We start from the raw sequence: 56,886 nt of genomic DNA, 5'->3' as shown, positions 1-56,886 counted from the left end.
AGATGGACTGACGGTCGTAATGCGGTCACTGAACTGAATCCCAGCCTTGAGGAACGATACATTTCCATAGAATTCCACGCCTCCCGAGGAGAACAGGTCGTCGGATATGTCAATCAAGGGCAAGACCGATCGCGGAAACAGTCCCTGATAAGCCAGATTATGGATCGTAAAAACGGTTGCCGGGCGATGGCCGGGCTGTTTCGCGAGCAGAAGGGCGAGCAGGCCTGTGTGCCAATCATTCGCATGCACAACGTCGGCCTGCCAATCGCTCACAAGCTCGCCACGCGCCAGACTGGCCGCAACGTGGCAGAAGGCGGCGAACCGCTGCGCATTGTCCGGCCACTCGCGGCCCGTCTCGTCCCGATAGGGGCCGCCCGGACGATCATAGAGGGCTGGGGCACCAACGAGCCAAACCGGCACTCCACTATCCGGCATCCGGCCACTGATAAGATGAATTGCGCCGTTCCGCGAGGGGATTTGCGCCATGACAGATTTGTCAGCCAAGGCCGACAAGGCCCGCCGATACGCCGGCAGGATCAGCCTCACATCAACGCCGAGCTCTCGGAGCGCGCGCGGCAGCGCCCCGCTCACGTCACCAAGCCCACCTGTCTTGACAATTGGATAGGCTTCGGCGGACGCGAAAAGCACGCGCATAAGATTCTCCAATTACAACTTCTTGATAGTAAAACGCGAAAATAATGGATCGACAGGAGCGACTGCAATTGACGCACATCAACTCTCGCCAAATTGCGCAATCCTAAATATCAAATGTGTGCCGATCCGGTCCCCTTGGCGGGGCGACGCCGTCGCAGGTTTGGCGGGCAAGGTGAGACGGGACTGTATGAGTTCTATTGAGCCATTTGTGCGGCGCACTCACATCGCATATTTCTCGATGGAGATCGCGCTCCGGCCCGAAATGCACACCTATGCCGGCGGCCTTGGCGTACTCGCCGGCGACACCGCTCGCTCGGCTGCCGATCTAGAACTTCCTATAGTTTTCGTGAGCTTGGTCAGCCGGGCCGGCTATGTTCGTCAGGAAATCGATGCCCAAGGGCGTCAGCTGACGGGCCCCAATCCATGGACTCCGGAGCAATTCACGGAGCCTCTCGAAGCCATGGTGGCGGTGTCAATCGAAGGACGCGAGGTGTGGATCCGCCCGTGGCTCTTTTGTTTGACCTGCCCAGTCGGCTACCGCATACCGGTGCTGCTGCTCGACACCGACCTCGATCAGAACAGTCCTGACAACCGGCGGATCACCGATCATCTGTATGGCGGTGACGAAGCCTATCGTCTCAAGCAGGAAATCGTGCTCGGAATCGGTGGCGCCCGCATACTGCAGGCGCTTGGTTTCAACATCGAGACCTATCATCTCAATGAAGGACATGCCGCGCTTCTCACGCTTCACTTACTTCGCCGCGTCCGTGAACCGGCTGAGGATGTTGCGTCGGGAGAGTCGCCGTACGATTACGCACGGGTACGCGAATATTGCATTTTTACGACTCATACGCCGATCGAAGCCGCGTTTGATAAGTTTCCCTATCCGTTGGTTGAGCGCTTGTTGGGCGACTACATCGAGATCACCGAAATCAAACGGTTTGCCGGCCAGGATCATCTCAATATGACCCAACTGGCGCTGCACCTCAGCGGGCGCATCAACGGCGTTTCCGAGCGCCATGCCGAAACAACGAGTCACCTTTTCCCCGGCTATCGCGTGCGCGCCATCACCAATGGGGTGCACGCGCCGACCTGGACCCACCGCAGCTTTGCGAATCTGTATCAGTCGCACTTTCCACACTGGGCCCACGAGCCGGAAATCCTGACGCGCGCAGACCAACTTTCTGATGAGTCGGTCTGGGATGCACATGAAGAGGCGAAGAGCGATCTGTTGGCACAGATCAAGAATAGGTCGGCCACCTCGTTGCGGCTCGATGTGCCGCTGATCGCCTTCGCACGGCGCATGACGCAGTATAAGCGCCCCGACCTGTTGTTCAGCGATCTCGACCGCATTACCGCAATTGCGCGTCAGCGCGCGTTTCAGGTCGTGTTCGCAGGAATTGCGCACCCAAACGACGAGTTGGGGCGAAGTCTGATCGAGACCATCAATCATCACATTCGTCAGATCGCAAATGCGATTCCGGTTGTGTTTCTGCCCAATTACGACATTCGGCTCGCGGCGAGCCTGGTTTCAGGTGCGGACGTCTGGCTCAATACGCCGCAGCCTCCGTTGGAAGCCTCCGGCACGAGCGGCATGAAAGCGGCGCTCAATGGCGTCCTGAATTTGAGCGTGCTGGATGGCTGGTGGCTGGAAGCTCATATCGAAGGCGTGACGGGTTGGGCAATCGGAAACGATGGTGGGACCACCGATAAGCCCGCCGGGGGTACCGACGATCTTTACCGCAAGCTCGAGCAAGTCGTGCTGCCGCTCTACTACGAAGACAGGCCGCGCTGGATCTGGATGATGAAGCAGTCCATCAGCAAGATCGGTTCCTATTTCAACAGCGCGCGCATGATGCGCCGCTATGCGACCGAAGCGTACATTCGATGAGCCGCAACAAGCGGCATTCACGAAACGACAACTAAGGCAGTTTTCCTTCTAGAGCGATGAGCGGTCGGACAACTGAAGTGCTTACATTTTTCCAATTGATTTGAGTCAACGACATCTCTTGGTCCCCGGTAGACTCAAGCCAGAGGTGAAATCGACCTTTGGAGATGCGCATGTCTTCACCAAGTGTTGTCGTCATTGGCGCCGGTATCGCAGGACTTTGCACGGCGGTTTATGCACGAAGATGCGGCTATCAAGTTGAAGTCGTTGAGCAGCACGACAGCCCCGGAGGTCTGGCGACCAGCTGGCGAAGGGCGGATTATACATTCGAGACCTGCCTTCATTGGTTCACAGGCGCCCGTCCCAAAGGAGCGCTGAATGCTCAGTGGCGGGAGGTATTTGACATTGAGAGACTGAGGTTCGCTTATCCCGAAGAATTTGCGCGAGTGGAGACCGAGCATGGCGAGCGCTTATGCATTTATTCGAATGTCGACCGGCTGGAAGCCGAGCTGCTGCACCAGGCCCCGGAGGATGCTGCGGAAATCCGTCACCTGATCGCGACGATTCGGCGGCTCAGCAACTTCCCGATGCCGGATCCAAGCGAGCCGCGGCCTCGCAGGGGATTAGAGCTCTTGCGGGTGGCGCGGTACATGCCGCTGCTGCGATGGTGGTCGGGTTTGAGCATCCGCGACTATGGCGAACGCTTTCATAACAAGCTCTTGAGATCCTTTTTCGGCTCCGGCGAGGGGGCGCAGCCCGGTAGCGAGAAAAACCCGCGCGTCAAGGGGCAACCGCGTCATTTTTGGCCTGTTCGCCTGATGTCTGCTCCGACAGCGGCGGAATAGCAGACATCCTCTCAAATACCGTCAGCTTCGAGCCTAAGTGGTTTAGCGTTGGTCGACACTCGGTTGTGACGGAGGCGGAGTGCGACGGACCAGCCAGACGCAGAAATTTGTCGCCGCGCCGAGGAATGTCGGCGGCTAGCCGACATCGGACCTGGCGCGAAGATGGGCGTTGATTACCTGAAAAATGGCCGAGTGCTATCAGACTTTGGCGCGAGAGGAGCTGCGCTAACGCCTCCCGCTGATCAATCCGGCTTGATATCAGCGCCGCGCTCGCCGCACGCAGAGTCCAGGTTATCCGTCTCAGAGGGTCGCACACCGTCGGGCCAGCGCGGCGTTTAAGCTGCGGTTCTGATCGCGCGCTAGGTCACGCCACGCCAGAGCGACACGCACCCAATTCAGCCGCTCAAGCTCGCAGGTGGCCGCAGCGGCCATCGCCATGGCCGCTTCCGCCTCAGCCTGATGATCGTCTTCAATGCCCATCATGACGAGTGATCTTGATCCGGGACGATTAACCTTCCACGACCGAAATTGGTTTCTCCGTAGAAATACTGCCCCTAGAGGGCCTCGTGTGGGCAGTTCCTCTCCCGACTTCAATCTCGCGCGAACAGCTCCGCGCCTCCTGCCGGCGAAGCGCACGTAAGTGCTGCTCTTCATGCAGTGTCGCGCGCTCGATCCCGGCGCGGAAGTCGTCGCAACCGTTGTCCGCTCTGAGAGACGGCTCGTTCGAGGTGGGCCTCAGTGGTCCAGAGTCTCGGTAGCGAAGGCGACGCTTTCGTTTACGCAAAACGCACAAAAACGAGTTCTCGCGTCGCCATTCTCAAACCAAAACGCCGTTCCCGAGTCTCTCGGTTCGGCAACCCAATCTGTCTTCGCGTCGCGAGAGACGCGATATGCTACCCCTCGCAATTGATCCAACTCCTTGCCGCGCGCTCGTACTATCACACAGTAGTTCATGGAGCGGCTCCCAGGTACGAAGATCTAGTCTGCGTCGCGACCAAATCAGAGGGCCTAAGTATGCCGTTTGCCCCAAGGCCTCGCGCTAACCTGTGTTATGGTTCAGGGGTCAGTTTCTTGCCTGAAAAGCTGAGCAGAGCTTCTTCACCCGTTCCCTCGTTGCGTTTGTGGCGCGGCTATTGGCCGGGCTTCGCGATGACCGTGTGGTGCGCTACTTGGGAACCGGGATGTGACGGTAGCGGCGCACCCGAAATGGCCCATACAGCAAGGCCCACTGCCACAGCGGTCGCAATGTAAAACAGCGAGTGCTTCACGGCTTGCTCCATCCCGTGCGGTAAAGGTAGCAAGACCGGTCGCCCCTGTGAGTTGGACAATCGGCGAATACGGGGGGTAGCTCGTTCGGACGGCGGTCGGGGTCATCTGCCACCGTTGTCATAAAAAAGAAGCCACCCCTTAAGGCGACCTCCCTCTCGCAGGACCTTCCTGCAAGCCCCGCGATTTGAAAATGATCGTGCCCAATCCTTGGCCTCATTGATTCAAGTCAACTTCACATTGAGGCACTTGTGTTGGACTTCAGCGTCACGACGAAGAAAGGCATGGTGTCAGCGGATTAGACCTCATGGACCGAAGGATGGAGTAGTACGACGATGAGCGAGAACGTACACCTTTCTCTGAAACTAAGTATCGTGTGCCTGTTGCTGTTTCTGAATGGTGTCACCGCTGTTATCCAGCATTCGAATTGGTTCGAATGATCGCAGGCCGCGGCTAGAATTATCCTATGAACCACTAAGGCGTGCAGGCCACGACCCTCGCGACTCATCGCCGGATGCGTCCTGTTGTTGATCTTCAACCGCCTCTCAGCCGTTCCGTACGCCTGGCAAGCGGTGCCTGTTGCGTCTCTCACGACGGTGCGGGCGGTGTGCCTGACTTGACCCACATCAATTCGAAAAGCGTCACGATCAGATATCGTGGATCTTTCGCCAATGGAGCGGCAAATGGTCGGAAAGCTTTTCTCCATAAGATTCCGCGTGGCGCCGATCGCATCGGTCATCGCGATGGCCGGCCTTTTTGGTGAGGCGGCAGCGCAACCCTTTGGTCCCGGCGGCGCCTTCATGGGTCCGGGCATGATGACGGGAGCCGGTCCAATGATGGGGCGCCATGGCTTTGGCACGTGCGGCCCGGCAGTCAGCGGTTTCGTCGAGCGGCGGACGGAGCGTCTTGTAGAGGACATCAAGCTTTCCGACAGCCAGCGCGCGAAGTTCGAGGAATTCAAGGCCGCCTCGGTCAAGGCGGCCGACACGATGCGTGCCGCCTGTCAGCAGGACATTCCCGGTACGATCATCGATCGCGCGGAGGCCATGGAAAAGCGAATGGATGCGATGTTGCAAGCCATTCGCGCTACGCGCCCCGCGCTTGAGGCATTTTACGCGACGTTGGATGAAGACCAGAAGTCAAAGTTGAATTCACCCACCGAACGGGGATGGTGGCACCGACGCAATTACTGGTGAGATCTACAAATCAAACTGCTCCTCGTGGCACTCCCAGCGTGCCAAGGGCATGGAGTCCTGTATGCACGCCCATCACATCATGACCCGCAAGGTAATTTCGGTCACTCCGGAGACTACCATTGTCGAAGCAGCAAACCTTATGCTCCGGAATCATGTGAGCGGGCTTCCGGTGGTAGACAAGGCGGGCGGCGTCGTGGGCATCGTGTCAGAGGGTCACTTCCTTCGCCGGGACGAGATCGGCACGCCGCGCAAGCGCGGTCGTTTGCTGACTTTCTTTCTCGGCTATGGCGGCTCTGCTGAGGATTATGTCCGCGAGCATGGGCGCAGGGTATCCGAAGCGATGACGCCCGCGCCGGTGACGGTCAGGGAGGATACCCCGCTGCCGGAACTCGTGTCTCTGATGGAGATCAACAAGATCAAGCGTATTCCGGTCAACAGCAGCCGGTAGCAGGCCTCGCTCTTGATGTGAGCCTGGCGGAACCAGCCGGTGCGCATCAGATGCGCAACTGGCGGAATTGGAATGCTTCACCAAGCGCGTCTTCCGGTCGCCCCGGCGGGACGGTTCGCAAAGGCCGCATCCTGATCCGTCAGCATTCCTGACGGGCCAGATTGTCCGCAGCTCGAGTGGGCCGCTGCCATTCGGAAATACCCTTAAGCAACCCACCCGAATTTCGAAAGCGGCCTTCTTGCGATATCAGAGACGTTGCCCACGCCTACCAGCAGTGAACTCAACTCAGGAGGCCAGCATGATCTCGACGCTTTCAAGAACCTTCGGTTCGCAAAATAGCTCACGCACTGACACTGACCGTCCGTTCTCGAAGCAGCGATTCATCGAATTCGAGCTTGAGCGATCCCGTGACTCTCGTCGCCGTCTTCGGGTTCTTTCAAGCGCCAGAAGACTGACTGCATTGTTTCACCACGATATGAAAGATCGCCATGGCCTCCGCTAGGAAGCGCTGCCACCGGCCCTCTCAGTTGGCCGGTCGAAACACTCGGTCAGGCTGAAGCGCGGCATCCGACGATAGAGCGGATACGTTGGGTAGCCTCTTTCGTACATGTCAGGACGGTCGATTTGGGCGTGTGGGATGTCGTGCATCTCCAGAGCCTGTTTGGTGATCTCACAGCGGCGACCGGTCTTCGCGCTGCTCCAATCTCTTGCGAAACAGGATGGCGCCATCAGCATGGCTGACAACACAGGCATGGCCTTTCGCAAAATGCCTCAGGCGTGCAGCGCACGTGTCGTCGGATCCGAACAGACGCTCATAGTCCCGTGCTGAGATTTGAAAGAGCCCTCCTTCCACGAGGCCGTCGAGCTTCTCCTGAAGCTCCGGCAAGGTGAAATTCCAGCGCAGCGGGGTCATTCTGCTACCTCATAGCTCGCCGAGCGGCCAAACTCGGCTCCAGGTCCGCACTCAATTCAAAGCGGCCAATCATGCCAATCACCTCGTCGGCGCAATGCGCGAACTCTTTGAACAAAAATAGGCGACTACGCAGCCCAGTCCTTGATTCAAGTCAACGCGGCGTCCTTTCCGATGAAACTATGCTTCACACGCAAGAGGTCGACTGATGATCAAGGACATCCTGGTTCACATCCCAACCGAGCGCCCAATGCGGCCCGCGATCGACGCGTCGATATCCCTAGCCGCAACCTTCGGCGCGCATCTCGATGCTGTAGCGCTCGGCTACATATCGACCGGCGCCCTCGCCTATCCCTTTGACGGAGGGGCGGCCACTGCCATTGCTGGCGTCCTTGAAAGGGAGCAAGAAAGAGCCGCCGAGCGCGCTACGACGGCGCTATCGGTCTTCGAAACCGAAGCGCGCCATGCCGGGATCCCCTACGAATGCCGACCCATCACGGATATCCCAGGAGATGCGGCCGCTTCAATCGGTGCTGCAGCTCGACTGCATGACCTTGCGATTGTTTTGCAACCGGAGGCGGACCTGCAAACATTCGACAACACTATCCCGACGGAAATTCTGTTGCAGGCTGGTGGTCCGGTGCTGTTTGTACCCTACATTTTCCGCGGCGCCTTCAAGGCCAAACGGATCGGCATCTGTTGGGACGGAAGTCGCCTTGCCGCCCGCGCTCTCAAGGATGCCATGCCCTTCCTGGCTCACGCTGATGCACTGGTCGCGATCTCAATCAACGGCGCCGACAGCGTGCCACCGGAGGCTTCGCCGGAGCGGCTTGCCAAGCATCTGGCACATGTCGGGCTACCGACGAGACTCATCAATTTACCGGCCTCACGCGCCGAGATTCAGCCCCTCATTCTCTCGATCGCCGCCAATCAAGGGCTCGACATGCTGGTGATGGGAGCCTACGGCCATTCCAGGCTGCAGGAAGGGATCTTGGGCGGTGTCACCCGTGCGATGCTGCGGACGATGACCGTGCCGACGCTGATGTCTCATTGAGGCGAGGCCACTCTGCGCGCATACCAGATCCGGACCGTATCTGAACTCACCAGAGGACGATGACCTGGCAAAGGCCGTTCCGTTGATCCTGAACGCATTTCCGACCATGCAAGTGATAGAGTGCGAATCGCATGATCGAAGATGATGTGCCCTCCGAACGACAATCATCGATTGTCCGCCTGCCCGGCGGCATTTGGGCGCTGGGCTTCGTCAGCCTGTTCATGGATATCTCGTCGGAGATGATCCACGGTCTGCTGCCGGTGTTCCTCACCTCGGTGCTCGGCGCGAGCACTGAGATGATCGGCCTCATCGAAGGTGTTGGCGAGGCGACAGCATCGATCTCAAAACTGTTCTCTGGCTGGGTGAGCGACAGGCTTGGCAAGCGCAAGGCGCTCGCGATCATCGGATATGGGCTGGCGGCCCTATCAAAACCCCTCTTCGCCCTGGCGCCGACCTCGTCACTGGTGCTCGCCGCTCGATTTTCGGACCGGATCGGCAAAGGCATACGTGGCGCTCCGCGCGACGCCATGGTAGGGGACATGGTGCCTGCCGGCCTGCGCGGTGCAGCCTACGGCCTAAGGCAGGCTCTCGACACCATCGGTGCCTTCGCCGGACCGCTCATCGCCATCGCCCTGATGGCGACACTGCATGACAATTTTCGGCTGATCTTCTGGCTTGCCTTGATACCTGGTCTGCTCTCGGTGCTCGTGCTCTTGGTCGGGGTGCGCGAGCCGCCGCACGAGGGCGGAGCAGCGCAGGCGCCCTTGAAGCTCGGTGACCTCAGAAGCATCGGCACCGCGTACTGGATCGTGGTCGGTATCGGCGCCGTTCTAACGCTCGCGCGCTTCAGTGAGGCCTTTCTGATCCTGCGCGCGCAGACTTTAGGGCTCTCGCTCGCGCTGGCACCCCTTGTCCTGGTCATCATGAATATCGTCTATGCGTTTTCGGCCTATCCGCTTGGCGCCCTGTCCGACCGGATTGATCGCAAACTGATGCTTGCGTTCGGCTTTGCAATCCTGGTCGCAGCCGACACCGTTCTCGCCATCGCCCCCAATCTCCCTGCGGTCATGGCCGGCGTTGCGCTCTGGGGCCTGCACATGGGAATGACACAGGGTCTGCTGTCGGCTCTGGTGGCCGACGAAGCGCCGACAAATTTGCGTGCAACCGCGTTCGGATTGTTCAACTTCGTGAGTGGAATGGCGCTGTTGCTGGCGAGCCTGATAGCGGGCGCATTGTGGGAGGTGATCGGCCCATACGCCACCTTTATGGCCGGCGCAGCATTCACCGCGATCGGGCTTGTCGGAACCGTGATGGTCCTGCGGCGATAAATCCTCAGTCATTTTTTCGACGATGCCGACGGCGGAACGGTTCATCGCCGCCTTGGTGAGGGCCGATTTCGGCCATCTGCGGCTTGATGCAGGTCAATCCTGAAAGTGACGTTAGACGCAATCATCTAGCCCAGACGAACGTCCAAGGAGAGCAGCAGACATGTCCTATTACTTCTCGAAATCCCTGAACGTGCCCCTTTCCGATGCTGTGGAGAGAGCAATCGACGCCCTGAAGTCGCGCGGGTTCGGTATATTGACAAGGATCGATGTTCAATCCGTCCTGAAGGACAAAATTGGAGTCGACTTTCATCCTTATGTGATCCTCGGCGCCTGCAATCCAAAGATGGCCCATCAGGCGCTCCAGGCCGAAGACAAGATTGGCACGATGCTGCCATGCAACGTCGTTGTCCAGGAAGTTGGTGGCAACACTGAAGTCGCCGCCGTGGACCCGGTTGCTTCCATGCAGGCAATTCAAAATCCGGCGCTTGAAGCCATCGCTGTCAAAGTTCGGGACGAGCTCAAGGCAGCCGTTCAGGCGATCTGAGTCCGGCTCTCCGGCAAGGGAAATGATTTGGGTCAATATGGTCCACGGCGATGCCGGTATCCTGTTGTATCCGCGACTGGATTCCACGGCTATGACCGAGATAACGCCGACCCGCCACCAGCTCAAAATCACGCCGCGTCAATCTCGATACCGGGCGCGAAAACGTGGCCGTAATTTCGCGACACTCGACGGCCCTGCGTCCGGAAGTGTTTCGCGGCTTCAGCAGGGTCGAGTTGCGCAGCAACTCGAAAGTGCTGTTGGCGACCGTCCTGCTAACCGACGATGATGATCTGGTGGGGCCAAACGAGCTGGGGCTGGCGGAGCCTGCCTTCCACCGCTTTGCAGAACCGATCGGCACTTACGTCTCGGTCACGCCCGCACCGTCCCCGGCAAGCCTGGACGCCGTGCGCGCAAAGATTTAGGGACGGACGCTTGGGGCTTCCGACATCCACGCAATCGTAGATGACCTCGCGCACTATCGTTATTCAGACATGGAAATCGCCGCGTTCCTGGTCAGCTCGGCCGGTTTCATGACATCGGGAGAATTACTCGCGCTCACCGGCGCAATGTCCAAAGCGGGCACGCAGCTCAAATGGAACGCAGACGTCGTCGTCGACAAGCATTGCATTGGCGGCATTCCCGGCAATCGTACCTCCATGATCGTCGTGCCGATCGTGGCGGCGCATGGCCTGACCATCCCGAAGACCTCATCTCGCGCGATCACTTCGCCTGCCGGAACGGCCGATACGATGGAGGTCCTGGCGCGAGTCGACCTCAGCGTGGAGGCCATGAAGGAGGTCGTCGCTGCTTGCAACGGCTGCGTCGTTTGGGGAGGTCATGTCAACCTGTCGCCGGCCGATGATATTTTGATCGGCGTCGAACGACCGCTCTCGCTCGACACTCACGAGCAAATGGTTGCATCCATCCTGTCGAAGAAGCTCGCGGCAGGGTCGACCCATCTTCTCATCGATCTTCCGGTCGGACCGAATGCAAAACTCACGAATGCGTCGGAAGCAATGCGGCTCCGCAAGCTGTTCGAATTCGTCGGTGATCAGTTTGGCCTTGAAACGGAGGTGGTGACGACCGATGGCCGCCAGCCGATAGGTAGCGGCATAGGCCCGGCGCTCGAAGCCCAGGATGTCATGGCGGTGCTTGCCAACGAACCTCTCGCGCCGCGCGATCTGCTGGAAAAGTCATTGAGGCTTGCCGCCCATCTTCTGGAACGTGACCCGGCTCTGCGGGGCGGCGCCGGCTATGCCCGCGCGCGCGAACTGCTCGAAAGCGGCGCCGCACTTCGACAGATGCAGAAGATCATCGAAGCTCAAGGGTCCACGTCGTATCGATCCGAAGTTGGCCCCTTGACGGCCGACATTCGCGCCGACCGCGATGGCGTAGTATCTACCATCGATTGCTTGCGCCTCAACCGGTTGGCGCGCACCGCTGGCGCGCCCCTGGACAAGGGAGCGGGGATCAAGCTGTTCAAGAAAATCGGCGACCATGTTGATCAAGGCGAGCCACTTTACCGCATTCACGCGTTTGAACCGTCCCAGTTTGAGCTTGCGTTCACGATGGCTCGGAGCGATCGCGGCTATCGGATCGATGGTCGCGGCTGCCCTGCCGGGATGAGACCATGACGTGCGCCGCGATCCAGTGGATGCCGGCCTCCGCCGGCACTGGCCGGAAGCTCACGGAGCGGCTTGGCGTTCCCGGGCATGAAATTGCCTTGCACCGATTTCCTGACAGAGAGTTGCGCGTTACCATCGGGCCGGCCGCACCGACGACCATCATTTGCTGCTCGCTCCATGATCCGAACGAAAAGCTGATCGCGCTGTTGTTTGCAGCAGAAGCATTGCGGCGTGGAGGAGCCAGACGGCTGGTGCTGGTAGCGCCGTATCTCGGCTATATGCGTCAAGACGCCGCCTTCCACTCGGGCGAAGCCATCAGTCAGCGCGCCGTGGGTGATCTCGTCGCGAACATCTTCGACCGTGTGATCACGGTGGAGGCGCACCTGCACCGCACTGCAACCTTGCACCACGTATTCCCTGAAATTGAGACCGACAATCTGTCCGCGGCGCCGGCGATCGAATCGAAGCTTCGCGCCGATGCGCTCGACCCCACTACTCTTGTCGTCGGCCCCGACACAGAATCCCGGCGCTGGGTGAGCGATCTAGCCGACCGGCTCGGGCTGGCCCATGCCGTCGGCGAGAAGATCCGTAGCAGCGATCGCTCGGTGCAGATCGTCTTCTCCGATCCCGCACGGCTTCTGCGTCGTTCGGTGCTCATCATTGACGATATCGCTTCCTCGGGCGGTACGCTTATCGCCTGCGCTGAGGCACTTGCATCGTCCGGCGCGAGCTCGATCAATGCGGTGGTGATTCATGCGCTGTTTCCGCCGAAGCTGTTGAATGAGTTCAGTCGCGCCGGCATTCGCTCGCTGCGATCCACCAACAGCGTGCCCCATCCGACCAACGCCATTGCGCTGGATGATATTCTCGTCGACGCGTTGCGGCGAGAGGTGGTCGGGCCATCGATGGCGGAGCATAGACCGTGAGCACCACCGTCCAGTTTTGCGGCGCAGCCCGCACGGTCACCGGTTCCTGCTACCTTTTCAGCACGCCCACAGGGCGCCTGCTGGTTGATTGCGGCCTGTTTCAGGGACCGAAAACGCTGAAGGCACTGAACTATACCTCGTTTCCGTTTCGTGCGGAGGAGATTGACGCGGTGTTGCTGACACACGCGCATATCGACCACAGCGGCCTGTTGCCGAAGCTTAAGCGCGAGGGGTTTGCAGGCCCCATCATGGCAACGCGCGGCACCATAGACCTTTGCTCGTACATGCTTCCCGATGCAGGAAACATACAAGAGGCGGAGGTCGCCGCGCTAAATCGGCGAAATACAGCCCGCGGTCGCGCCGAAGTAAATCCGATCTACACGCAGGCCGACGCAATCGCTACGCTGGATGCTTTTCGGCCGGTCGAATACCAGACATGGTTCGAAGCGATGCCAGGCGCCCGCGCCCGTTTCTGGAATGCTGGCCATCTGCTTGGCTCTGCCTCGATCGAGATCGAATTTGCCGGCCAGGCCGGAGGCGGAATGCCATTGCGCATCCTGGTATCAGGCGATCTCGGACCGGACGCCAAGTTACTCGAGCCGGGTCCGGAGGCTCCCGCCGGCTTCGACTACGTGATTTCAGAGTCTACTTACGGCGACAGTGACCGCCCATCGACAACGGCCTCGCTCAGGCGCGCTCACCTCGCACAGGAAGTACGCGACGCCGCGGCCGCCGACGGCGCGCTGCTTATCCCGGCCTTTGCCGTTGAACGAACGCAAGAGCTGATTGTCGATCTTGTCTACCTGATGGAACGGCGGGAGATACCGACCGCGCCGATCTTTCTCGACTCTCCTCTGGCGATCCGCGCGACTGAGGTGTTTCGCAGACACGCAGCAAGCTTCGATGCGGAGATCGACCTGGATCGGCTCCTGGCCTCGCCGCAACTGCGATTCACGGAGACCGTCGACGAGAGCAAGTCGATCGCCAGGCTGTCCGGCTTTCACATCATCATCGCGGCGAGCGGCATGTGCGAGGCAGGTCGCATCCGGCATCATTTGAAGCGCTGGCTGTGGCGACGCGAAGCCACAGTGTTGCTAGTCGGCTTCCAGGCGCAGGGCACGCTTGGGCGTTTTCTCCACGATGGTGCAAAGGCGGTGCGGATACAGGGCGAGGAACTCAAGGTCGCTGCGCGAATAAGATATTTCGACGAATATTCCGGCCATGCCGACGGCCCCGAATTGGCTCGCTGGATTGCCTCGCGGCGACCGATTCATCGTGGCCTGTTCATCACTCACGGCGAGGAGCCCGCGCTCAAAGGTCTCGTCGAACGGATAGCCGAGCGAACAATTCCGGCGGCCAGAATTTTCAATCCGGTGCTCGATGACATTTATGAGCTTTCCACGGCCGCACCGACACCTCTCGACGTCGTGCATCGGCGCAGGCTTGCCGCCGATGCCGTCGTCAATCTCGACTGGCACAACGACATGTCCAGGCTGCTTCTCGATATCGATGAACAAATGGAGGCAGCGGCGGACGATCGGGCGCGTGGCGTGATCATACGGAGACTGCGAAGGGCCCTCGAACAGGCGTGAACAACGTAACCGCAAGCGGATGCCGGGAAGAAGCTCGAAGGATTGACTCAAATCAACCGACGAAACGTGCTGCGCCACGATAGTGAGGTCGCGACGTCCAGAGTCGACTTTTTTGATGAGACTGCACCAATGCTGAGATCCATGGCCCTCCACACGATCGTCACCCTGACGCTTACGACACCTGCCCTGGCCACCTCACCCGCCGCACAGCGCGGCAAAATATTCGCGCGTCACAACTGCGCAAGGTGTCATTCGATAGATCGTGTCAGCCAGAGTCCGCTCAAGATCGCGCCGCCATTTCGCACCCTGCACAATCGCTATCCAATTGAATACCTGGGCGAGGCGCTGGCCGAGGGCATCGAAACTGGGGACCCGACCATGCCGGTGTTTCAGCTCGAGCCGGACCAGATTCACGACCTGCTTTCGTTCATCAAGACGCTCGAACACTAGGGAGAAAATGCGGCATGATCGGGATTTTCCAAGAGACCGGCACCTAATCAGCCTGGCACCCGCTTAAGCATCCAAACCCACCTTGACCACGACCTCTGGCAGCCGTTTGCATTCTCTGGAATCAAATTTCGATCGCTGGGATCGCCGCTCTCAGCGCTGCGTCTCGCGGATCAAACGGCAATTTGGTGCCCATGCGATTGGTGACATACGCATATCCGATTCCAGCTAGCGGGTCGGCAAAAGCAAACGAACCGCCCGCTCCTGGATGCCCGAACGAGCCGGGATGCCCGAAAAGCGCAATCGGACCCGGCTTGCAGAAGCCAAGCGAGAATTGCATCTCCGCTTTCATGCACTCATCATAGAAGCCATGCTCAGCGGGGATCGCCGGAGCCATCAACAGCCGGAGCGTTTCGGGGCGCAGCTGCAGTTCCTTACCGCCGGCCGCAAACACACTGTAGGCACGTGCAATCGCTCGCGCCGTACCGACGCCGCCGCCCGATGCTACTTCGAGGTTGCGCGAATAAACGCGCTGCGGGTCATTACATATTGCAGCGCTTGGGTTTGTTATAAGCGCTCGGTAGATGTTCGAGCGAGGGTAAAGCGTTGCGAAAGTTAGCCGGATCGGAAAACCCAATACCCGCGCAAGCACGCTTGGACTGTCGAGAATTGCAAATCTCGAATTGGGAATTTCCTCCGGCACGCGAATGTAGGTGTCGAGCCCCAGCGGTGAGGCAATCTCGTCCTGAAAGAACTGTCCGAGACTGCGGTGCAGCGGATCGATTCGCCGGAGCAATTCGCCTTCGTAAAACCCAAGGCTGATCGCGTGATAGGCTTGGCGAGTGCCCGGCCTCCAGGCGGGTGCTTGGCGAGCGAGCACAAGAGCTAACCGGTCAAGATCGGCAACGAGCTCTCGACTAACCGGTTCGTCAAACGCAAACAGCCCGGCCTGGTGGGCCAGGAGCTGGCGGATGGTGATCGTCTCCTTGCCGCGCTGGGCAAACTCCGGCCAGTAGGTGCACACGCGTTCTTCGTAGTCGAGCCAACCTCGGGAATGCGCAAGCGCAAGCGTCATCGCCGCCAGTCCCTTAGTTGCGGAGTGCACAATGGTCATAGTGTCCTCCTGCCACTGCTCGCCGGTCGCCTTGTTGCGAATCCCGCCCCAGAGATCGACAACCTTCTCTCCGTTACGGTACACGCAGCATGCGGCTCCCAATTCTCTTCTGCTGGAGAAGTTTTCGACGAAGGCCTCGCGAACAGCCTCAAAGCCCTTGCTGACGTGCCCGTGGATGCTACTGTTTCGGGCGTTTACCATCTGCGTGATCTTTCCTGGTCATAGAGACGGTGGGTGCTACTGCAATGACGGCCCCTCGGATGACAGCGAGACTGAGTCGTCCGTCGCAATCGCCTCGAACTTGCCGACCGACGCTTCGTGCGAGATTGGCAACTGACACCGTTCACCCTGGCGACTTGGCACGATGCTCCGAGGCCGGGCACAAGACGAGCTTACCCTCGAGACCGCCCGCTTCGAGACGGCGATGTGCCTCAGCGACCTCATCGAAAGAAATCCGCTCGGCAACGCGCGGCCGGATGGCGCGGGTCGCTAACAGCTCAAAGAGCCTCGTCAGGTCCTCCCGGAACCAACCAGGGTGTCGCGCGCGCATCGCATTGATCGAGTAGAAGCGGGCGCGCTTGCCGCCGGGCAACCACCTCCACAGATACAAGCGCCCAATCCACATCAACATGGTGATCATGCCAAGCTGCGCTTGCACCCCCGCCGAGTAGCCATACGCACAGAGCAGGCCGCCGCGCTTGAGCGCCTCGAACGAACGGCGATAGCCGTCCTCGCCGATGCCATCGAACACGACGTCGAATCCACCGGGCACAAGACGTGTGAAATCTTCGCGCTGGTAGTCGATCGGCGTGGCGCCGAGCTCGCGAATCAGCGCAGCATGCTCGCCGCGCGCGGCGCCCCACACCTCAAGCCCGGCCATCCTGCCCAGCGTGAGCAGCGCCTGGCCAACTGCGCCTGCGGCTCCATGCACGAGCACGCGCTGACCTCGTTGCACCCGGGCGGCGCGATGCAGGAGTTGGTATGCAGTCGTCCAGCTCAAGATCAGCGCAGCGGCCTCTGCTGCGTCCACACCCGCGGGCACGCGAGTGAGATCGCTGGCCCGGAGCGTGCGGTAGGCGGTGTTCGACCCGAGTACCGTCATATCAGCCACGCGATCTCCAAGCTGAAAGCCGCTCACGCCTTCGCCGACCTGATCAATTTCGCCGACGACATCATAGCCCATAGCGAACGGCGGCCGGCGAGCGGAAGTTTGCGGGTAAAGGTGGCGCCGAATTGTTACGTCCGTGTACTCAAGTCCCGACGCGAGCACGCGGACCCGCACCTCGCCGCGGCCGGCGGTCGGCAGCGGACTCTCGACCACCTCGAGTTCGTCGGGGCTGCCGAAGCGCCTGAGTTGAACGACCCGGTTGCGCGGCTCTCCCATGAGCGGTCTCCATGCAACTTGCAAAGTTGCTGCTCTTTCGGCTCGGAGGCGCCAGCACGCGTCTCATCGCGCGGAAAAGACGCTGCGTCGTTGATGATGATCAATTTGTCAGTACCTCTTTCCTTATCGCGGCCACCGGTTCAGAGGCGGCCTTTTCGACATGGCGAAGTCGGCGGTTGATTGCCGAAGATAAGGCGGATCAGGTTCGCACCAGCACGCCCCACGTGACAGAAATCGGGTGCGACATGCTGACAACCGGTCGGCGTTCCTCTGACAAATCACTGACATCGCTAAACAGCGTCCTGTCAGCGGCCATGAGGCAGTATCGGCGCGCACTTGAACGCGATCGAGATTTCAAGAAATCCTAATCCAACCAAGTCGCAGCAACGCTTGACCGAGATCAAAGTGCCAAGCGGGCGCCCGGAATAAACATGCACAAAGCAATCGGATTTTGGTCGCCAGCGGGAAATCGATGATGCGTTCTATTCTGACGACTCTGCGTCTCGCTCCATGGCCGAGCCGAGCTCGAACCATATTTGTATTGGCGCTTATCGGCCTGCCATCCATCGCCATGGCCGAGGATGCTATAAAGCTCAGCCCCGAGCAGGCAATGAGCCTGGGGGTTCGTGTCGTTCATCCGGTCGCGAGCCCAACCGACAAGACGCTGCCTTATCCTGCGCAGATCGTAATCCCTACTCCGCAATTGTGGGTCGTGAGTAGTCCCGTGGCCGGCATGGTGACCGGCCTTTCGGTCGCACGCGGTGACCGCGTTAACGCCGGTCAGTCGCTCGTTGTGATGGAGAGTCCGAGCTTCGTTTCGCAGCAACGCGATTACCTGCAAGCCATTGCGCAGGACATTCTGGCCACCCAGCAACTCAACCGGAACACCCAGCTCTTCCAGACAAACGCTGTGGCGCAGCGAGTTCTTGAGGCCAGCCAGACCGAAGCCCGGCAGACGAGCATCCTGGTTGCGGAGCGGCGACAAATGCTTCGGTTAAGCGGCCTCTCGGATGATGCGATTTCAAAGCTCACCAGCGAAGCCGCTATCGATGCGACACTTTCGGTCGTCGCGCCGCGGTCGGCGACCGTCGTTGACATCATGGTCTCTCCTGGCCAGCGCGTGGAGCAAACAGCTTCGCTGATCAAGCTCGCTCGGCTGTCTCCGCTATGGATCGAGATCGCTGTTCCCGCGTCAAACATCCGTGCCATCCGAACTGGCGCAAAGGTGGAAGTTGAAGGCTATGCAACGGCGGGCCAGGTAGTTCTGATCTCGGAAACCGCCGATGCCGCGACTCAAACCATCCTTGTCCGCGCGGAGGTGCCGAATAGCGGCGAACTGCGGCCCGGCCAGACCGCCCAAGCACGCATCGGCTTTGCGTCCTCGGCTGAAAGCGCTTGGGAGCTTCCCTATAGTGCGCTGATCCGGCGCGGCGAGCAGGCTTCGGTATTCGTGGCAATACCAGGCGGCTTTCGTTTGGTCGCGGTGACCCTGCTTGAGGAGGATCAAGAGCACGTCGTGGTCTCCGGTCCGATCACCGACAAGGACGAGGTCGCCGCCGGCGGCATCTCCGCACTGCGTGGAATCCTGCTCAAGCTCGGAGCCGGTTAGTCATGCTCACGCGCCTGGTCGCATTTGCGCTTTCGCAGCGGCTCTTCGTTTCGCTTGGCGTGCTCTTGCTGATCGGCGCAGGGCTGGTCATGCTGCCGAGCCTGCCGATCGACGCATTTCCGGATGTCTCGCCCGTCCAGGTCAAGGTCATCATGAAGGCGCCCGGCCTCACCCCTGAGGAAGTCGAGCAGCGGATCACGGTTCCAATCGAGCTCGAGCTGCTTGGATTGCCAAACAAGAAGATCCTTCGCTCCACGACAAAATACGCGCTTGCCGACATCACCGTGGATTTCGAGGATGGCACCGATATCTACTGGGCGCGCAACCAGGTCTCCGAGCGCCTCTCTAACATCGCGCGCGACCTACCCGAAGGCGTGACCGGCGGACTGGCCCCGATCACGAGCCCGCTCGGCGAAATGTTCATGTTCACGATCGATAGCTCCGATCTGTCGCTGGCCGAACGACGCAGCCTGCTGGATTGGGTGATTCGACCCGCGCTGCGGACCGTTCCGGGTGTTGCGGACGTCAACGCACTGGGCGGCTATGTTCGCGCTTTCGAGATCGTGCCGCTCAGCGATGCGCTCGCGGCCCGCGGAATTTCCTATGACCTGTTCCGTCGCGCCATCGACGCCAACAGCCGCAACGACGGCGCCGGCCGCGTCAACCAGGGCGAAGACAGCGCGCTGGTCCGGATCGAGGGCAGCATCCGCACGATCGAGGATATCAGGCAGATCGTTATCGATACCAAGGACAGCATTCCGATCCGGGTCAAGGATGTTGCCCGGGTCCAGGTGGGCTCGTTGACGCGCTATGGCGCCGTCACGACCGACGGTCGCGGCGAGACGGTCGAAGGACTTGTCCTTGGCCTGCGCGGCGCCAACGCCCGCCAGCTCGTCAGCGACGTGCGCGCACGCCTCGACGAGCTCAAGCCGTGGCTGCCCCAAAGCGTCAGCATCAACGTGTTTTACGACCGCAGCCGGCTGGTCGATCGCGCCGTCGGAACGGTGATCCGCGCGCTCGGCGAGGCGACTGTCCTGGTCATTGTGCTGCTGCTGTTGTTCCTCGGCAGCTGGCGCGCCTCATTGGTGATCGCTCTAAGCTTGCCGCTTGCGATCGTCGTCGCGCTGATCGTCATGCGCATCGTCGGGATGTCGGCGAACCTGATGAGCCTGGGTGGCCTTGCCATTGCGATCGGCATGCTGATCGACGCGCTGGTCGTGGTCGTCGAGAACGTCGTGGGCAATCTCAGCAAGGAACCGCGGGGCAAGGGCACGCCGCTCGTCCATATCATTTTCCGCTCGGTATGCGAAGTGCTGCAGCCGGTCGCCTCTGGCGTGCTGATCATCATGATCGTGTTCGTCCCGCTGCTGACTCTGCAGGGGCTTGAGGGAAAATTGTTCATCCCTGTCGCGCTCGCAATCATATTCGCGCTCGGCGCCTCGCTGCTCCTGGCACTCACGGTTATACCGGTAGCGACCTCCTTTCTCCTCAAAAACGCTTCGCACAAGGAACCGTGGCTGATTCGCACCGTATCGCGCGTGTATGCTCCCGCGCTCAGTTGGGCACTGAGCAACGAACGCAAGGTCATCATCGCAGCGCTGGCAGCCCTAGCTGCCGCAGGCTACGCCTACACTCAGCTCGGCAAAACGTTCATGCCGACCATGGACGAAGGCGATACGATCGTCAGCGTCGAGGCGTTGCCATCCATCAATCTCGACGAAATGATTGCGATCAATCAGAGGCTCCAGTCGGCCATCCTCGCGAAGGTGCCCGACGTCAAGGGAATCGTAGCTCGAACCGGATCGGACGAACTCGGCCTGGATCCGATGGGGCCTAACCAGACCGACACATTCCTGGTCCTAAAGCCCGCCAAAGAAAGAAAGACGACCAGCCAATCCGCGCTTATCGAAGAGCTACGACGCGTGCTGGCCGATTTCCCTGGCCTGTCGCTCAGTTTCACCCAGCCGATCGACATGCGCGTGCAGGAGATGATCAGCGGCGTGCGCGGCGATGTCGCCGTGAAGATTTTTGGGCCCGATATCAACAAGCTCAACGAGATTGCGAGCAAGCTGTCAACCATTCTGTCCAGCATCGATGGCGCCGAGGACGTCTACACCACCCTCAACGAGGGCGCGCAATATTACACGGTCGCGGTGAATCGGATGGAGGCCGGACGTCTCGGCCTGACCGTGGATGCGATCTCCAATTCGCTGCGCACTCAGATCGAAGGCCGCACGATCGGCACGGTGTTGGAAGAAGGACGCCGCACGCCGATCCTGGTCCGCGGCAGCGAGACCACGAGGGAAGCGCCCACGCTACTGGCGAGCCTGCCGCTGACGCTCCCCTCCGGTCAGCACGTCGCGCTTTCGCAAGTGGCGCGCATCCATCGGGTCGATGGTCCCGTGGTAGTTAACCGCGAGAACGGATACCGAATGAGCGTCGTGCGCACCAATGTGCGCGGCCGCGACATGGTCGGCTTCGTCGAAGCTGCAAAGCAGAAGGTAGCGGCAGAGTTGCCTTTGCCGCAAGGCTACCGGCTCACCTGGGGCGGCCAATTCGAAAACCAGCAACGCGCCGCGGCGCGTCTTTCGATCGTGGTCCCGGTTGCGATCGGGCTCATCTTCGTGCTGCTATTCACGACCTTTGGATCGATCAGGCAGGCGCTGCTGGTGTTGGTCAACATCCCATTCGCGGTGATTGGTGGCGTCTTTGCGCTGGTTCTGACCGGCGAATACCTGTCAGTCCCGGCTTCCGTGGGATTCATCGCGCTGCTCGGCATCGCCGTGCTCAACGGCGTCGTGCTGGTCTCCTATTTCAACCAGCTCCGCGCCCATGGACTGCCCGAAGGGCGGATCGTCGTGGAGGGCGCAAAGCGCCGGCTTCGACCCGTCCTGATGACGGCGAGCATCACCGCACTGGGTCTCATCCCGCTGCTGTTTGCGACCGGGCCCGGCTCGGAGATCCAGCGACCGTTGGCCGTGGTGGTTATCGGGGGTCTCGTCTCGTCGACGGTCCTGACGCTGATCCTTCTCCCGATTCTCTATCGCCGCTTTGGCGGAGTCGCGAAGGAGGCCAAATGAGCGCCGAACTCGTCTGCTTGACCCTGATCGCTGCCCGGTCGCTTCGCGATGAGCTGTTCGACTACCTTAGCGAGCAGCGCGACCTCGCGCCCGGTTTCACTGCTTCCGATGTCGCTGGACATGGACCCGACGTACGATTGCAGACCTCGGCCGAACGGGTCAAAGGCCATGCCGACGAACTCATGTTGCGGACAATTCTTCCAGCGCAAGATGCCGCGCAGCTACTCGATCGGCTGAAGGCGGCCTTCGCCGGATCCAGGGTTGTCTATTGGATCATGCCGGTCTCGGAATTTGGTGTGATCGATGTCCCCAATCGATGAGCCTCGCCGATTCCCAGCCGTTATGGTTCAGACCGAAGAGGACTTCTTCTGGGACGCTCTGGCGGGGTGCTGCCGGGGCAGTGGGTTCTGTGCGTTCATGGGCGGGGTAACGCTTCAGCAGGCCGCCAGAGCCACTCCGATGGAAACGGCGTCAATAAGACCGCGGTGAACTTTGCTCCGAAGGCGCTGCCTTAGCCGCGCTGGAGCTCGAGCCATATTACCTTGGTTTAAGCGTTGCAACATAGGCTGCAATATCCGCAGCCTCCGTCCGTGTAAGTGACATATTGGGCATTTTCGGGTGAGGGTCGAGCAAGAAGAAAGCCAGCTTTTCCGCGTTGAAGCCGGGATGCTGTGCAACGCTCACAAAGGGGGTCGCTTCAGTTGTAGGCCCCTTTTGATTGCGCTCAACAAGGTGGCAGCTAGCACACCATTGTCTCGATAGAATCGCGCCGTTGCGGGAATCTGCTGCGAAACAGCAAGTCGAGTCGAGGCCGAGCAATAACAGCGCAGCACCACCACGAATAATATGCTTCATCATTCCCAAGCCTCATGAAGGTTCTAATGTGACATCATGAGGCAACATGATGCCTCATCCAACAGCCCCCGGGTCATACCTCCGAATATCCATTCGCCGAGCCGGCTATGGCCATAGGCTCCAGTGACGATCAGATCAGCATCGTTCTCTTTCGCGATACGAATGAGGTGACGCGCGTCGGATTCGGCCATGTGGACACGCACATCGGTTTCGGATTTCACGCCATGACCCTGCAGATACTTGGCAACGTCGCGGACACGCCGCCGCGCCTGATCCTGTTCATCCGACGTGCAGATCTCGACAATCGTCACCTGAGAAGCTTTCCTCAGGACCGGCAGAGCATCGCGAACGGCGCGGCGAGCTTCTCTCGTGTCCTTCCAGCCGACCACGATACGATCGGCCCGCAATTCATGGATATGCTCCGGCACCAGAATGGTCGGCCGCCCCATTCGCAGCACTGCTCCTGCCGGATCGATCAAGTGATAGGGGTCTACGTTCGCGCGCCTGCTTTTTGTCACGACCAGATCTGCCGACCTGGCCTCATTCGTGAGAAAAACGGTTGGATACTGGACGTCCCACCGCCACTCGACCTTCTCCTTCGGGAGGCCAACGACATCCCGAAACCACTGCTCTTTTTCGGCAAGAGCGGCCTTCATCCGCTTGAGGTCCTCCGGCGTGGTTTCTTCAATGATCACGCCTTCGGCGACGAAGCTGGGTTCGACCGCAAATGCAGACACGCCAGTGATCGAAGCGTCGAATCTGGTCGCGATGGATCGGGCAACCCGCACCTGCTCCTCTGCCTGTTGTTCAGGATCAACGTAAACCATGATTGTAGCGACTGTCATAACCTTGCTCTCCACCAACAATACTATTCTCGTCCATATGTCGCGTCGTTTGGTTGACGTGGATCAACCAAGGACACGCAGGCAAAATGCGGTCAATTTCGAAAGCAAGGTTCGCTGATGTGCCCGCCACCGCTGGAACGACGATGATGTCGGAAACCGTGATGCAGAAGACCGCCAAGGGACGGCATTGTGAGGTCCCGACGACGAACATGCCTGCCAAGGTGAAGCCCCGAGCACCATTGCTCGTGGCCATGAGGCGCCTCATTCGCGCTTTCGGTCTGCATCGCCGTTTTCGCGATGAGGGTTCATTCGCAAATCGCGACCCGGCTTGCGGTGATCCCAATCCATGGCAGGCCCCATCCGCTCTATCACTCGTCGCTCGTTGCTTTCTTCGCCCGGTTGCCGATTGGCAGGTACGGTAGGGCCAGGTCGAGCCTGCACGGGCTGCGATTCGGTGGCTGGGGCCTTTCCTTGATCTTGAGCCAGCAAGGAAGATGCGCCGAACGACGTCAACACAACTATCGTGAGAGTGAGTGCGCGCATGGAGTGATCTCCTGTTTCAGGCCGCCTCGATCACCCGTTGGTTGCCATCGCCGAGCTTGCGAACAAGGCAAAACGTGCCTCGTTGACCCGCTTCCCGCGTGAACATGGACGTATGGCCGGGCTTTCATCGGCGCGCAGAAATCTCGGATGTCGCGGGCCGGCATGGTTTGATTTAGATCAGAGGCGCGGTCGATCGGGACGATACAGGCCCTTGAGTAGGCGGTCCTGCGGAAATCGTCGATCTACCACCGCCGAAGGGCCGATTTGATCTTTGTCAACGCTCTCGCGAAATAATGTAGGTCGCGCGTAGCGAACCGGGCCGTGAGGTCCGTTGGGTACTTTGGCGGCGAGCTGCGCTTGCGAAATTTAGGCGCGCGGCCCTTAGGCAGTTGGTGGCATTCGGATGTTGAGGAGATTGGCAACCGCGCTAACCAACCGTGCCACTGCGAAGGGCTTCGAGATTAGGATACTGTTCGGAACACCCTCTGATGCCCATTCTTCTGCGGACGAACCAGTCACGTAGACGATGGGGAAGGCCGGTTCTCTTTCTCTGATCCGCCTTGCAACCTCCCACCCGCTCACGTTGCCGCGCAGCCGAACATCGATTACCGATGCCCTATAAGTGCCGGTGCCACCAATGAAGAGCGTCAGGGCTTCTTCGCCTGAAGACACACTTTCAGTGGCAAAACCGGCATCCGTTAGTGCCTTCTCCAGATCGGCCTGCAGAAAGTACTCGTCCTCAACGATGAGCACCGAGCGTAGTTCGGACAACGTTTCCTCCTGATCGCAGAAGTGCCTACAATAGCTTCGAGTTCCAAAGGTCGCACTAACTTGCGTTAAGGTGCGTCGGTTCGCCTTCTCGGGTTCGGCTTCGAGTGTCATGTCCCTAAGCAGCGGTTCGTGTGTCCTGCGACCTATGAACGTGTCAGGCGCTGGCCTAGATAACAATTCTTTGGATGCGACCACGATCTGGTGTGTGCGGGCGATGACATCCCTGATCCGCGCGCTCTCGGCTCTAATGAAGTTGAGGCGAAGTTCGACCGTCACGGCGCGCTCCCTGATCATGCAGGCGGGAGCGCTGTCGGTCTCTCAGCCACCGACGCCCACGGACGAAGCCTTGGTCGGTGATGGAGAAACAATACACGCGTCTAGCGAAATGGAACACCGTTAAGTCGAGTGTCGGTTGAGGGTCATTGTCTGAATCCCGAATCGATGCTGCTTGCCGATCGTGCCTCCGACGCCGATTGGGTTAGAGAGCTGTCATCAGTTGTCATGGCTGCTCCTGAATTCAGGCTCATTTATGCGGCGCGTTGTTCGAACGCGATGTGACGGGTGTCCGACTCTCGCCAGGGTATAGCTTCCTTTCGATCGCCGCAGCCGACAACCTGCGGTAAAGATCGCGTCGTCGCGCGATCGGCCACCAATCGTAAAGAAAAATCTCAAACGGTCGCCAGTTGGCGACCCATCCCAAGATCAGGAAACTTTCCTCGACCATCTTTTTGAACGACGCGTCGGCGAGGAACCCAGACGCCAGGTTTGATGCAAGCAAACAAGCGACGAGAATCGCCACGCCTATGGCAAGAGATCGGCGACCGATTCGGAAGAGCTCGTTGAGGTCGCCCTGAATGACGCCCGCACGACCTGCGAAGTATTTGCCGAGGGCTTCCGGCAGGTCTCGCGCCAGATCTGTATGCGACTGATCATCCGGAAAGTGGACAACGATCCTGAATGGTCGGTCCACCGGTAGTTCTCTGGCCCATCCTACAATGTATTCCTCTGCTTCCCGGTCGAGATCCTTCTCACGAAACGGAAATGGATCAAGCGTGTGGAAGAGCTGTGCGATGTCATCGACGCGGATTTCGACAACATTCTCCGCATTTTTCGAGGTCATCAGTTCGTCCGATCATAGGCCAAGAATTTGTGCGCCAGTCGTGTGCTGTCCGTCCCGGTGCTGGTTTGCGGTGTTGGCGGCATCCAAGTGTTGATCGAGGTCAAGAACCTCCGGCCAACTCGCCCGCCTTTCGCGGCGCGACACGCACTCCCGAGGCGACGCGATCGCTGGGATAGACGATGACAGCTTCGTCTTGATTCAAGCCGGAGGCGATTGCGGCGAAACGTCCCGAGCGGCGAAGCAGCTGCACCTTGCGGATCTCGGCACGCCCATCTTTCACGACGTACACGTTCCAGCTCTCGCCACGGCGAAACAGGGCTCCAGCCGGGACGATCGTGGTGTCCTCCTTTGTGAACACGACGATTTGCGCGTCGATCTGGTAGGCGTCGCCGAGGCTTGTCCACTGCTCGGCAGGTGAGACGAGGTCGATGAGTACGTTGACCCTTTGCTCTTCCACGCCGAGCGTTGAGATCTTGGTGAAGGCCGCAGGCTCAACCCGGCGGACACGCCCGATGAGTGCTCCTCGTCCACCCCAATGGACAATCGACACCTCCGCGCCCGGCCGCATCTCGACGGCGTCCGTGCTAAGCACGTCCACGACCACTTCAAGGTCGTGGGGATCGCCGATATCCAGGAGCGGTGTGCCAGGCTGGACGATTGTCTCGCTTTCCTGGGCAATCTTCAGCACCACGCCGGCGACCGGCGCAGCGACACTACAACTTTCCGGAGACTCATCGGTCTTCGTGTTACTGCCATATCGCGCCAGCAGGGCGCGCATCTGGCTGAGCTCATGCTCGGCCGCGTGGTCTAGAAACTCTGCTGCGCGCAAGTCTCGATCGGCCAGGCGAACCGAAAGCTCGGCATGCTCCAGCGCCTGAGCGGTCGCGGCCCCTCGTTGGGCCAACGTCCGTGTTCGGGCAAGATCGGAATTGGCCTGGTCGCTTTGGGCCCGCGCCCGCTCGACGCCGGCCTTGGCCCTCTCCACGTTTGCCTCAGCCGCGCCGAGCCGCTCTTCGATCTCGTTGCGGGTGCGCGGATCCATCAGCGGCGCGGGCGATGGAGTGATCGTCGCTACGGCATCATCAACTTTGATCGGGTCTCCGACCTTGAAGCGAATCCGGCCAAGGCGGCCGGCGAGCGGCGCGGCGACGACATAGCGCTCGCGGACACGGGTCTTGCCGTCCTCGTCGACGCTGGCGACGAACCGGCCTTTGGTCACGGGTGCCGTCTCGACCGGCACGGGTCCCGGCACCACTGCCCAAACCACCACCGCGGCGGCGGCCAGAAAGCCTGCAATGATCGCGACGTGGCGGGTGGCGATACGCATGCTCGTTCCCTCGTCTTCAGTGCTGCGACCATATCGAGCTGGTCGACACGTCTCCGCACGATAAACGCGCTGGCCGCAGCCGCGGTCAGGACGACGCCGGCCGCGATCAGGTAAGTCCGCGGCTCGATCACAGGTGGTATCTGGAAGCTTTCGTTGGAATGGAATCTGGCGATCAAGCCGATGATCCCGTGCGACAACCACAGCCCAATCGGAATGCCCAATGCTATTTCGACCGCGAATTCGCCAAACAGGATGCTTGCGACTTCGCCACGGGTGAAGCCGAGCACGCGCAGGCTTGCGAGTTCCCATGCCCGCTCCTGCAGGCCGATGCGAGCGCTGTTATAGACGACGCCGACCGTGATGATGGTCGCAAAGGCGGTGAGGATGCCGGCACTGACGAAGACAAGCCCGGCGATCTTGTCCAGAAACGACGACAGCGTGTAGACCTTCGTGCTGACGGACTCAATCGTCGGCAGGTTCTTGAACCTGCGCGCCAGCGCGGGAAGCGCGCTCGGCTCGACATAAAGACTGGCGGCGGAAACGACCGCGCCTTCGCCGGTCAGACCATTGAGCGTCACGATATCCATGTAGGACGCCATCCCGATCGATTCATCCACGGTAGCGCCTGCCGCGAATTCCCGCTTCAGGCGCCGGCCCTCCATGGTTTCGACCGTGATGAGATCGCCCGGCTTCACATCGAGGCGCTCGGCCAGCCGGCGGGTCAGCGTAATTCCATCGGGCGACGCGGTGATCGGGCGCAGTGCGGAATCATGCGGGCGCCGCAACTCATCCGCGGTCGAAAGACCGATCACCGAGGTCAGATAGCTGCGCTGTCCGGCGCGCAGCCGCACCGGTACGATCCGCTGCCCTTCGACGGCCAGGACGCCGGGCAGCCGTGCCAGATCCCGAATGATGGCGCGGTCCATTGGGTGCGGAAATGTTACGGCGATATTGCCTCGTTCGACTAGGTTTAACTGCAGGACGATCATTTGATCGATGGCGTCGCGCCAGAAGATTCCGAGCACCATCATCGGAACTGCGAAGGCGATCCCGACGACCGTCAGCACTGACCGAAACGGGCGCCCCGCGACATTGCGCAGCATCATGATCCATCGCGCCTTGATTGCCTTGCCCGGCACCAGCGCTTCGATGAACGAATGGCCCAGCGGTGCTGCGGGCCGCATGGCGACAGCCGGAGCAAGCCCGATGACTTCCTGCAACGCGGTCAAGACGCCGAGCGACCCGGCAGCCAGGCTGATCGCGATCCCTGCCACGACCGACCACGGCGTGAGGACGAATGGCAGGTCAGGCAGCCGGAAAAAGCCGTGATAGCTTGCCATCATCGCCTCTCCGAAACCGAAGCCGCCCGCAATCCCAAGCATGGATCCGATCAGCACGATGACGAAAACGAGCTTCAGATAATGCTGGGTAAGGGTGACAGTAGAGAAGCCGAGCGCCTTGAGCGCGGCGATCTGTTCGCGCTGTGCGGCCACCAGCCGGCCAAGCGCATTGTTGAGCAGGAACGCCGCCACCCCGAAGAAGATGACGGGGATGGTGATGGACATGACCCTCTGCTGATTCAGTTCGTCCTCGAGGAACCGGTTTGAAGGCTGGTCGCGCCGTTCGACGGCTCCGACCGAACCGTAAGGCTCCAGCAACCGGTCCAGTTCTTCGATGACTGGGTTCGGATCGACGCCAGGCACCAATGTAAAGACGGCGTCGTTGAACGCGGCCTTCATGTCGAAGGCGGCCTCCGCCGCACTGCGATCGACCCAGAGAATGGCATAGAGCCGATCGTCCGGAATGGGCAGACCCGGTCTCACCGCATAGATGTATTCCGGTGACAAGGCGATGCCGGAGACATGAAAGCTCTGTACTTTCCCATTGAGCACGACCCGGATGTCATCGCCGGGTTTGACGCCGTTGGCTTCGGCAAAGGCTTCGTTTACCGCCGCGTCCCTTTGAGAACCTGGTTCGGGCGCGGTACCACGGCGCAGATACAACCGCGCCAGCTCTTCGTCGCCGGCATGGTTCAGTGAAACCATGCGCGCTGACACCGGCTGTGAGGCAGCCGGCCAATCGACGATGACTTCACGCACGATACGCGGTTCGACGGCAACGACGCCTGGAATTGCGTTAAGCCGAGGAACGATCGACAACGGCGCCCGTTTGAGCGTGACGAAGACCTGCGGAAACCGCGCCGCCGCATAAAACTGCTCGCACCCGGATCGTAGCGACACATAAGTCGAGACCGATCCCACAAAAACCGCAACGCCTGCGGCCACCAGCAGCGCGATGGTAAGCACCTGCCCGCGCATGGCGCTGATGTCGCGTACAAGTTTGCGGTCCAACAGGCTCACCAGTGCACCTCATCGGCAGAGAGCCGGCGCGCATTGCGCTCCTCCCCTACGATCCGCCCACCACCAAGCCGCAGCACACGATCGGCCATGCCGGCAATCGCCGCGTTGTGCGTGATGATGATAATCGTCGTGCCGAACCGCTCATTGGCGCGCGCGATGGCCGCCAGGACCACCTTGCCGGTCTCGTAGTCCAGCGCGCCAGTTGGCTCGTCGCAGAGCAACACATCGGGCGATTTCACAATGGCTCGGGCTACGGCGACGCGCTGCTGCTCGCCGCCGGACAATTGCGATGGAAAATGGTCGACGCGGTGTTCGAGGCCTACCAGCTTGAGCACCTCGCGCGGATCGAGCGGCTTTTCAGCAATCTCGTTTACCAACGCCACATTTTCGAGCACCGTCAGGCTTGGAATCAGGTTGTAGAATTGAAATACAAAGCCGACATGCTCGCGCCGATAGCGCGTCAACTCGTCGTCGCCTGCTCCGACCAGATTATGATCACGCCAATGGGCCTGGCCCGACGTCGGACTGTCCAATCCGCCAAGGATGTTCAGGAGAGTCGACTTGCCAGAACCGGACGGGCCGAGCAGCACGACGAATTCACGCTCGAGAATATCAAGATCGATATCACGAAGCGCGTTCACATCGACTTCGCCCATATGATAGGTCTTCGACAGGCCCCTCGCGTGAAAGACCGGAATCGCGGCCGGCTTCTGCATGGCCGCGGCGTTCCCCGTCACGTCTCGCGTGGTATCTTCGGTCGGTTCCGGCGCTGCCACATCTTCCACCGTCGATTAATGGGAAAAAAGAATGGGGAGCGGCGGTTGCGACAACATGCTCCTGGTTGCGCCGCCAAGGATGAATTCGCGGAATCGGGAGTGCCCGTATGCCCCCATCACCAACAGGTCCGCATTGTGGGAGGCCACCTCCCTCGTGAGCACATCGCCGATCGATCGGCCCGCCGCATCTACCCGGTCAAGGATGACATCGATGCCGTGTCGCGCCAGGTTCTTGGCAAGTTCCTCGGACGAGTGCTTGGCATCGATGACTTTCTCGTTCATCACTGTGACGATGCGCACCTTCTTTGCCTTCTCCAGTATCGGGATGGCGTCGGCAACTGCCCGGGCCGCCGAACGGCTGAAATCCCAAGCGACGACGGCGGTGTTCAACTCGAACGGCGCGGGCGGCGGGCTTTCCGGCAACACCAGGGTCGGCCGCCCGGATCCGAAGATGATGGCTTCGGCATACCATTGATCATAGGATTCCGGCACCGACACGATGGTGAGATCGCGCAGCCGTGCATACTCCACCAGCCGCTCCGGTACGCGATAGCTCAGGCTTTTCTCATGGATGATCTCGTGCAACACGCCAACCTTTTGCGCAGATGCCTCAAAGGCGGCAAGGAGTGCTTGCGCACTATCATGGCTCCGGTGTGCCTCACCGGCAGCGATTGCCCCAGCTGCTCCAAAAGAGATCAAACTGCCGGGGACCTGGATGTGAACCTCGCACGAGATCGCTGCGATATGCGCGTTAAGCGACGAGGCGAATGACACCGCGCAATCAATGACCGAAGCGGGTGTCGCGTCAGGGTAGCTCGTCAGGGTGAGCAGAACATCTCTGACAGTCATCGAACTCTCCGGCGGGATTTCAAGAATAATCCTAGCTTCTGCCTTGCTGGGCCGATTTGATCTATCGCAGAAGACCTGGATCGCCGGATCAAGCCCGAATAGAGCGCTGATCAGCCCGGTTCGCGGCTTGCTTTCCGCCGTTCCAGCAGCGCGATCGTGACGAGCGCAATACCGCCCAGAACCATATTGGCTCCCAACAAGAGCCCGGGAGCCCACAGCGCGGTATCTGGAAGGTCGAAGAACATCAGTCCGGCAAGTACGATATCGAACACGCCGCTTGCTCGAATCAATGCGCGATACCTCGGCAGATATCTGGAGCGCTCCAGCGGATAAGTCAGCTTGGCGGCGCCCAGGAAGGCAAAGCAAACAATGAGGATCACGGTGAGCGAGATAGCCGCGCTCCACGGCTTTACGAGCAACGCGATTCCTGCAAAGACCGCCATGATCGCGGGAAGAAGCAAGTAGGTAAATCCCATCGGCGGATACTGCCGAAAGCAGGCAATGATAGTCGCCATCCCGCCGAAGAAAAAGACCCAACCGAGCGCCGCAACGATGCCGAATGACATGAGTGGCGAGATGAAAAGTGCAAACACGCCAAACACAATGAGCGCAATTCCCTCGGTCAAGAGAATCGGCCAGTGCGATCTGGCCGCATGCTCGACTCCTTCGAGCAGCACTTCAGCTTCGTCGAGAAGATCGCCTAACTCTTTTCCCCTCTTGGACATGCTCGTCGACACGAGGCGCTCCGATGAAATCTGCCAATCGAAGAGCATTAAAGATCGCAGGTCGGACTCTTTCTTTGAGGTGGATCAAGACAATCCACAAACCTTGACGCCGAGGGGTTGCCTATGTCGACGGCCAAGCTCGGCGTTCGCCGAGTATCCCCTCGATGTAAATCGCGTTCACTGCGACAAGCAGGACGACAGCGAGCGGAGCCGCCAACAGCACGCCGACGGGGCCCAAGAGAAGGCCAAAAGCCACAGTCGCGAAGAGCGTGAGAACCGGCGGTAGTTCGACTGCCTCTGCCTGGACCAACGGATTGACGATGTTACCCTCCAGAAAGTGGATGCCGGCGTAGAGGGCAACGACATAGCCCATTAGGATCGGCCCCTGCATCGTGGCCATCAGGATCCCGGAGGCGGACGCCAGGATGGGGCCGACATACGGAACGAAGGCAAACATGCCGGCGATCAGGCCAAGTGCCACCGGCGCGCTGACGCCAAGCAACGCCAAACCGATTGCGGTCAGCGTGCCGACAACCGTCATCGTTATTGACTGGCCAATGAGCCAGCGCCTGAGCGTGGTTCCAAGGAGCTCGAGCATTTCGCTCGCGCCGGCCCGACGGGACGCCGGCACCAACCGCAACAGACCGTCAACATATCGAGTGGGCTGCGCCGCGAAATACAGCGCTGCAAATAGCAGAACGGCGATGTAAGCCACGGTCCGGACGACGGACCCAAACAATGCAGCAACGTAACCCGCAACTGGCGCGCCGGCGTTACCAAGATTGATGTCCTGCGCATGCCCGAGAAGCCATGCACCCCATGAACTCGATCCGAATTCACGGGCCAGCTGCGTGAGGCTTTGCGGCAGGTCCTTTGCGAGCAGGTTAAACTGTGATGCGATTTGCGAGCCAAACAGCCAGCCTATAGCGACAATGGATCCGAGAAGCGTGAACACGACCGGCACCACGGCCCAGGGCTCGGGCATTCCCGTCCGTCGGCTTAGCTCGTGAGCGAGGCCGCGCAACAACAAGGCCAGAAGAGCGGCCGCGAAAGCCAGCACCAGCACATCCGAAAGCTCCCAAACAGCAAAGCCCGCTACAGCGACAACGCACAGCACCAAAATGGCGCGCGCGAATGAGGGAGCAGTCGATTCGATCCCCTCCATGGCCTGACGCGCAACGACGATGTCCAGCTTTTCCATGCTCATTCCGAAAGCTGCGCAAATTCGCTAGCGACACATCAGGCCACAATAGAGGCTTTCCGCTTGATTCAGATCAACTTCGCCCGCTCTGGCCGGCCTATTCTTGCAATAGAGGTCGAGCCATGAAGAACGTAGCGAGCGATGACTATGGCCCTGTCGCCAAGACGTTGCATTGGATAACTGTCCTTCTCGTTGTCATTGCCTGGACGTTGGGCATGTTCGGCGAGGAATTTTCTGAAGAGTCGGCACAACAATCTGGATTGCTGACGCACATCTGGATCGGATTGGCGATACTGGTGATCGCAGTCGTGCGAATACCCTGGCGCATTGCAAATCCGCCGCCAAAGATCGTTCACACCGAGTTCGGCAGGTGGTTGGTCGAATGGACCGACCCGGCATCCCGGTTGATGCACTATCTCCTCTACGGATTGTTGGTCGTGGTACCTGCTTTCGGCATCTCGCTGCAGTTCGCGCAAGGTCATTCGCTGCCGCTATTTGGCTTAAGCGAAATTCCATCGCCTTGGCTCGCTGACAAAGCGTTTGCGCACAGCATCAAGGAAGTGCACGAGGTCCTGGCCAACGTTCTGGTAATCCAGGCGGTATTCCATATGACCGCCGCCCTCGTTCACCATTTTGTCTTTGGCGACAACACCCTGCGGCGCATGCTGCCATGGTTGCGCAAGCAGACGTGAAAGCCGTCGCATGGCATGACCGGAAGGACTCTATGATGATGAGCAAAGGATCGATCCTATCGACATCTCGAGCCGTTTTTTTGACCACGATCGTCGCGTTGATGCTCACCACATCGGAGACGCCGCTTGTCGCAGCGCCGGCGTTAAAGGTTATGTCGACAACTGCCGCATCGAGTCGCGCCACGGATTTCAGCGCAGCAGCCCGCCGCCACCGGCACTACCATCGACGGGGAAATGCGGCAGGGGCGGCTTTCGCGGGGATGGCGTTTGGAATGATCGCTGGCGCGATAGCGGCCCAACAACGACGTGAATACTATGAGCACTATGGCTACTACTATGGCCCCGGGTACTATTATGGATCCGGCTACTACTACGGCGGGCCATACTACTATGGTCGTCGATATTACTATCCGCCCTACTAGGCCGTAGTGAGAAATCGCCAATGGCTCGCGCTTCGCTTCCCGCTGCGGCCTCGGTCGGCGCTTAACTCATGTACTGACCGCCATTGATCGATAGCGTCGAGCCGGTGATGAAGCCGGCGTCATCGGCAGCGAGAAAGACGACGGCGCGTGCGATTTCCTCTGGCCGGCCGAGCCTACCGACCGGGATTTGCGGCAGGATGGCGCTGGCCATGACTTCGGGTGAAACCGCATCGAGCATCTCGGTGTGGGTGTAGCCGGGGCAGATCGCGTTGACGGTGATTCCCGCACGGGCATTTTCGAGCGCAAGCGCGCGTGTGAATCCAAGCTCACCCGCCTTTGCGGCGGCGTAGTTCGTCTGGCCGAACTGTCCTTTCTGGCCGTTGATCGACGAGATATTGATGATCCGGCCAAACCTGCGGGACCGCATGCCCTCGATCACGGGCCGGCACATGTTGAATAGCGCGTTGAGATCGGTGTTGACCACCATGTCCCACTGCTCCTTCGCCATCTTGTGCAGGGCGCTGTCGCGGACGATCCCGGCGTTGTTGACGAGGACGTCGATCGGCCCGAGCGCCGCCTCGACCTGCTTCACCCCCGTCGCGCAGGCGGCGAAGTCGCCGACATCCCATTGAAAGACGGGTATCGCGGTTTCGGCGTGAAAGGCGTCGGCGGCCTTGGTGTTTCCGGCAAACGTTACGGCAACTCGATAGCCCGCAGTTTGAAGAGCCCGCGCGATTGCGGCGCCGATACCCCGGATCCCGCCCGTAACCAATGCAACGCGTGCCATGCCAATCCCTTTCCTGGCTTCCTGACCTCTGCTTGCACGCATAACGAAACGAAGGCCGGCAGCCTTTGATGTGGGTCAAAGCGATTTGCAGCCTCACCTACGCGGAGCATGTCGCTGCGGACGAGTAGCGCGTCGCTCGCACATTCGCGCCAGCTACGCACGAAATCGCAGCAAGTTGAGCCAGGTCAAACGCCGCACATGCGGCAGTGCGAAAGTGCTATAGCTTTCGCAATTCAAGGCGTAGACGATGGACGTTCAAGACGAGCGACTCGACAAAAGCCAACAGCTCCTGAAAGAGTCGCCTTCGCTGGTGCCGTTCGAGCCCCCGCATCTCCCGCCAGCCCGCAGGACAGGATCCAGGCGGCGTCGATCACGATGGATCGCTGTCGCGCTTCTCATCCTGATGTCCTGCGCCGGTGGCGCTGGCTACTATGTCTGGAAGCAGGCTCATCCGCCGCTTCCTGTCGGCATCAGCCTGGGCAACGGCCGCATCGAAGCGGACGAGATCGATATTGATACCAAGTATGCCGGCCGTGTCGCCGAATTGCTGGTCGACATCGGCGACATGGTTTCGCCGGGTCAAGTTATGGCGCGGATGGATACCCGCGATATTCAGCAATCCCTCTCCAAGTCGGAAGCGCAAATCAGACAGGCGCAGCACTCGGTTGACGAGGCGCAGGCCAATCTCACGCTACAACAGACGCAGAAGACCCTCGCCGACCAGGAGATGAATCGCACCCGAGCGCTGCTGAAGAACGGCTGGACCACTCGGGAGATCGCAGACCAACGGCAACAGGTACTCGATGGCGCAGTGGCCGGACTCAATGCGGCGCAAGCCAGGGTTTTGGTCGCCCAGCACGCGCTGGAGGCCGCTCAACACGACGCCGGCTTTTACAAAGTCGAAATCGCGGACAACACGCTGATCGCGCCGAAGGCCGGTCGCGTTCAATATCGGCTGACCAACATCGGCGAGGTTCTCCCGGCGGGCGGCAAGGTGTTCACGATGCTGGATGTGTCCAATGTCTACATGGACGTCTATTTGCCCACGCTCGAAGCAGGCAAGGTCAAGGTCGGCACCGATGCGCGGATCGTTCTCGATGCCTATCCGGATCATCCGATCCCGGCAAAGGTTACCTTTGTCGCAAGCCAGGCGCAGTTCACGCCGAAGACCGTGGAGACGCAGACCGAGCGCGATAAGTTGATGTTCCGCATCCGCGCTCGCATCGATCAGAAGCGCCTGCGGGCACACGCAGATGCAGTCAGAAGCGGCTTGCCGGGAGTGGCTTATATCCGCTGGGATCCGGCAGTTGCCTGGCCCAACAATCTGCAAGGTGCGCCATGAGCGACAGCGACGACGCTGTCGCTGTCGTCACGGATCTCTCGCATGCCTACGGCTCCGTAGCGGCACTCGACCGCGTATCGGTCAGGCTGCCTGCAAGTCGCCTCGTTGGCGTGATCGGGCCTGACGGCGTCGGAAAATCCTCGCTGCTCGCCATCCTGGCTGGCTCCCGTCAGATCCAGCAGGGTGAAGTCCGTGTTCTCGGCGCCGATATTTCCGGTGCCGCGGCCCGTAAGTTGATATGTCCGCGGATCGCGTACATGCCGCAGGGGCTCGGCAAGAACCTCTATCCCGACCTGAGCGTCAAAGAGAATATCGAGTTTTTTGCCAGGCTGTTCGGCCAGTCGCGCGAGGAACGCGACTGGCGCATCAGGGAGCTTTTGGAAGGCACAGGGCTTGCGCCCTTCGCCGATCGGCCGGCCAAGAAGCTCTCCGGCGGCATGCGGCAGAAGCTCGGGCTCTGCTGTTCGCTGATCCATGATCCTGATCTGTTGATTCTTGACGAACCCACGACGGGCGTGGATCCGTTGTCACGCCGCCAGTTCTGGGACCTCATCGATCGGCTGCGCGCGCGCAAAGCTGGAATGAGTGTGATCGTTGCAACAGCCTACATGGAGGAAGCCGAACGTTTCGATTGGCTGATTGGCATGAACGACGGGAAAATTCTGGCCATGGGCTCGCCCGCCGACCTGAAGTCCCGGACCGGGACGCAGTCGATCGAAGACGCCTTCGTCACCCTGCTTCCACAGCGTAAGCGCTTTGCAGCGGTCAAGGCCACTTATCTTCCGCTCGACGGCGATGCCGAACATGTCATCGTCGCGAAGAATCTGACCTGTCGCTTCGGCGACTTCACGGCGGTCGACCGGGTGAGTTTCTCGATTCGTCGGGGGGAAATCTTCGGATTTGTCGGCTCGAATGGATCAGGCAAAACCACGACCATGAAGATGCTGACGGGCCTTTTACCTCCTTCGGAGGGCGAGGCGCTGATTTTCGGCGGGGCGCTGGAGGCCAGCGATCTCGAGGCGCGCCGGCGCGTCGGCTATATGTCGCAGTCTTTTTCTCTCTATGGCGAATTGACTGTCCGGCAGAACCTGTCACTGCACGCACGTCTGTTCCAGTTGCCTCACGCATTCGCAAACAAGCGGATCGCGGAACTGGTCGAAAAGTGTGATCTCGCCGACCATCTTGACGACCTCGCATCCGCGCTTCCTCTCGGAATCAGGCAGCGGCTGTCGCTCGCCGTCGCGGTGGTGCACAAGCCGGAGCTTCTGATCCTGGATGAGCCGACGTCCGGCGTCGATCCCCTGGCACGCGACCAATTCTGGGAGCTCCTGATCGACCTGTCGCGCAATCAAGGCATCACCATCTTCGTTTCCACGCATTTCATGAATGAAGCGGCTCGTTGTGATCGGCTGTCTCTCATGCACGAAGGACGTGTGCTTGCGACTGACGCGCCAGCCGGCCTCGTCGCGGCGAGGGGAGCCAGGAATCTGGAAGACGCCTTCATCAGATTCCTTGAGCAGGAGGCAACCGGCACAGTTCCGGCAATGACCCTCAACCAGGCGCAAGCAACCAGGCGTGGTCGGGATATGGCAGCGAGGGCGGCACCACGCAGCTCCTCGTTCAGCCTTCAGAGGCTCTTCGCCTACGCGATGCGCGAGGGTCTCGAATTGCTGCGCGATCCGATTCGGCTGATCTTCGCGCTCTTTGGAACCGCACTATTAATGATCGTTTTTGGATTCGGCATTTCGACCGATGTTAACAATCTTACCTTTGCCGTGCTCGACCGCGACCAGACGACCGAAAGCCGCGCCTATCTCGAGGAGCTGCGCGGCTCCCGCTATTTCGTGGAAAAGCCCCAACTCACCGACTATGCGGATCTCGATCGGCGGCTTAAGAACGCCGACATCAACGCCAGCATCGAGATCCCGCCGAACTTCGGCCTGGACATCAAGCGGGGACGCCCGGTCTGGGTCTCCGCATGGATCGATGGCGCCATGCCGTTCCGGGCGCAGACCATCCGGGGCTACCTGGAGGGCATGCATCAGCTCTATTTGAGTGACCCTGCCGTGAAGACGACGCAGCCGGCAGCGCCTCTCCCGGCCAACGTCGAGATCCGATTCAAATACAACCAGGATTTTGACAGCGTCTTCGCGATGGTGCCCTCGACTCTTGCAATGATGCTCGCTCTGTTTCCCGCGATCCTGATGGCGCTAGCCGTCGTGCGTGAAAAGGAACTCGGCTCGATTACCAACCTCTACGTCACTCCCGTGACGCGGCTTGAGTTTCTGGTCGGCAAGCAGCTTCCTTACGTCGCAGTCGCCATGATCAATTTCCTCATGATGTTCGCGATGGCGATCTTCGTGTTCGACGTGCCCTTGAAGGGCAGCTTCCTGGCCCTTCTCGCAGGCACCGTCATCTACGTCTTCACCACGACCGGCTATGGCATGGTGATTTCAACATTCTGCAAGTCCCAGATCGCAGCGCTGTTCGGCACGGCCATCCTCACCATCGTGCCGGCCCAGCAATTCTCCGGCATGATGACGCCGGTGTCTTCACTGTCGGGCACGGCCCAAATCATTGGTCTCTGTTTTCCGATGAGTTACTATCGCCCGATCAGTGTCGGTACCTTCACCAAGGGACTTGGATTCGCCGATCTCGGATCGAGCATCCTGACGCTCGTCGCATTCATTCCGGTGCTGATCTTGATCAGCCTGCTGCTGCTTCGCAAACAGGAGCGATAGTTTCGATGCGCTCACTGTCCAACATTTTCTGGCTCGGAACGAAGGAGCTGCGCAGCTTCTTCAGCGACTGGGTGCTGCTGGGCTTCGTGATCTATTCGTTTTCGCTTGCCGTGATCAGCCAGGCGCAGAGCAATTCGCAGGAACTCTATCATGCTTCGATCGGGGTGGTCGATGAGGATCACTCGGAGTTGTCACGGCGGATTACCCATGCGTTTCTCATGCCCTATTTCAAGGAGCCGGTTGCGATCGCGCAGTCCGATGTAGAGAAGCTGATGAATGCGGGAAAATACACCTTTGTCGTGGACATTCCGCCAAACTTCCAGCGCGACGTGCTGGCGGGGCATCGACCGGGTCTACAGATCAATGTCGATGCAACCGCGATGGTGCAGGCCGGATTGGGGTCGGGCTATGCGGAGCAGATCATCGACTCCGAAATCGCCCAATTCCAGTCGCGCGCGGAGCCCACGCCGTTGTCACCCGTGAATCTTGCGATCCGGATCGCGTTCAATCCAAACGTGATGACCGCCTGGTTTACCAGCGTCATGGGCATCATTTCGAGCGTCACCATGCTCGCAATCATCCTGGCCGGCGCCGCCCTGGTACGCGAGCGGGAGCACGGCACCATGGACCATCTGCTGGTGATGCCGCTCAGCCCGTTTGAGATTGCGATGTCGAAAATATGGGCCAATGGCTTCGTCATCGCCATCGCGGTTGGCCTGTCGCTCTACCTTGTCGTCAAGATGCTTCTGGAGATCCCGATTGCCGGATCAGTCCCCCTTTTCATGTTCGGCGCGGTGCTTTATCTGTTCTTCGCAACCGCCATCGGGCTGTTTCTGGGTACGATCGCACGATCCATGCCGCAGCTCGGCCTGCTCTATATGCTGGTTGCGGTCCCGATGAACATCCTGTCCGGCAACGCGACGCCGCTTGAGAGCATGCCGCGGTGGCTCGCCATCGCCATGCAAGCCTCGCCTTCCACTCACTTCGTTTCGTTCGCGCAGGCGATCCTGTACCGCGGCGCCGGCCTGGACGTAGTGTGGCCGCAATTCCTGGCCGTCGCCGCTATTGCTGCGCTGTTTCTATTCCTGTCGCTCATTCGGTTTCGGGGCGCGCTCAATTCGGCAACAACTTGACGATGTGCCGCGGATTGCTCGGCAAAGCATATAGCCGTTCGCATTCAGCGATCGCTTGAAGCGGCTGGCGAAGAAACTTCCGCAGGCGCGCCATCGCATCGCGGCGCGTCCTCAAGTGCAAGTTGAGGCCGCCTGAGTTGGATAGACAATGCTTTCTCAGCCGGACCAAACCGATTGGCTTTTGCGGGACAGCCTTCAAGCGTTCAGCCGGCTCAGTGCTGCGCGATTGCGGAATTGGATGCGACGCGAGGTTTCGAGCGCGATCACCCCGGACTGCACGAATTGCGTGAACGTGCGCGACACCGTCTCGATCGTCAGTCCCAGATAGTCGGCGATGTCCTGACGCGACATCGGCAGCTCGATCGCGGTGCCACTGGCGCAGCGGCTTGCCATCTCGAGCAGGAAGCCCGCGACGCGCTCCTCAGCGCTCTTGATCAGGACCAGGGAATGCTGCTGTACACGCTGCAGCTCGCGCACCGTCAATGTCCAGAGCTGCCTGGAGAGATCGCGTTCATGCTCGGCACGGGCCATCACGCTTGAGCGCTTGACGACCAGAACCTGGGAATCGCTGACCGCCTCGGCCGAGCTCAAATGCACGTCGCCCGCTTCCACCCCGAAGATATCGCCGGGGAGATAGAACGCGACGACCTGGCGGCGTCCGTCGTCCAGCATGCGGTAAGTGCGCACCGCTCCAGTCACGACCTGGTAGAGAAATTCAGCCGGCTCGTCCTCGCCGTAGACTTCCTCGTTGCGGCCAAACCGCATCGGCGCGCCCATCAGACCGAGCGGCGCCTCCAGCAGCGTGGCTGAACGGACCGGAGCGGACGGGCGGGAGAGCATCGGATGCTTGGCGGCTGCGGTAGCGGTGAGCATGGCAGAACTCCGGTTGGGATGTTTTCGTGCCCGGAAGTCTGCCTGTTTCCGAAAATTTCGAAATTCGGGTCGTTCCCCTAAGTAGAAACCCGTAGGCATCCGTAAACTTACGGAGCCTGGCGGAAGCCAGCGATCTCTTGAGCCAGGTCAAAGCACGACCGCGGCGATAGCCCGAGATTTGGATGAAGCAATCCAAAGCGGTTATGTCACCATGGCCTGGCTCAGCTCACTCTTGTCCCGTTTCACCTGCGCCTCCGAATGGCGCGAGATCGAGACAGCCCCGTTCGATCGCGAGCTCGAGCTCGCCGTCATCGACGGCGGCATCGGCGTGCTCCACTTTTGCGGCATCCGCCATGGCGACGGCTGGCTCGACGCGGAGACTTTGAGGCCCGTCGATGTAGCCGCGACGCACTGGCGATTTCGGCAACCGGATTTCTTCCCCATGAGTTGTTGCTGACGCCGCGTCCCCGCGATCAAAATGAAGGAGCAGGATCAGTGAAAAAGATGCTCGCGTTCCTCTTGGTGGAATCGCGGTTCCACCCGCGCCGCAAACCGATCGACTGGACACTGGTGCTCTGCTGGGCCGGCATCGCGATGGCGTTATGGATCCTGCTAGTTGTTCGATGAACGCTCTGGCTCGTCGTCGGCGATCGCACGCCAGGCCGCGCCGTCGAGATCGTCATACTGGCCGTTCTTCAGCGACCACATAAACCCCACTAATCCAACCGCCCCCAGCGCGATTGCGAGCGGAACGAGAAACACAAGGACCTCCATCAGACTACCTCCTTTGGAGGGATACGCGCGCGCAGCGCGTTGAGCATCACCAGAACTGACGAGCCGGACATTGCGGCGGCGGCAATCAGCGGGGTCACAAGTCCAACAATGGCGATCGGCACCGCGAGCGCGTTGTAAACCACCGCAAGCCAGAGATTCTGACGCATCAGCGCGCGCGCTTTACGGGAGATCGCGATCGCCGTGGTGACCGGAGCGAGCCGCTCGCCGAGAAACACGGCATCAGCCGCCGCCTGGCTCAGATGCGTCGCCGTGACCGGCGACATCGAGGCGTGGGCCGCCGCCAGCGCCGGTGCGTCGTTCAGACCATCGCCGACCATCAGGACCTTGAACCCCTGGCGCGTGAGCTCGTCGATCCGTGCGATCTTGTCAACCGGAGTCACCTCGGCGCGCCATTCGCATATGCCGAGCGACTGCGCCGCCGCCCGTACCGCCGGTTCGCGGTCGCCTGACACCACCTCAACCGAGATGCCCTGCTTGTGAAGCGCTGCGACGACGGCCGCGGCATCCAGGCGCAACCGCTGCCTGACCGCGAAGACATGACAGGCTGCGCCTTGCCTGAAGGCGACCACCGACGCCTCGGGATCGCGGCTCAGGATCGCGTTCGCCTGTTCATCGGCGCCACAATAAGAAGGCCGGCCGAGTCGGATCTGTTGCCCATCCAGCATGCCATGCACGCCCTGCCCCGGCATTTCCTCGATCCCCTGAAGCGGCGAGGTCGCCTTCGCCGCGCATGCGACGGCGGCCGCGACGGGATGGCGGCTCGACAACGCGACGCGACCGGCGAGCGCGAACACGTCGGCGGGAATCGACGCGGCATTGGCGACGTCAAGCTCGGGCAGGGTCAGCGTACCTGTCTTGTCAAAGATCACGCGATCGACCTCGGCCAGACGCTCGATCGCTTCCCCCGAATTGAGCAGCACGCCGGAGCCGAATAGCGCGCCCGACGCAATGGTCTGCACCGTGGGAATGGCAAGACCGAGCGCGCAAGGACAGGTGATGATGAGGACTGCGATCGCAGTCACGATGGAATCATGGAGAGTCGCGCCCGCGACAAGCCAACCCAGGAAGGTCAGAAACGCGGTCGCGTGCACGACCGGCGCATAGAGGCGCGCCGCGCGCTCGGCGAGGCGAATGTAGCGCGAGCGCGACTGCACGGCGTTGTCGAGCAGGCGCGAGATCTCCGCCAGAAGGGTTTGGTCCGAGGCAGCGGCGACGCGAACGCGCAACGTTCCGGACCGGATCAGCGTGCCGGCATAGACCGCGCTACCAGGTACAGCCGTCGCAGGCAACGTCTCCCCGGTAATCAGGCTCTGATCGATCTCGGACCGGCCGCTGATGACGTTACCATCGACCGCGCACCGCTCGCCGGGACGCAGCAACACAATATCGCCGGGCTCGATCGCGGCGACCGGGACGGTGCGCACCTCGTCGGCGGCGACGAATTTCGTCGCCGTCTCGCCCTTCAGCGCTGCGAGATTGCCGGCAAAGGCGCGGGTGCGGCGCCGCATGTTCTGGTCGAGATAGCGGCCCGCCAGCAGGAAGGCTATCAGCATAATCGCAGCGTCGAAATAGGCGTGATCGGCGTGTGAGGCGGTCTCGACCAGCGACATGCCGAGCGCCAGCGCAATCCCGATCGAGATCGGCACGTCCATGTTGACGCTCCGCGCGCGCAGCGCGGCAAAAGCGGACGCGAAGAACGGCTGCGCCGAATAAGCCGCGGCTGGTAGCACGATCAGCGCCGACAACCAGTGGAAGAAATCGCGCTGCTCCGGCAGCATGTTGTTGACGTTGCCAGACCAGACCGGGATGGACAGCATCATCACGTTCATGGCGGCAAAGGCCGCCACACCAAGTCGCCGAAGAAGCGACCTTGCGCGCTCGGCCTCCCGCGTCTCTGCATCGGGCCGCTCGAATGGGTAGGCCTTGTAGCCGAGCTCGGCGAGGCGATCGACGAATATGCCCGGATCGATCGCGCCCTCCTTCCACTCCAGCGCCAGGCGGCGATCGGTCAGGTTAACCCGCGCCGATGTCACGTCCGGGATCTTTGCGAGATTTCGCTCGATCCTGGCCATGCAGCCGGCACAACTGATCCCCTCGACCGCGAGATCGAGATGCACGAGGCCAGCGCCTGCGCTTTTCAGATAGTGTGAAAAATCGAGCGTCGAGGCCATGGCGCCCAGCCGGTCAGTTCAGCACGATGCGATTGCGCGACAGGAACATACGCTTGCCCGCCCTGTCGGCTTCGATCACCAGCTCCCACTGCCCGGGAGCCACGCCGCGCGCGATACCGTGATAGCTTCCGCCCGCGCCTTCTGCGATGTCGAAGGCCTGATCGGCGCGCCGGTCCGTCGGCCGCTCAAGGCGTCCGAGCAGGGAGAGCCCGGCAAGCGGGGATCCGTCTGGCGCTTTCGCCAGGACATCAAGAGCTGCCGTGCCGTCGGCGTGACGCTCGATATGTGCGTCGACCTTCCAGTTGCGTCTGGACTGATCGCGCGCAGCCGCGATCTCCTTGTCGTAGGCGAGGCCCTCGCTATAGGGGTTATCGACATCGGTACCGGGAAGGGTCGAGACCGCAAGCCGCGCCATGGTTGCGTTAACGCCGATCACAATGCCGAAGAATGCAATCAGCATGACGAGAACCTTGCCCCCGGTGAGCCGCCATTCGGAATTGCGCCTTGGCATGATCGAAAACTCCCGCAAAAATTCAGGGCACGACAAAGTTGTCGGTGACAGATGCGACCACGCCGAGGCCGATGTCGGTGACGTGGAAGTGAACCGGGATGGATTTCTCCGGCTTGTCCGTTTCGGGTGCCGTGACGAGCAGCCGCAATTCGGTGGTCTGGTCGCGTCCGATCACGATCTCCGGCCGATCCGGGACCACCGAATCAGCGCCGACCACGTGCAGCGTCGCATTTGCCGGGCCGTCGATATCGATGGCGATGACACGGTCAAAGCCGCTCTTGTTGAGGAGACGCATGGTATAGGCGTTGCGGATCGAGCCGTCGGATAGCTTCACGGCGACCGGATTGCGATCGTGCAGTACGTTGGCGTCAAGCAGCGAACGCGTCGCCAGCGCGTAGAGCATGATCCCGCCGACGATCACGATGACGAGGCCGTAGATGAGGGTGCGCGGGCGGACGATCCGGTAGACCGGTGGCTTGCCCTGCTGGCGGCGCTGGATGTTGATGTCGTTATCATAGCCGATCAGGCCGGTCGGCCGGCCGATCTTCGCCATCACATTATCGCAGGCGTCGATGCACAATCCGCATTGTATGCACTCCAGTTGGGCGCCATCCCGGATGTCAATTCCGGTCGGGCAGACCGCAACACACTGATAGCAATCGACGCAATCGCCAACGTGCTCGCCGAGCGCGCGAAGTTCGGCCGCCTTCTTCACTGAACAGCGCTTTTCGCCCCGATCAAATTTGTAGGTGACATTCAGCGCCCATTCGTCGGTGAGTGCTGCCTGGATACGCGGCCACGGGCACATGTAAGTGCAGACTTGCTCGCGCATATGGCCGGCGAGCAGATAGGTCGTCGCGGTGAGGATACCGATCCAGAGATAGGCGATCATCGGTGCCTGGAAGGTGGCGAGATCCCTCACCAGGGTCGGCGCATCGGAGAAATAGAGCACCCAGGCGCCGCCGGTCCACCAGGCGATCAGGACCCATGTCGTATGTTTTGCGACCACCTCATAGACGCGCCGCGCCGTCCATCGGTGAGCCGCGGCGTCCTTTTTCATGCGCTCGCGGCGATCGCCCTCGAAGAAGCGTTCGACCGCGTAGAACAGATCGGTCCAAACCGTCTGCGGGCAGAGATAACCGCACCAGATGCGGCCGCCGATCGCATTCATCAGGAACAGGGTCACTGCCGCCAGAATGAGCAGCCCGGTGAAGTAGTAGACCTCCTGCGGCCACAGCTCGATGAAGAAGAAGTAGAACCGCCGGTTCGGAAAATCGATCAGGACTGCCTGGTTGGGCGCGTCAATTCCGCGATGCCAGCGCACGAAGGGCAAAAAATAATAGACCCCCAGGCAGGCCGCCATCAGCGCCCATTTGATACGGCGGAATTTGCCGGAGACGCTCTGCGGATAGACCTTCTTGCGGGCGGCATAAAGCGGCCCGTAATTGTCGTATGACATTTCCTGGGGTGTGATGGGCTTGTTCATTGCCGGCCTCGCGTTGGCGTCAAAAGCCTAATGCCGCGGCCGCTGAGGGAGCTTGATCCAACGCAAGACGGATGAGGCTTTATTGCAAGCGTGTCATTTTCCTCCGCCGAGTGAGTGGACATAGACCGCCATCGCCTTCAGCGTCACCGGATCGAGCCTTCCCTCCCAGGCCGGCATCACACCACCGCGGCCGTTGGTGATAGTCTCGATCACAGTTGCCTCATCGCCGCCGTACAGCCAGATATTGGCGGTGAGATTCTTCGAGCCGACCTCCGGATTACCCTTGCCGTTCTCGCCATGGCAGGCAACGCAGTTGTCCGCGAAAATCTTGGCGCCGGCGGCCGCATCATATCCGGGGCGTGTCGATAGACCCGACAGGGCGCGCACGTAGTTCGCGACCGTGACGATCTGATCCGGCTTCAGCACGCCGTCCCTGCCGAAAGCGACCATCTGGCCCTCGTGGGCCTTCGGGTTGCCCGAGCGCGCGCCGTACCGGATCGTCTGCAGGATCTGGTCAAGGGTGCCGCCCCACAGCCAGTCGTCGTCGTTCAGGTTGGGAAACCCCTTCGAGCCGGTCGCACCGGTGCCATGGCAGGGCGCGCAATTGTCGCCGAACACCGTCTTGCCGCGGGCGCGCGCGAGCGCGAGCAACTCCGGATCCTTTTCGATGTCGGCAAGCGAAGCCGCGCCCAGCGCGGCCAGCTTCTCGCCGCGAACCCTGTCGAGTTTGGCAAGCTCGGTGGCGACATCGGCTCGCGAGGAGTAGTGCAGGATGCCGGGCGTGTTGCTCCACAACAGCGGCCACGCCGGATAGAGTACCCAGTAGCCGATCGACCAGATGATGGTGAGATAGAAGGTGATGACCCACCACCGCGGCAGCGGCGTGTTCAGTTCCTTGATGCCGTCCCACTGATGCCCGGTCGTCGCGGTGCCGGAGACTTTATCGATATCGTCGCTGTGATCGGTCATGGCTCAATCCTCGCGCAACGGCATGCGCGCCGCCTCGTCGAAGGCTTTCTTGTTGCGAGGCCAGAGGGCGTAGGTCGCGATCGCCAGAAAGATCGCGACGAAGATCGGTGTCCAAACGGTCGTGACGAGTTCGGATGCGAGATTGTGGACCGTCATGATGGCTATCATCGTCAAGACCCTCGTCAGCGCAGGTTGGCTTTCTCATTGTAGAGCTTGAAGTCGACGAGCGTGCCGAGCATCTGTAGGTAGGCGATCAGCGCGTCCATCTCGGTCGGGGCGCCGCCCTTGCCGTCGAAATTGCGGATCACCGCCTTCGGATAGCGCTTGGCGAAGGCATCGCCGTCGGGGCTATCCGGATCGTCCTGCGCCTTGAGGTCGGCGGCGGCGTTGTGGATCTGCTCGTCGGTATAGGGCACGCCGACGTCGCGCAGCGTGCGCAGATGATCGGCGATGAACGACGTGTCGATCTCGGTATGGGCGAGGAAGGCATAACTCGGCATGATCGACTGCGGGACGACGGAACGCGGATCCGACAGATGCCGTACATGCCAGTCGTCGGAATACTTGCCACCAACGCGGGCGAGATCGGGTCCGGTGCGTTTCGATCCCCACTGGAATGGGTGGTCATACATGCTCTCGGCCGCAAGCGAATAGTGGCCGTAGCGTTCGACCTCGTCGCGTAGCGCACGGATCATCTGCGAGTGGCAAAGATAGCAGCCCTCGCGCACATAGACGTTGCGGCCCACAAGTTCGAGCGGCGTATATGGACGCACGCCGCCGACCGCCTCGATTGTGCTTTTCAGGTAGAACAGGGGGGTGATCTCGACGAGACCGCCGATCGCCACGACGACAAGAATGCCGATAATCAGGACGATCGAGTTCTTTTCAAAGATATGATGCCTGGTCCAGAAAGACATTGAGGAACTCCCTCATTCCGCCGGCTGAAGTGCGACGGGCGCCGGCACCTCGACCTCGCCGGCGCGCACCGTCATCCAGAGATTGAACGCCATGATCAGCGCACCGATCAGGAACAGCGCGCCGCCGGCAGCACGAATGATGTAGAAGGGATGCATGGCCTCGACGGTCTCGATGAAGGAATATTCGAGGAAGCCAAGCGAGGTGTAGGAGCGCCACATCAGTCCCTGAAGGATGCCGGACACCCACATCGCGGAGATGTAGAGCACGATGCCGAGGGTAGCGGTCCAGAAGTGCCAGTTGACGAGCTTCAGGCTGTAGAGACCCTTGCGATTCCACAGCCAGGGCACCAGGCAATACAGCGCACCGAAGGACACGAAGCCGACCCACCCGAGCGCGCCGGAATGTACGTGGCCGATGGTCCAATCCGTATAGTGGCTGAGGGAATTGACGACCTTGATCGACATCATCGGCCCTTCGAAGGTTGCCATGCCGTAGAAGGCGACCGACACCACCAGCATGCGCAGGACGGGATCGGTGCGCAGCTTGTCCCAGGCTCCCGACAGCGTCATCAGCCCATTGATCATGCCGCCCCATGACGGCATCCACAGCATGATCGAGAACGTCATGCCGAGCGTCTGCACCCAGTCCGGCAACGCCGTGTAGTGCAGATGGTGCGGGCCGGCCCAGATGTAGAGAAAGATCAACGCCCAGAAGTGGATGATCGAGAGTCTATAGGAATAGACCGGACGCTCCGCCCGCTTCGGAATGAAGTAGTACATGATGGCGAGGAAGCCGGCGGTCAGGAAGAAGCCGACGGCGTTGTGCCCATACCACCATTGGAACATCGCGTCCTGCACCCCGCCCCAGACGATGTAGGACTTCGAGCCAACGATAGAGACCGGCAGCGCGGGATTGTTGCCGAGATGCAGCACCGCGATCGTGATGATGAAGGCGAGATAGAACCAGTTCGCAACGTAGATGTGCGGCTCCTTGCGCTTCATCAGCGTCGCGACAAAGACGAGCAGGTACATTACCCAGACGATGGCAAGCCAGAGGTCGGCATACCATTCCGGCTCGGCATATTCCTTGGACTGCGTCACGCCCAACAGATAGCCCGTGCCCGCAATGATGATGAAGAAGTTGTAGCCGAGCACGACGAACCAGGGCGCGATATAGCCGGCGAGCCGCGTGCGGCAGGTTTTCTGCACGACATAGAACGAGGTGGCGATGAGAACGTTGCCGCCGAAGGCGAAGATCACCGCCGAGGTGTGCAGCGGCCTCATGCGGCCGAAGCTGGTCCATGGCAGATCGAGGTTCAGTGCCGGCCACGCCAGTTGCGAAGCGATGATGAGGCCGACCAGGAAACCGGCGATGCCCCAGAACATGGCGGCGACCACTCCGAATTTGATGGGTCCCATATTGTAATTGGGCCTGCCGTTGATCTCCCGTGGCGGAAGCTCGGCCGCGCGGTCGTAATAGTTGTTGAGGATCGTGAACGCGGCCCACAGGCTTGCCGCAGCGCCGAGCGAGGCATGAAACGCAAAGGCAGAATCGTGTGCAAATCCCGCGCCAATCACGCAGAGGAAGGCTAGTACGGCAAACAGCGGCCAAAGTAGCGCTTCGCCCGTTGTCATCGACTTAGCAGCAACGGAGGCGTTCGTCATGGCGGCGACTCTCTTTCGAATGGGACGTATCAGGGAACCACGCCCGCATCGCGGGCCGCTTGATCGACATCAATGGCGGATTGCATGAGATGCGAGAATTGGACCTGGCGCCGGCTTGGCAGCGCCAAGGCGCAGCGTATGCAGGGTCTCTTCGTTTGGGCAGTATTTTGGCGGGATGATCTGCCCTCGCCTCAGGTCCGCGGCACAGCGCGCCTTGGAGGCGCATTGGCTGCAGACGCGCTGCAAATCGCGAAGAACAGCGCAGTCGGAGACCGCGAGGGCCTCTTCGGACAGACCGGCAAGCGCCAGGCGCTTTTTCAATGACTCGAGCGAGGTCGGTGCGGCGATAGCCAATGAGTTGAGTTCAGAAAAAGAGAGGTTCAGATCACGAGCAAGGGCCTCGACTTGCCCTGCATCCAAACGGCCGATCTCGCCCCACCCGGAGAGCGCCTTTCTTGCGCGCCGCGCAAGATCGCCAAGGAATGAGTGGCTGTGGCTTTCGCTCGGTTGAAAACGCATGACATGGCCCCTTTCGCATTCTCCTTAAACCGACGTGGGGCACCTTCGTTGATGCAGATCAAATTGCCTTGCTGAACTGCGCGGCCTGCGGACGCCGGTACCTGTCGAAGGCGGCAGCGATGACCCGCACGACGGCCCGGCCGGCGTCCGTCACCCTAAGCTTCGTGCCATCGATGTCGAGCAGCCCATCCCATTGCATGGGGGCCAGCATCGAGAGCTCCTGATGAAAGTCGGCTGCCGGCGCGATCGCGTCGAGATCGACGGCAAAATCGCACATCAATCGTTCGATGATGTGCGCGCGCTGCCGATCGTCCTCATCGACGCGGCAGCCCCGGGCGGAGGCGAGCGAGCCGGCCTCGATGGCCCGAATGTATCTCGGGACGTCGGAGGTGTTCTGAACCAGTCCGTCCGCGAAGGTCGAGATCGACGATGCCCCCAGTCCGAGCAGAACGCGGCTTGGGTCGTCGGTATAGCCCTGGAAATTGCGATGCAGCTTGCCCATGGCGGAAGCCCGCGCCAGCGGATCGGCCGGCTTGGCAAAATGATCGATGCCGAGCTTCATATACCCGGCGCGAGTGAGCTCCGCAGCCATGGTCTCGGCCTGATCGATGCGCTGATCTTGCGAGGGAAGCTTGGCCTCGTCGATCCTGCGCTGATTAGCCTTTAGCCGCGGCAGATGCGCATAGCCGAAGCAGGCGATGCGGTCAGGCGCCATTGCTGCAACGACTGCGCAGGTTTTGCGGACCGAATCGGTGGTCTGCAGCGGCAGGCCATAGATCAGATCGAAATTGAGATTGGTGACTCCCGCCGATCGCAGATATTCGACGGCACGTTCCACCACCGCGACCGGCTGCACCCTGCCGATCGCGGCCTGCACCAGCGGATCGACGTCCTGCACCCCGAGGCTTGCGCGGGTGACGCCGAGCTCCGCAAGCGCAGTTGCGAGTGTCCCAGTCACATGGCGCGGATCAAGTTCGATGGCGTGCTCGAAGCCGTTCTCGAACGGGAAGTGACGGCCGAGCGCGGCGACGACGGATCGTAACCCATCGGCTCCGAGAATGCTCGGCGTGCCACCACCCCAGTGCAGCCGCGCAATCCCCGGCCTTTCCCCGACGAGGCTCGCGACGAGACCGATCTCGGTCTCCAGAGCGCGGCGATAGGCATCGATCACATCGTCGCGCACCGCCATCTTGGTGTTGCAGCCGCAGTAAAGGCAGATCTCGCGGCAATAGGGCACGTGCAGATAAACCGATATAACCTCTCGCGCGTCGAGCCCGCGAAGCCAGGCTGCATGCTCATTCGACGTGACAACAAGTGTGAAGTCGGCGGCGGTCGGATAGGATGTGTAACGCGGCACCTGATAGGCGGCGTAGTGTCGGACGACGTTGTTCAAGATCTCGCCTCGCTTACGAAGCCCAGGCCCGCTCCAGCGCGGTCGGCGACCGAAACTCCACGGCATCGGCGAAGATGGTCCAGTCATGGACCTGTTTCTGTCGGCAGAAATCAACCTCCGCGCGCCGAACTGCGTCCGTCAGCGACGGGGCCTCAACAGTGAACGTGGCTTGGCAGGCGCGGTGCTCGTGGCCGGTGTCGTCACAGACGGTCTTGATAAAGCGCACTTCGAATGAAGGCATGGTGGTTTCTCCTGATTATCAAATGTCCCGACGAATCGTCCAGCCAAACGCCACGATCGCAAGGCCGATGATCAGGACCACCGAGACGACGGTGACGATTTGGCCAAGGTTGTCATGAACCATCACGGCGGCGATCAACGCCGGCAACGTGAGAAGGACTCTCCACATCATGGACCTGCATTCCTTCGCATCGGAGGCAGGTTCAATCATATGGTTTTCGCGACGAAGGCCGTTTGACGCAGATCAACGCGAAACGCGATTGTTCGCTGCAAATGTCGTCTCAACTTGAACAGGAGACGATCTATGTCCGTTTCGACCACCATCATGCTTGCTGGTGTGGTCGCTGCGTTTGCCGCGCTCGCCAGCAGGCCGCCGCAAACGCCTCGCCCCGCGATCGCAAGCGAAGCGACAAGGGGTTACAAGAGCCGGCCTTTTTAGCTCCATTCACATTGCCGCGGCTCACAGATTTCGAACGGCTGAGTCATGGGCAGTATCGTTCAGTTTGTAGCAATGCCATTCGACCTGACCGACAAAGGCCTGGTCGCAGGAGAACCGTTCAAATGCGCCAGTCCGGGAGCCGCGATCGAGCGCGCCAAAGGCTATTGGAAGACATTGGGTCACGCTGGCGCGATCGCATTCGTCAGCATTGACTATCCGGTGACGAGGACCACGCTGCTCCGAAGATTTGGCAACGTGCCGGCCCTGCCATTTGAGGACGCCCCTGAAGATTGAGATGGCAGGAAATTCCGCTACGCCGAGAGTTCGCTCGCGATCAAGTCGTCCGCCGTCGCATTCAGTTCGCTGCCCAATCTCGCACGCGCCGCTTCCCAGATCCGCGCCGCGAGCTGCGGTTCGCGGTCCATCAGGCCATGCAGATCAGACGCATCCAGCGCGAGCAACCTTGTGGATCGCAACGCGACAACCGTCGCGGAGCGGCGCGATTGCCGCAGCGCTGCGACCTCGCCGAAGAAATCGCCGGCGCCAAGGCGAACGTGCCGATGATGGAGCTTGATCTCGACTTCGCCATCCACGATCAGATACATGGAGTGGGCGGGCTCGCCGCGCCTGGCAACGATCGTTCCCTTGTCGACCTTCTGTGCGCGCAGGATCTTCATCACGTCGGCGATCTGCAGGGCGCTTAGTTCACTGAACAGGGGAATGCGCGCGACCAGCCCCCAGGTCACGACAAAGTCTCTGCGGTGCACTTCGTTGGCGAAGGCCGTGGCGACGATACCGACCGGCAACGCCACCATCAACAAGCCCACGAAAATCGTCAGTCCCGCGACCAAGCGCCCCGCCACTGTCACCGGCACGGCGTCTCCGTATCCGATCGTGCCGAGGGTCACGATGGCCCACCACATCGCGTCCGGGATGGTGCCGAACTTGTCGGGTTGGGCTGCGCTCTCGGCAAGATGCATCAGCGCGGCCGCAACCAACGTCGCCCCTAACAGGATAACGAAACAGCCGACGAGCGCGCGGCGTTCGGCGTAGAGCGCCTCCAGCAGTGAACGCATCGCGGGCGAATAGCGGGTCAGCTTGAAGAACCGGATCAAGCGCAACACCAGGAGCGCCTTGAAATCGGCCGCTATGACGAATGAGAGCCAGAACGGCAGTACGGCCGCAAGATCGATGAGCCCCGCGGGGCTCGCAGCGAAACGCAGAGCAGATCGAATTGCGCCAAAACGCCGCCACGGCGGATGTTCGACCGCGGTCCATAGCCGCGCGACATATTCGAGCGAAAAGACCATCAAGGCAGCGTATTCGACAGCGTTGAATGCAGCACCGTAAGCTGCCGCGAGCCTCGGCACCGATTCGAGGACGGTAGCTGTGAGGGTAACGATGATGAGCCCGATCAGAGCCCAATCCGCTGCAGCGCCGAGACGATCAACGCCGGGACCTTGATCGAGGATTCCATACAGGCGCTGCCGCAAACGGGCGTGCCTATGGAACAAAGACACTGCGTCCTCCATCTGCCCGGCCGCTTCAGCTCGAGCGATCAACATGCTCGACCGTGGTGAAACCGAGTACTCCGTACGATCGACAGTACTCGAAAGTGCGCGTCACGATCAGAAAAACGCCGGCCAGGACTGCCGGGACCCAACCTGGCATGATCACGCCGTCCTTTGCGATATAGGCGATGACCGCGAGGCCAGGCATGAAGCCGATGACCTGATCGATGGTACCGATATTACGGGGCATGTTGCGGTCTCCCGATTGATCGCGTTCGAGAGCCTGCACCGCAATGTCATAGCCTGCTTTGATCTTCCTCAACTGGCAACGCCGGGCAAGGCTGGAACACAAACCAGGATCTAGTCCTTCCGATGCGCCCTTCGACGCAAATCAAGGACGACGGAACGAAGGCGGCGGTTTGGCGTCATAGATACCACTCCGCCGCACTCCTTCCTGCCTCTCCGACTTCGTACTCTAGAAGAACCCAAGCTTCTTCGGGCTATAGCTGACCAGAAGATTCTTTGTCTGCTGGTAATGATCGAGCATCATCTTGTGAGTCTCGCGCCCGATTCCCGACTGCTTGTAGCCGCCGAACGCCGCATGCGCGGGATAGGCGTGATAGCAGTTGGTCCACACCCTGCCCGCCTGGATCGCACGGCCGAACCGATAGCATCGGTTGGCGTCGCGACTCCAAACCCCGGCGCCGAGGCCGTACAGCGTGTCGTTCGCGATCGCCAGCGCCTCATCGTCCGTTTTGAACGTGGTGACGGAGACAACCGGACCAAAGATCTCCTCCTGGAAGATCCGCATCTTGTTGTTGCCCTGGAACACCGTGGGCCGGACATAGAAGCCGCCCGCGAGATCGCCCCCGAGCTTGGCGCGCTCGCCGCCGGCAAGCAGCTTGGCTCCCTCCTTCTTGCCGATATCGATGTAGGAGAGGATCTTCTCAAGCTGCTCGCTCGATGCCTGCGCACCGATCATGGTGGCTGGGTTGCGTGGGTCGTCCTGCTTGATCGCGGCAACGCGGCCGAGCGCTCGCTCCATGAAACGATCGAAGATATCTTCGTGCACCAGCGCCCGGCTCGGACAGGTGCAGACCTCGCCTTGGTTGAGCGCGAACATGACGAAGCCTTCAATGGCCTTGTCGAAGAAGTCGTCGTCCTCGGCTGCCACGTCCTTGAAGAAGATGTTGGGCGACTTGCCGCCGAGCTCGAGCGTGACCGGGATCAGATTCTGGCTGGCATATTGCATGATCAGCCGTCCCGTCGTGGTCTCGCCGGTGAAAGCGATCTTGGCAATCCGGGGGCTCGAGGCGAGTGGCTTGCCGGCCTCGAGGCCAAAGCCGTTGACGATGTTGACGACGCCGGGCGGCAGCAGGTCGGCGACAAGCTCGATCCAGATCATGATCGAAGCCGGCGTCTGCTCGGCCGGCTTCAGCACCACGCAGTTGCCCGCCGCCAACGCGGGTGCGAGCTTCCAGCACGCCATCAACAGAGGGAAGTTCCATGGAATGATCTGCCCGACGACGCCGAGCGGTTCATGGAAGTGGTAGGCGACGGTGTCCTGGTCGATCTCGGCGAGCGTGCCTTCCTGCCCGCGGACCACGCCGGCGAAATAGCGGAAATGATCGATCGCAAGCGGCAGATCGGCGGCGCGAGTCTCGCGGATCGGCTTGCCGTTGTCCCAGGTTTCGGCAACCGCGAGCCGCTCGAGATTGGCCTCCATGCGGTCGGCGATGCGGTTCAGGATGATGGCGCGCTCGACCACGCTAGTGCGACCCCAGGAATCCTTGGCGGCATGCGCGGCATCCAGCGCAGCCTCGACGTCGGCCGCTTCCGAACGCGCGATCTTGCAGACGACCTTTCCGGTTACCGGCGAGATATTGTCGAAATACTTGCCCGATCGCGGCGCCACCCATTGGCCGCCGATGAAATTGTCATAGCGCTCCGCGAAGGGAGACCTGGTCGTGGTGACGAATTCCGGCTTGTTCATAGCTCACTCCCGCTGTTGTGTTGCATTATCCGTCGCCGGCGCTTGCCCATTTGCGGCGCGCTTTCGCGCCTTGCGACTTGCCTGCTACGATCTCGCGGAGATGGCCTTCTGTCAGCCCGAGCGTGGCATGTCGCATGCGGGAAGTGTCGCAGAGTTGCGACACTTGCCAGGTGCAGCGAACCGGATGAGGACTTTTGTGGGAGAGGCGTGAGGATCGCTCAGTGCGACCCGAGCTCGAACCGCTTCAGCTTGCGATGCAGCGTGGCGCGGCTTATGCCGAGCGCCTTGGCCGCAGCGGATACGTTGCCGTTGGCCCGCATCAGCGCGCGATGCAACACGCCACGCTGGACGTCGCCGAGATGCTCGCTCGCCTGGCCTGGTCCGCCAAGCAGGTCGGCCGCCGGAACCTGACGGAATGCGCGTTCGGTCGGAAGACCCAGGGCGAGGCGCGCCGACCGCGTTGCGCCAATGACGAGATCGTCGGCATCGACGGCAAGCAGTCCGCCGCACTGTCCGTCGGTCGCCGGCAGCAACACGATCCGCGAGGTCGCGAAAGCCGATCTGAAAAGCTCGGCCTCGATGCGGCGGACGGCTTCGCCAACGGCAAGCCTGATCAGGTCGGCAAACAGGTCCGTGCGGTCGGCACGGCACGAGGAGACGTCAAGCGCGCCCGCCAGATTTGCGTTTTGATCGTAGACCGGAGCTGCCGTGCAGCTCAGCAGGGTGTTGCGGTCAAGGAAATGCTGATCGCGGTCGATCGTCAGGGGCCGCTTCTCGACCAGACATGTGCCGATGCCGTTGGTACCTTCGTGCTCCTCATCCCAAATCGCGCCGGTCCAGAGTCCCCAGGATTCGAAGGTCTTGTTGCGCATTCCGGTGAAGGCGACCATGGATTCCGACGCATGGCGACCACTTGATCCGGTCGATGACGACCAGGGCGGCGCATGAGCGAGATGGCGCCGTTGGATGCAGGTTTTGATCTCAGTATTCGAGGTTTCGGTCAAG

At 60.6% G+C, this 56,886-nt stretch carries 54 protein-coding genes and 2 pseudogenes (1 of these 56 only partly in view); 22 read left to right on the top strand and 34 right to left on the bottom strand.

Annotated features, from left to right (window positions below; all coding sequences use genetic code 11):
- On the bottom strand, positions 1-654 hold the beginning of the coding sequence (gene glgA, locus VKR55_RS02915) for a glycogen synthase GlgA (protein ID WP_324399478.1). It extends 930 nt beyond the left edge of the window; only the first 654 of its 1,584 coding nucleotides appear in the window; its start codon is at positions 652-654; its stop codon lies off the left edge, out of view.
- A 187-nt stretch (positions 655-841) separates the two neighbouring features.
- On the opposite strand from glgA, the gene glgP reads away from it, so the two are divergent.
- Together glgP and VKR55_RS02905 are read left to right on the top strand one after the other, a co-directional pair.
- Positions 842-2,545, top strand: coding sequence for an alpha-glucan family phosphorylase (gene glgP / locus VKR55_RS02910; protein WP_324399476.1), 1,704 nt, complete (start codon positions 842-844; stop codon positions 2,543-2,545).
- A gap of 170 nt (positions 2,546-2,715) precedes the next feature.
- The gene (locus tag VKR55_RS02905) at positions 2,716-3,387 is read left to right on the top strand and encodes a phytoene desaturase family protein (protein ID WP_324399474.1); all 672 of its coding nucleotides are present in this window, start codon (positions 2,716-2,718) and stop codon (positions 3,385-3,387) included.
- Between the two features lie 300 nt (positions 3,388-3,687).
- On the opposite strand, the gene VKR55_RS02900 is transcribed toward VKR55_RS02905, so the two are convergent.
- Positions 3,688-3,870, bottom strand: coding sequence for a hypothetical protein (locus tag VKR55_RS02900; protein WP_324399472.1), 183 nt, complete (start codon positions 3,868-3,870; stop codon positions 3,688-3,690).
- A 1,466-nt stretch (positions 3,871-5,336) separates the two neighbouring features.
- Here VKR55_RS02900 and VKR55_RS02895 point away from each other — a divergent pair.
- A complete protein-coding gene (locus VKR55_RS02895) occupies positions 5,337-5,849 on the top strand; it encodes a Spy/CpxP family protein refolding chaperone (RefSeq protein ID WP_324399471.1) in 513 nt (170 codons plus the stop codon).
- 61 nt (positions 5,850-5,910) lie between these two features.
- A pseudogene (locus tag VKR55_RS02890) lies at positions 5,911-6,282 on the top strand (CBS domain-containing protein); the annotation flags it as partial.
- Positions 6,283-6,967: 685 nt separating this feature from the next.
- On the opposite strand, the gene VKR55_RS02885 reads toward VKR55_RS02890, so the two are convergent.
- Entirely contained in the window at positions 6,968-7,210 is a 243-nt protein-coding gene (locus VKR55_RS02885; protein WP_324399470.1) for a hypothetical protein, read from the bottom strand.
- A gap of 205 nt (positions 7,211-7,415) precedes the next feature.
- On the opposite strand from VKR55_RS02885, the gene VKR55_RS02880 reads away from it, so the two are divergent.
- The 7 genes and pseudogenes from VKR55_RS02880 (at position 7,416) to VKR55_RS02850 (ending at position 14,726) form a co-directional block, all read left to right on the top strand.
- The gene (locus VKR55_RS02880) at positions 7,416-8,261 is read left to right on the top strand and encodes a universal stress protein (protein ID WP_324399469.1); all 846 of its coding nucleotides are present in this window, start codon (positions 7,416-7,418) and stop codon (positions 8,259-8,261) included.
- A 131-nt stretch (positions 8,262-8,392) separates the two neighbouring features.
- Positions 8,393-9,589 carry an MFS transporter gene (locus VKR55_RS02875; protein WP_324399468.1) on the top strand — a complete coding sequence of 399 codons (1,197 nt, stop codon included), beginning with the start codon at positions 8,393-8,395 and terminating at the stop codon, positions 9,587-9,589.
- Positions 9,590-9,749: 160 nt separating this feature from the next.
- Positions 9,750-10,133: a DUF302 domain-containing protein gene (locus VKR55_RS02870; RefSeq protein ID WP_324399466.1), complete on the top strand. Its 384-nt coding sequence runs from the start codon at positions 9,750-9,752 to the stop codon at positions 10,131-10,133.
- Between the two features lie 164 nt (positions 10,134-10,297).
- A pseudogene (locus VKR55_RS02865) lies at positions 10,298-11,767 on the top strand (thymidine phosphorylase family protein).
- Positions 11,764-12,684 (top strand): ribose-phosphate diphosphokinase, encoded by a 921-nt coding sequence (locus VKR55_RS02860; protein WP_324399464.1) that lies wholly within the window; start codon positions 11,764-11,766, stop codon positions 12,682-12,684. The pseudogene VKR55_RS02865 and the gene VKR55_RS02860 overlap by 4 nt, the downstream one beginning before the upstream one ends.
- A complete protein-coding gene (locus VKR55_RS02855) occupies positions 12,681-14,276 on the top strand; it encodes an MBL fold metallo-hydrolase (RefSeq protein WP_324399462.1) in 1,596 nt (531 codons plus the stop codon). The genes VKR55_RS02860 and VKR55_RS02855 overlap by 4 nt, the downstream gene beginning before the upstream one ends.
- A 129-nt stretch (positions 14,277-14,405) precedes the next feature.
- Complete coding sequence (locus tag VKR55_RS02850; RefSeq protein ID WP_324399461.1) at positions 14,406-14,726, top strand: c-type cytochrome; 321 nt, start codon at positions 14,406-14,408, stop codon at positions 14,724-14,726.
- A gap of 121 nt (positions 14,727-14,847) precedes the next feature.
- Here the strand turns inward: VKR55_RS02850 and VKR55_RS02845 are convergent, their stop codons facing one another.
- Both VKR55_RS02845 and VKR55_RS02840 read right to left on the bottom strand, forming a co-directional pair.
- Complete coding sequence (locus VKR55_RS02845) at positions 14,848-16,038, bottom strand: serine hydrolase domain-containing protein (RefSeq protein ID WP_324399459.1); 1,191 nt, start codon at positions 16,036-16,038, stop codon at positions 14,848-14,850.
- A 142-nt stretch (positions 16,039-16,180) separates the two neighbouring features.
- Positions 16,181-17,221, bottom strand: coding sequence for a medium chain dehydrogenase/reductase family protein (locus VKR55_RS02840; protein WP_324399457.1), 1,041 nt, complete (start codon positions 17,219-17,221; stop codon positions 16,181-16,183).
- An 11-nt stretch (positions 17,222-17,232) separates the two neighbouring features.
- Here VKR55_RS02840 and VKR55_RS02835 point away from each other — a divergent pair, with 11 nt between their 5' ends.
- From VKR55_RS02835 to VKR55_RS02820, 4 genes are all read left to right on the top strand, one after another.
- Positions 17,233-17,589 carry a hypothetical protein gene (locus VKR55_RS02835; protein ID WP_324399454.1) on the top strand — a complete coding sequence of 119 codons (357 nt, stop codon included), beginning with the start codon at positions 17,233-17,235 and terminating at the stop codon, positions 17,587-17,589.
- 107 nt (positions 17,590-17,696) lie between these two features.
- Positions 17,697-18,830 carry an efflux RND transporter periplasmic adaptor subunit gene (locus VKR55_RS02830; RefSeq protein WP_414642288.1) on the top strand — a complete coding sequence of 378 codons (1,134 nt, stop codon included), beginning with the start codon at positions 17,697-17,699 and terminating at the stop codon, positions 18,828-18,830.
- A gap of 2 nt (positions 18,831-18,832) precedes the next feature.
- Positions 18,833-21,910 carry an efflux RND transporter permease subunit gene (locus tag VKR55_RS02825; protein ID WP_324399452.1) on the top strand — a complete coding sequence of 1,026 codons (3,078 nt, stop codon included), beginning with the start codon at positions 18,833-18,835 and terminating at the stop codon, positions 21,908-21,910.
- Positions 21,907-22,230: a DUF3240 family protein gene (locus tag VKR55_RS02820; protein WP_324399450.1), complete on the top strand. Its 324-nt coding sequence runs from the start codon at positions 21,907-21,909 to the stop codon at positions 22,228-22,230. The genes VKR55_RS02825 and VKR55_RS02820 overlap by 4 nt, the downstream gene beginning before the upstream one ends.
- 217 nt (positions 22,231-22,447) lie before the next feature.
- Here VKR55_RS02820 and VKR55_RS02815 read toward each other — a convergent pair whose 3' ends face one another.
- The 11 genes from VKR55_RS02815 to VKR55_RS02765 form a co-directional block, all read right to left on the bottom strand.
- Complete coding sequence (locus VKR55_RS02815; RefSeq protein WP_324399448.1) at positions 22,448-22,768, bottom strand: c-type cytochrome; 321 nt, start codon at positions 22,766-22,768, stop codon at positions 22,448-22,450.
- A 20-nt stretch (positions 22,769-22,788) separates the two neighbouring features.
- A complete protein-coding gene (locus tag VKR55_RS02810) occupies positions 22,789-23,610 on the bottom strand; it encodes a universal stress protein (protein ID WP_324399446.1) in 822 nt (273 codons plus the stop codon).
- Positions 23,579-23,863, bottom strand: coding sequence for a hypothetical protein (locus tag VKR55_RS02805; protein ID WP_324399444.1), 285 nt, complete (start codon positions 23,861-23,863; stop codon positions 23,579-23,581). Before VKR55_RS02805 ends, VKR55_RS02810 begins: the two co-directional genes overlap by 32 nt.
- A gap of 671 nt (positions 23,864-24,534) precedes the next feature.
- Positions 24,535-25,200, bottom strand: coding sequence for a response regulator (locus VKR55_RS02800; protein WP_324399442.1), 666 nt, complete (start codon positions 25,198-25,200; stop codon positions 24,535-24,537).
- 247 nt (positions 25,201-25,447) lie between these two features.
- A complete protein-coding gene (locus VKR55_RS02795) occupies positions 25,448-26,044 on the bottom strand; it encodes a hypothetical protein (RefSeq protein ID WP_324399439.1) in 597 nt (198 codons plus the stop codon).
- 100 nt (positions 26,045-26,144) lie between these two features.
- Positions 26,145-27,371 carry an efflux RND transporter periplasmic adaptor subunit gene (locus VKR55_RS02790; protein ID WP_324399437.1) on the bottom strand — a complete coding sequence of 409 codons (1,227 nt, stop codon included), beginning with the start codon at positions 27,369-27,371 and terminating at the stop codon, positions 26,145-26,147.
- Positions 27,260-29,731, bottom strand: a complete 2,472-nt coding sequence (locus tag VKR55_RS02785; protein ID WP_324399435.1) for an ABC transporter permease — start codon at positions 29,729-29,731, stop codon at positions 27,260-27,262. Before VKR55_RS02785 ends, VKR55_RS02790 begins: the two co-directional genes overlap by 112 nt.
- Positions 29,728-30,447, bottom strand: coding sequence for an ABC transporter ATP-binding protein (locus tag VKR55_RS02780; RefSeq protein ID WP_324399906.1), 720 nt, complete (start codon positions 30,445-30,447; stop codon positions 29,728-29,730). The genes VKR55_RS02785 and VKR55_RS02780 overlap by 4 nt, the downstream gene beginning before the upstream one ends.
- A 75-nt stretch (positions 30,448-30,522) precedes the next feature.
- Positions 30,523-31,356 carry a universal stress protein gene (locus tag VKR55_RS02775; protein WP_324399433.1) on the bottom strand — a complete coding sequence of 278 codons (834 nt, stop codon included), beginning with the start codon at positions 31,354-31,356 and terminating at the stop codon, positions 30,523-30,525.
- Positions 31,357-31,466: 110 nt separating this feature from the next.
- The gene (locus VKR55_RS02770; protein WP_324399431.1) at positions 31,467-32,093 is read right to left on the bottom strand and encodes an HdeD family acid-resistance protein; all 627 of its coding nucleotides are present in this window, start codon (positions 32,091-32,093) and stop codon (positions 31,467-31,469) included.
- Between the two features lie 109 nt (positions 32,094-32,202).
- Complete coding sequence (locus tag VKR55_RS02765) at positions 32,203-33,282, bottom strand: AI-2E family transporter (protein ID WP_324399429.1); 1,080 nt, start codon at positions 33,280-33,282, stop codon at positions 32,203-32,205.
- Positions 33,283-33,404: 122 nt separating this feature from the next.
- Here VKR55_RS02765 and VKR55_RS02760 point away from each other — a divergent pair, with 122 nt between their 5' ends.
- Together VKR55_RS02760 and VKR55_RS02755 are read left to right on the top strand one after the other, a co-directional pair.
- Entirely contained in the window at positions 33,405-33,974 is a 570-nt protein-coding gene (locus tag VKR55_RS02760) for a cytochrome b (RefSeq protein WP_324399427.1), read from the top strand.
- Complete coding sequence (locus VKR55_RS02755; RefSeq protein WP_324399425.1) at positions 33,953-34,396, top strand: hypothetical protein; 444 nt, start codon at positions 33,953-33,955, stop codon at positions 34,394-34,396. The genes VKR55_RS02760 and VKR55_RS02755 overlap by 22 nt, the downstream gene beginning before the upstream one ends.
- A gap of 61 nt (positions 34,397-34,457) precedes the next feature.
- Here VKR55_RS02755 and phbB read toward each other — a convergent pair whose 3' ends face one another.
- Positions 34,458-35,183, bottom strand: coding sequence for an acetoacetyl-CoA reductase (phbB, locus tag VKR55_RS02750; protein WP_324399423.1), 726 nt, complete (start codon positions 35,181-35,183; stop codon positions 34,458-34,460).
- Positions 35,184-35,430: 247 nt separating this feature from the next.
- Here phbB and VKR55_RS02745 point away from each other — a divergent pair, with 247 nt between their 5' ends.
- From VKR55_RS02745 to VKR55_RS02735, 3 genes are read left to right on the top strand one after another with little or no spacing between them, the layout of a single operon-like run.
- Positions 35,431-36,525 (top strand): HlyD family secretion protein, encoded by a 1,095-nt coding sequence (locus VKR55_RS02745; protein ID WP_324399421.1) that lies wholly within the window; start codon positions 35,431-35,433, stop codon positions 36,523-36,525.
- On the top strand, positions 36,522-39,266 hold the full coding sequence (gene rbbA, locus VKR55_RS02740; protein WP_324399419.1) for a ribosome-associated ATPase/putative transporter RbbA: 2,745 nt from the start codon (positions 36,522-36,524) through the stop codon (positions 39,264-39,266). The genes VKR55_RS02745 and rbbA overlap by 4 nt, the downstream gene beginning before the upstream one ends.
- Positions 39,267-39,271: 5 nt before the next feature.
- Entirely contained in the window at positions 39,272-40,399 is a 1,128-nt protein-coding gene (locus VKR55_RS02735; RefSeq protein ID WP_324399417.1) for an ABC transporter permease, read from the top strand.
- Positions 40,400-40,594: 195 nt separating this feature from the next.
- Here VKR55_RS02735 and VKR55_RS02730 read toward each other — a convergent pair whose 3' ends face one another.
- Complete coding sequence (locus VKR55_RS02730; RefSeq protein ID WP_324399415.1) at positions 40,595-41,272, bottom strand: helix-turn-helix domain-containing protein; 678 nt, start codon at positions 41,270-41,272, stop codon at positions 40,595-40,597.
- A 211-nt stretch (positions 41,273-41,483) separates the two neighbouring features.
- Between VKR55_RS02730 and VKR55_RS02725 the strand changes: the two genes are divergently transcribed.
- Positions 41,484-41,729 carry a hypothetical protein gene (locus tag VKR55_RS02725; RefSeq protein ID WP_324399413.1) on the top strand — a complete coding sequence of 82 codons (246 nt, stop codon included), beginning with the start codon at positions 41,484-41,486 and terminating at the stop codon, positions 41,727-41,729.
- Positions 41,730-41,767: 38 nt separating this feature from the next.
- On the top strand, positions 41,768-41,899 hold the full coding sequence (locus tag VKR55_RS02720; protein ID WP_324399411.1) for a hypothetical protein: 132 nt from the start codon (positions 41,768-41,770) through the stop codon (positions 41,897-41,899).
- Here the strand turns inward: VKR55_RS02720 and ccoS are convergent.
- The 16 genes from ccoS to VKR55_RS02640 all read right to left on the bottom strand — a co-directional run.
- Complete coding sequence (gene ccoS / locus VKR55_RS02715; RefSeq protein WP_324399409.1) at positions 41,885-42,046, bottom strand: cbb3-type cytochrome oxidase assembly protein CcoS; 162 nt, start codon at positions 42,044-42,046, stop codon at positions 41,885-41,887. The genes VKR55_RS02720 and ccoS overlap by 15 nt on opposite strands.
- The gene (locus VKR55_RS02710) at positions 42,046-44,238 is read right to left on the bottom strand and encodes a heavy metal translocating P-type ATPase (protein ID WP_324399406.1); all 2,193 of its coding nucleotides are present in this window, start codon (positions 44,236-44,238) and stop codon (positions 42,046-42,048) included. The genes ccoS and VKR55_RS02710 overlap by 1 nt, the downstream gene beginning before the upstream one ends.
- A 13-nt stretch (positions 44,239-44,251) precedes the next feature.
- Positions 44,252-44,749 carry a FixH family protein gene (locus VKR55_RS02705; protein ID WP_324399405.1) on the bottom strand — a complete coding sequence of 166 codons (498 nt, stop codon included), beginning with the start codon at positions 44,747-44,749 and terminating at the stop codon, positions 44,252-44,254.
- A 22-nt stretch (positions 44,750-44,771) separates the two neighbouring features.
- Positions 44,772-46,235, bottom strand: a complete 1,464-nt coding sequence (gene ccoG / locus VKR55_RS02700) for a cytochrome c oxidase accessory protein CcoG (protein ID WP_324399403.1) — start codon at positions 46,233-46,235, stop codon at positions 44,772-44,774.
- Between the two features lie 93 nt (positions 46,236-46,328).
- On the bottom strand, positions 46,329-47,204 hold the full coding sequence (ccoP, locus tag VKR55_RS02695) for a cytochrome-c oxidase, cbb3-type subunit III (RefSeq protein WP_324399401.1): 876 nt from the start codon (positions 47,202-47,204) through the stop codon (positions 46,329-46,331).
- A gap of 3 nt (positions 47,205-47,207) precedes the next feature.
- Entirely contained in the window at positions 47,208-47,372 is a 165-nt protein-coding gene (locus tag VKR55_RS02690) for a cbb3-type cytochrome oxidase subunit 3 (protein ID WP_324399904.1), read from the bottom strand.
- A gap of 14 nt (positions 47,373-47,386) precedes the next feature.
- On the bottom strand, positions 47,387-48,121 hold the full coding sequence (gene ccoO, locus VKR55_RS02685; protein ID WP_324399399.1) for a cytochrome-c oxidase, cbb3-type subunit II: 735 nt from the start codon (positions 48,119-48,121) through the stop codon (positions 47,387-47,389).
- Between the two features lie 12 nt (positions 48,122-48,133).
- Positions 48,134-49,756, bottom strand: a complete 1,623-nt coding sequence (gene ccoN / locus VKR55_RS02680; protein WP_414642296.1) for a cytochrome-c oxidase, cbb3-type subunit I — start codon at positions 49,754-49,756, stop codon at positions 48,134-48,136.
- Between the two features lie 99 nt (positions 49,757-49,855).
- A complete protein-coding gene (locus tag VKR55_RS02675) occupies positions 49,856-50,305 on the bottom strand; it encodes a hypothetical protein (RefSeq protein WP_324399395.1) in 450 nt (149 codons plus the stop codon).
- A 58-nt stretch (positions 50,306-50,363) separates the two neighbouring features.
- Entirely contained in the window at positions 50,364-51,701 is a 1,338-nt protein-coding gene (gene hemN, locus VKR55_RS02670; RefSeq protein ID WP_324399902.1) for an oxygen-independent coproporphyrinogen III oxidase, read from the bottom strand.
- Between the two features lie 10 nt (positions 51,702-51,711).
- Positions 51,712-51,939, bottom strand: a complete 228-nt coding sequence (locus VKR55_RS02665; protein WP_324399393.1) for a hypothetical protein — start codon at positions 51,937-51,939, stop codon at positions 51,712-51,714.
- Positions 51,940-51,957: 18 nt separating this feature from the next.
- On the bottom strand, positions 51,958-52,110 hold the full coding sequence (locus VKR55_RS02660; protein WP_324399392.1) for a hypothetical protein: 153 nt from the start codon (positions 52,108-52,110) through the stop codon (positions 51,958-51,960).
- 578 nt (positions 52,111-52,688) lie between these two features.
- Positions 52,689-53,897: a cyclic nucleotide-gated ion channel gene (locus tag VKR55_RS02655; RefSeq protein WP_324399390.1), complete on the bottom strand. Its 1,209-nt coding sequence runs from the start codon at positions 53,895-53,897 to the stop codon at positions 52,689-52,691.
- Between the two features lie 25 nt (positions 53,898-53,922).
- On the bottom strand, positions 53,923-54,210 hold the full coding sequence (locus VKR55_RS02650; RefSeq protein WP_324399388.1) for a YgaP family membrane protein: 288 nt from the start codon (positions 54,208-54,210) through the stop codon (positions 53,923-53,925).
- A gap of 153 nt (positions 54,211-54,363) precedes the next feature.
- A complete protein-coding gene (adh, locus tag VKR55_RS02645) occupies positions 54,364-55,881 on the bottom strand; it encodes an aldehyde dehydrogenase (protein ID WP_324399385.1) in 1,518 nt (505 codons plus the stop codon).
- Between the two features lie 218 nt (positions 55,882-56,099).
- Positions 56,100-56,886, bottom strand: a 787-nt coding sequence (locus tag VKR55_RS02640) for a helix-turn-helix domain-containing protein (protein ID WP_324399383.1), incomplete at its 5' end; no start/stop codon positions are given.

This window comes from Bradyrhizobium sp., assembly GCF_035309285.1.
Taxonomy (GTDB): Bacteria; Pseudomonadota; Alphaproteobacteria; order Rhizobiales; family Xanthobacteraceae; genus Bradyrhizobium.
This window is presented reverse-complemented; position numbering and strand designations above follow the sequence as displayed.

What these genes read in the sequence shown, in the direction of transcription:
- glgP (WP_324399476.1), top strand. Translation starts at nt 842, where the DNA reads ATGAGTTCTATTGAGCCATTTGTGCGGCGCACTCACATCGCATATTTC.
- VKR55_RS02905 (WP_324399474.1), top strand. Translation starts at nt 2,716, where the DNA reads ATGTCTTCACCAAGTGTTGTCGTCATTGGCGCCGGTATCGCAGGACTT.
- VKR55_RS02900 (WP_324399472.1), bottom strand. Translation starts at nt 3,870, where the DNA reads ATGATGGGCATTGAAGACGATCATCAGGCTGAGGCGGAAGCGGCCATG.
- VKR55_RS02895 (WP_324399471.1), top strand. Translation starts at nt 5,337, where the DNA reads ATGGTCGGAAAGCTTTTCTCCATAAGATTCCGCGTGGCGCCGATCGCA.
- VKR55_RS02885 (WP_324399470.1), bottom strand. Translation starts at nt 7,210, where the DNA reads ATGACCCCGCTGCGCTGGAATTTCACCTTGCCGGAGCTTCAGGAGAAG.
- VKR55_RS02880 (WP_324399469.1), top strand. Translation starts at nt 7,416, where the DNA reads ATGATCAAGGACATCCTGGTTCACATCCCAACCGAGCGCCCAATGCGG.
- VKR55_RS02875 (WP_324399468.1), top strand. Translation starts at nt 8,393, where the DNA reads ATGATCGAAGATGATGTGCCCTCCGAACGACAATCATCGATTGTCCGC.
- VKR55_RS02870 (WP_324399466.1), top strand. Translation starts at nt 9,750, where the DNA reads ATGTCCTATTACTTCTCGAAATCCCTGAACGTGCCCCTTTCCGATGCT.
- VKR55_RS02860 (WP_324399464.1), top strand. Translation starts at nt 11,764, where the DNA reads ATGACGTGCGCCGCGATCCAGTGGATGCCGGCCTCCGCCGGCACTGGC.
- VKR55_RS02850 (WP_324399461.1), top strand. Translation starts at nt 14,406, where the DNA reads ATGCTGAGATCCATGGCCCTCCACACGATCGTCACCCTGACGCTTACG.
- VKR55_RS02845 (WP_324399459.1), bottom strand. Translation starts at nt 16,038, where the DNA reads ATGGTAAACGCCCGAAACAGTAGCATCCACGGGCACGTCAGCAAGGGC.
- VKR55_RS02840 (WP_324399457.1), bottom strand. Translation starts at nt 17,221, where the DNA reads ATGGGAGAGCCGCGCAACCGGGTCGTTCAACTCAGGCGCTTCGGCAGC.
- VKR55_RS02835 (WP_324399454.1), top strand. Translation starts at nt 17,233, where the DNA reads ATGCAACTTGCAAAGTTGCTGCTCTTTCGGCTCGGAGGCGCCAGCACG.
- VKR55_RS02830 (WP_414642288.1), top strand. Translation starts at nt 17,697, where the DNA reads ATGCGTTCTATTCTGACGACTCTGCGTCTCGCTCCATGGCCGAGCCGA.
- VKR55_RS02825 (WP_324399452.1), top strand. Translation starts at nt 18,833, where the DNA reads ATGCTCACGCGCCTGGTCGCATTTGCGCTTTCGCAGCGGCTCTTCGTT.
- VKR55_RS02820 (WP_324399450.1), top strand. Translation starts at nt 21,907, where the DNA reads ATGAGCGCCGAACTCGTCTGCTTGACCCTGATCGCTGCCCGGTCGCTT.
- VKR55_RS02815 (WP_324399448.1), bottom strand. Translation starts at nt 22,768, where the DNA reads ATGATGAAGCATATTATTCGTGGTGGTGCTGCGCTGTTATTGCTCGGC.
- VKR55_RS02810 (WP_324399446.1), bottom strand. Translation starts at nt 23,610, where the DNA reads ATGACAGTCGCTACAATCATGGTTTACGTTGATCCTGAACAACAGGCA.
- VKR55_RS02805 (WP_324399444.1), bottom strand. Translation starts at nt 23,863, where the DNA reads ATGGCCACGAGCAATGGTGCTCGGGGCTTCACCTTGGCAGGCATGTTC.
- VKR55_RS02795 (WP_324399439.1), bottom strand. Translation starts at nt 26,044, where the DNA reads ATGACCTCGAAAAATGCGGAGAATGTTGTCGAAATCCGCGTCGATGAC.
- VKR55_RS02790 (WP_324399437.1), bottom strand. Translation starts at nt 27,371, where the DNA reads ATGCGTATCGCCACCCGCCACGTCGCGATCATTGCAGGCTTTCTGGCC.
- VKR55_RS02780 (WP_324399906.1), bottom strand. Translation starts at nt 30,447, where the DNA reads ATGCAGAAGCCGGCCGCGATTCCGGTCTTTCACGCGAGGGGCCTGTCG.
- VKR55_RS02775 (WP_324399433.1), bottom strand. Translation starts at nt 31,356, where the DNA reads ATGACTGTCAGAGATGTTCTGCTCACCCTGACGAGCTACCCTGACGCG.
- VKR55_RS02765 (WP_324399429.1), bottom strand. Translation starts at nt 33,282, where the DNA reads ATGGAAAAGCTGGACATCGTCGTTGCGCGTCAGGCCATGGAGGGGATC.
- VKR55_RS02760 (WP_324399427.1), top strand. Translation starts at nt 33,405, where the DNA reads ATGAAGAACGTAGCGAGCGATGACTATGGCCCTGTCGCCAAGACGTTG.
- VKR55_RS02755 (WP_324399425.1), top strand. Translation starts at nt 33,953, where the DNA reads ATGGTTGCGCAAGCAGACGTGAAAGCCGTCGCATGGCATGACCGGAAG.
- phbB (WP_324399423.1), bottom strand. Translation starts at nt 35,183, where the DNA reads ATGGCACGCGTTGCATTGGTTACGGGCGGGATCCGGGGTATCGGCGCC.
- VKR55_RS02745 (WP_324399421.1), top strand. Translation starts at nt 35,431, where the DNA reads ATGGACGTTCAAGACGAGCGACTCGACAAAAGCCAACAGCTCCTGAAA.
- rbbA (WP_324399419.1), top strand. Translation starts at nt 36,522, where the DNA reads ATGAGCGACAGCGACGACGCTGTCGCTGTCGTCACGGATCTCTCGCAT.
- VKR55_RS02735 (WP_324399417.1), top strand. Translation starts at nt 39,272, where the DNA reads ATGCGCTCACTGTCCAACATTTTCTGGCTCGGAACGAAGGAGCTGCGC.
- VKR55_RS02730 (WP_324399415.1), bottom strand. Translation starts at nt 41,272, where the DNA reads ATGCTCACCGCTACCGCAGCCGCCAAGCATCCGATGCTCTCCCGCCCG.
- VKR55_RS02725 (WP_324399413.1), top strand. Translation starts at nt 41,484, where the DNA reads ATGGCCTGGCTCAGCTCACTCTTGTCCCGTTTCACCTGCGCCTCCGAA.
- ccoS (WP_324399409.1), bottom strand. Translation starts at nt 42,046, where the DNA reads ATGGAGGTCCTTGTGTTTCTCGTTCCGCTCGCAATCGCGCTGGGGGCG.
- VKR55_RS02710 (WP_324399406.1), bottom strand. Translation starts at nt 44,238, where the DNA reads ATGGCCTCGACGCTCGATTTTTCACACTATCTGAAAAGCGCAGGCGCT.
- VKR55_RS02705 (WP_324399405.1), bottom strand. Translation starts at nt 44,749, where the DNA reads ATGCCAAGGCGCAATTCCGAATGGCGGCTCACCGGGGGCAAGGTTCTC.
- ccoG (WP_324399403.1), bottom strand. Translation starts at nt 46,235, where the DNA reads ATGAACAAGCCCATCACACCCCAGGAAATGTCATACGACAATTACGGG.
- ccoP (WP_324399401.1), bottom strand. Translation starts at nt 47,204, where the DNA reads ATGACCGATCACAGCGACGATATCGATAAAGTCTCCGGCACCGCGACG.
- VKR55_RS02690 (WP_324399904.1), bottom strand. Translation starts at nt 47,372, where the DNA reads ATGATAGCCATCATGACGGTCCACAATCTCGCATCCGAACTCGTCACG.
- ccoO (WP_324399399.1), bottom strand. Translation starts at nt 48,121, where the DNA reads ATGTCTTTCTGGACCAGGCATCATATCTTTGAAAAGAACTCGATCGTC.
- ccoN (WP_414642296.1), bottom strand. Translation starts at nt 49,756, where the DNA reads ATGACAACGGGCGAAGCGCTACTTTGGCCGCTGTTTGCCGTACTAGCC.
- VKR55_RS02675 (WP_324399395.1), bottom strand. Translation starts at nt 50,305, where the DNA reads ATGCGTTTTCAACCGAGCGAAAGCCACAGCCACTCATTCCTTGGCGAT.
- VKR55_RS02665 (WP_324399393.1), bottom strand. Translation starts at nt 51,939, where the DNA reads ATGCCTTCATTCGAAGTGCGCTTTATCAAGACCGTCTGTGACGACACC.
- VKR55_RS02660 (WP_324399392.1), bottom strand. Translation starts at nt 52,110, where the DNA reads ATGATGTGGAGAGTCCTTCTCACGTTGCCGGCGTTGATCGCCGCCGTG.
- adh (WP_324399385.1), bottom strand. Translation starts at nt 55,881, where the DNA reads ATGAACAAGCCGGAATTCGTCACCACGACCAGGTCTCCCTTCGCGGAG.